51 protein-coding genes and 1 riboswitch are annotated in these 43,948 nt (G+C 72.2%); of the genes, 13 read left to right on the top strand and 38 right to left on the bottom strand.

Features of this window, described 5'->3' with window-relative positions:
- Positions 1-250: 250 nt before the first annotated feature.
- The 5 genes from MFF61_RS12810 to purL all read right to left on the bottom strand — a co-directional run bounded on the left by MFF61_RS12810 (position 251) and on the right by purL (position 4,521).
- Positions 251-862, bottom strand: coding sequence for a DUF1989 domain-containing protein (locus MFF61_RS12810; RefSeq protein WP_238235519.1), 612 nt, complete (start codon positions 860-862; stop codon positions 251-253).
- 194 nt (positions 863-1,056) lie between these two features.
- Positions 1,057-1,248: a hypothetical protein gene (locus MFF61_RS12805; protein WP_238235518.1), complete on the bottom strand. Its 192-nt coding sequence runs from the start codon at positions 1,246-1,248 to the stop codon at positions 1,057-1,059.
- A gap of 123 nt (positions 1,249-1,371) precedes the next feature.
- Positions 1,372-1,710 carry a Grx4 family monothiol glutaredoxin gene (grxD, locus tag MFF61_RS12800; RefSeq protein WP_238235517.1) on the bottom strand — a complete coding sequence of 113 codons (339 nt, stop codon included), beginning with the start codon at positions 1,708-1,710 and terminating at the stop codon, positions 1,372-1,374.
- 325 nt (positions 1,711-2,035) lie between these two features.
- Positions 2,036-2,272, bottom strand: a complete 237-nt coding sequence (locus MFF61_RS12795) for a BolA family protein (protein ID WP_238235516.1) — start codon at positions 2,270-2,272, stop codon at positions 2,036-2,038.
- Between the two features lie 23 nt (positions 2,273-2,295).
- The gene (gene purL / locus MFF61_RS12790; protein WP_238235515.1) at positions 2,296-4,521 is read right to left on the bottom strand and encodes a phosphoribosylformylglycinamidine synthase subunit PurL; all 2,226 of its coding nucleotides are present in this window, start codon (positions 4,519-4,521) and stop codon (positions 2,296-2,298) included.
- A gap of 126 nt (positions 4,522-4,647) precedes the next feature.
- Between purL and MFF61_RS12785 the strand changes: the two genes are divergently transcribed.
- Together MFF61_RS12785 and MFF61_RS12780 are read left to right on the top strand one after the other, a co-directional pair.
- The gene (locus tag MFF61_RS12785; RefSeq protein WP_373324685.1) at positions 4,648-4,974 is read left to right on the top strand and encodes a type II toxin-antitoxin system RelB/DinJ family antitoxin; all 327 of its coding nucleotides are present in this window, start codon (positions 4,648-4,650) and stop codon (positions 4,972-4,974) included.
- On the top strand, positions 4,949-5,266 hold the full coding sequence (locus tag MFF61_RS12780) for a type II toxin-antitoxin system YafQ family toxin (RefSeq protein ID WP_238235514.1): 318 nt from the start codon (positions 4,949-4,951) through the stop codon (positions 5,264-5,266). The genes MFF61_RS12785 and MFF61_RS12780 overlap by 26 nt, the downstream gene beginning before the upstream one ends.
- A 42-nt stretch (positions 5,267-5,308) precedes the next feature.
- Here the strand turns inward: MFF61_RS12780 and recQ are convergent, their stop codons facing one another.
- Positions 5,309-7,156 carry a DNA helicase RecQ gene (gene recQ / locus MFF61_RS12775; protein ID WP_238235513.1) on the bottom strand — a complete coding sequence of 616 codons (1,848 nt, stop codon included), beginning with the start codon at positions 7,154-7,156 and terminating at the stop codon, positions 5,309-5,311.
- Positions 7,157-7,255: 99 nt separating this feature from the next.
- On the opposite strand from recQ, the gene MFF61_RS12770 reads away from it, so the two are divergent.
- On the top strand, positions 7,256-7,510 hold the full coding sequence (locus tag MFF61_RS12770) for a type II toxin-antitoxin system VapB family antitoxin (RefSeq protein WP_238235512.1): 255 nt from the start codon (positions 7,256-7,258) through the stop codon (positions 7,508-7,510).
- A complete protein-coding gene (locus MFF61_RS12765) occupies positions 7,510-7,830 on the top strand; it encodes a type II toxin-antitoxin system VapC family toxin (protein WP_238235511.1) in 321 nt (106 codons plus the stop codon). Before MFF61_RS12770 ends, MFF61_RS12765 begins: the two co-directional genes overlap by 1 nt.
- A 90-nt stretch (positions 7,831-7,920) precedes the next feature.
- On the opposite strand, the gene recF is transcribed toward MFF61_RS12765, so the two are convergent.
- From recF to speB, 6 genes are all read right to left on the bottom strand, one after another.
- On the bottom strand, positions 7,921-9,072 hold the full coding sequence (gene recF, locus MFF61_RS12760) for a DNA replication/repair protein RecF (protein ID WP_238235510.1): 1,152 nt from the start codon (positions 9,070-9,072) through the stop codon (positions 7,921-7,923).
- An 18-nt stretch (positions 9,073-9,090) separates the two neighbouring features.
- Positions 9,091-9,231 carry a hypothetical protein gene (locus MFF61_RS12755; RefSeq protein WP_238235508.1) on the bottom strand — a complete coding sequence of 47 codons (141 nt, stop codon included), beginning with the start codon at positions 9,229-9,231 and terminating at the stop codon, positions 9,091-9,093.
- A 116-nt stretch (positions 9,232-9,347) separates the two neighbouring features.
- The gene (locus tag MFF61_RS12750; RefSeq protein ID WP_238235506.1) at positions 9,348-9,581 is read right to left on the bottom strand and encodes a hypothetical protein; all 234 of its coding nucleotides are present in this window, start codon (positions 9,579-9,581) and stop codon (positions 9,348-9,350) included.
- A gap of 29 nt (positions 9,582-9,610) precedes the next feature.
- A complete protein-coding gene (dnaN, locus tag MFF61_RS12745; RefSeq protein ID WP_238235505.1) occupies positions 9,611-10,732 on the bottom strand; it encodes a DNA polymerase III subunit beta in 1,122 nt (373 codons plus the stop codon).
- Between the two features lie 162 nt (positions 10,733-10,894).
- Positions 10,895-12,370 carry a chromosomal replication initiator protein DnaA gene (gene dnaA, locus MFF61_RS12740; RefSeq protein WP_238235504.1) on the bottom strand — a complete coding sequence of 492 codons (1,476 nt, stop codon included), beginning with the start codon at positions 12,368-12,370 and terminating at the stop codon, positions 10,895-10,897.
- A 603-nt stretch (positions 12,371-12,973) separates the two neighbouring features.
- Entirely contained in the window at positions 12,974-13,990 is a 1,017-nt protein-coding gene (gene speB / locus MFF61_RS12735) for an agmatinase (protein ID WP_238235503.1), read from the bottom strand.
- Positions 13,991-14,231: 241 nt separating this feature from the next.
- Here speB and rpsT point away from each other — a divergent pair, with 241 nt between their 5' ends.
- Positions 14,232-14,498, top strand: a complete 267-nt coding sequence (rpsT, locus tag MFF61_RS12730; RefSeq protein ID WP_238235502.1) for a 30S ribosomal protein S20 — start codon at positions 14,232-14,234, stop codon at positions 14,496-14,498.
- An 81-nt stretch (positions 14,499-14,579) separates the two neighbouring features.
- On the opposite strand, the gene MFF61_RS12725 is transcribed toward rpsT, so the two are convergent.
- From MFF61_RS12725 to scpA, 13 genes are all read right to left on the bottom strand, one after another.
- A complete protein-coding gene (locus MFF61_RS12725) occupies positions 14,580-14,888 on the bottom strand; it encodes a nitrile hydratase accessory protein (protein WP_238235501.1) in 309 nt (102 codons plus the stop codon).
- Positions 14,885-15,559 (bottom strand): nitrile hydratase subunit beta, encoded by a 675-nt coding sequence (gene nthB / locus MFF61_RS12720; protein ID WP_238235500.1) that lies wholly within the window; start codon positions 15,557-15,559, stop codon positions 14,885-14,887. Before nthB ends, MFF61_RS12725 begins: the two co-directional genes overlap by 4 nt.
- Positions 15,556-16,206 carry a nitrile hydratase subunit alpha gene (gene nthA / locus MFF61_RS12715; RefSeq protein ID WP_238235499.1) on the bottom strand — a complete coding sequence of 217 codons (651 nt, stop codon included), beginning with the start codon at positions 16,204-16,206 and terminating at the stop codon, positions 15,556-15,558. The genes nthB and nthA overlap by 4 nt, the downstream gene beginning before the upstream one ends.
- A 52-nt stretch (positions 16,207-16,258) precedes the next feature.
- On the bottom strand, positions 16,259-17,020 hold the full coding sequence (gene soxA / locus MFF61_RS12710) for a sulfur oxidation c-type cytochrome SoxA (RefSeq protein ID WP_238235498.1): 762 nt from the start codon (positions 17,018-17,020) through the stop codon (positions 16,259-16,261).
- A 4-nt stretch (positions 17,021-17,024) separates the two neighbouring features.
- Positions 17,025-17,345 (bottom strand): thiosulfate oxidation carrier complex protein SoxZ, encoded by a 321-nt coding sequence (gene soxZ, locus MFF61_RS12705; RefSeq protein ID WP_238235497.1) that lies wholly within the window; start codon positions 17,343-17,345, stop codon positions 17,025-17,027.
- A 5-nt stretch (positions 17,346-17,350) separates the two neighbouring features.
- On the bottom strand, positions 17,351-17,812 hold the full coding sequence (locus tag MFF61_RS12700) for a SoxY-related AACIE arm protein (protein ID WP_238235496.1): 462 nt from the start codon (positions 17,810-17,812) through the stop codon (positions 17,351-17,353).
- An 8-nt stretch (positions 17,813-17,820) separates the two neighbouring features.
- A complete protein-coding gene (gene soxX, locus MFF61_RS12695; RefSeq protein WP_238235495.1) occupies positions 17,821-18,255 on the bottom strand; it encodes a sulfur oxidation c-type cytochrome SoxX in 435 nt (144 codons plus the stop codon).
- Positions 18,256-18,365: 110 nt separating this feature from the next.
- Positions 18,366-19,619: an NAD(P)/FAD-dependent oxidoreductase gene (locus MFF61_RS12690; RefSeq protein ID WP_238235494.1), complete on the bottom strand. Its 1,254-nt coding sequence runs from the start codon at positions 19,617-19,619 to the stop codon at positions 18,366-18,368.
- Positions 19,616-19,921, bottom strand: coding sequence for a c-type cytochrome (locus MFF61_RS12685; protein ID WP_238235493.1), 306 nt, complete (start codon positions 19,919-19,921; stop codon positions 19,616-19,618). Before MFF61_RS12685 ends, MFF61_RS12690 begins: the two co-directional genes overlap by 4 nt.
- Positions 19,918-22,095, bottom strand: coding sequence for a xanthine dehydrogenase family protein molybdopterin-binding subunit (locus MFF61_RS12680; protein ID WP_238235492.1), 2,178 nt, complete (start codon positions 22,093-22,095; stop codon positions 19,918-19,920). The genes MFF61_RS12685 and MFF61_RS12680 overlap by 4 nt, the downstream gene beginning before the upstream one ends.
- A gap of 13 nt (positions 22,096-22,108) precedes the next feature.
- Positions 22,109-22,576, bottom strand: a complete 468-nt coding sequence (locus tag MFF61_RS12675; protein WP_238235491.1) for a (2Fe-2S)-binding protein — start codon at positions 22,574-22,576, stop codon at positions 22,109-22,111.
- 227 nt (positions 22,577-22,803) lie between these two features.
- Entirely contained in the window at positions 22,804-23,043 is a 240-nt protein-coding gene (locus tag MFF61_RS12670; RefSeq protein ID WP_238235490.1) for a hypothetical protein, read from the bottom strand.
- A gap of 181 nt (positions 23,044-23,224) precedes the next feature.
- On the bottom strand, positions 23,225-25,417 hold the full coding sequence (gene scpA / locus MFF61_RS12665; RefSeq protein ID WP_238235489.1) for a methylmalonyl-CoA mutase: 2,193 nt from the start codon (positions 25,415-25,417) through the stop codon (positions 23,225-23,227).
- Positions 25,418-25,618: 201 nt separating this feature from the next.
- Between scpA and MFF61_RS12660 the strand changes: the two genes are divergently transcribed.
- The 4 genes from MFF61_RS12660 to MFF61_RS12645 all read left to right on the top strand — a co-directional run bounded on the left by MFF61_RS12660 (position 25,619) and on the right by MFF61_RS12645 (position 28,755).
- Positions 25,619-26,740: an acyltransferase family protein gene (locus MFF61_RS12660; protein ID WP_238235488.1), complete on the top strand. Its 1,122-nt coding sequence runs from the start codon at positions 25,619-25,621 to the stop codon at positions 26,738-26,740.
- Between the two features lie 109 nt (positions 26,741-26,849).
- Positions 26,850-27,977 carry a S1C family serine protease gene (locus MFF61_RS12655; protein ID WP_238235487.1) on the top strand — a complete coding sequence of 376 codons (1,128 nt, stop codon included), beginning with the start codon at positions 26,850-26,852 and terminating at the stop codon, positions 27,975-27,977.
- A 76-nt stretch (positions 27,978-28,053) separates the two neighbouring features.
- The gene (locus tag MFF61_RS12650; RefSeq protein WP_238235486.1) at positions 28,054-28,311 is read left to right on the top strand and encodes a hypothetical protein; all 258 of its coding nucleotides are present in this window, start codon (positions 28,054-28,056) and stop codon (positions 28,309-28,311) included.
- 93 nt (positions 28,312-28,404) lie between these two features.
- Positions 28,405-28,755 (top strand): hypothetical protein, encoded by a 351-nt coding sequence (locus tag MFF61_RS12645; RefSeq protein ID WP_238235485.1) that lies wholly within the window; start codon positions 28,405-28,407, stop codon positions 28,753-28,755.
- A gap of 101 nt (positions 28,756-28,856) precedes the next feature.
- Here the strand turns inward: MFF61_RS12645 and MFF61_RS12640 are convergent, their stop codons facing one another.
- From MFF61_RS12640 to carA, 5 genes are all read right to left on the bottom strand, one after another.
- Positions 28,857-29,078: a hypothetical protein gene (locus MFF61_RS12640; protein ID WP_238235484.1), complete on the bottom strand. Its 222-nt coding sequence runs from the start codon at positions 29,076-29,078 to the stop codon at positions 28,857-28,859.
- Between the two features lie 104 nt (positions 29,079-29,182).
- Complete coding sequence (locus MFF61_RS12635) at positions 29,183-30,496, bottom strand: flavin monoamine oxidase family protein (RefSeq protein ID WP_238235483.1); 1,314 nt, start codon at positions 30,494-30,496, stop codon at positions 29,183-29,185.
- Between the two features lie 64 nt (positions 30,497-30,560).
- The gene (locus tag MFF61_RS12630) at positions 30,561-31,280 is read right to left on the bottom strand and encodes a class I SAM-dependent methyltransferase (protein ID WP_238235482.1); all 720 of its coding nucleotides are present in this window, start codon (positions 31,278-31,280) and stop codon (positions 30,561-30,563) included.
- 9 nt (positions 31,281-31,289) lie between these two features.
- Complete coding sequence (locus MFF61_RS12625) at positions 31,290-31,667, bottom strand: hypothetical protein (protein WP_238235520.1); 378 nt, start codon at positions 31,665-31,667, stop codon at positions 31,290-31,292.
- A 212-nt stretch (positions 31,668-31,879) separates the two neighbouring features.
- Positions 31,880-33,097 (bottom strand): glutamine-hydrolyzing carbamoyl-phosphate synthase small subunit, encoded by a 1,218-nt coding sequence (gene carA, locus MFF61_RS12620; RefSeq protein WP_238235481.1) that lies wholly within the window; start codon positions 33,095-33,097, stop codon positions 31,880-31,882.
- A gap of 160 nt (positions 33,098-33,257) precedes the next feature.
- On the opposite strand from carA, the gene MFF61_RS12615 reads away from it, so the two are divergent.
- Positions 33,258-33,716: a GatB/YqeY domain-containing protein gene (locus MFF61_RS12615; RefSeq protein WP_238235480.1), complete on the top strand. Its 459-nt coding sequence runs from the start codon at positions 33,258-33,260 to the stop codon at positions 33,714-33,716.
- Between the two features lie 4 nt (positions 33,717-33,720).
- Here MFF61_RS12615 and MFF61_RS12610 read toward each other — a convergent pair whose 3' ends face one another.
- Positions 33,721-34,800, bottom strand: a complete 1,080-nt coding sequence (locus MFF61_RS12610; RefSeq protein WP_238235479.1) for an acyltransferase family protein — start codon at positions 34,798-34,800, stop codon at positions 33,721-33,723.
- 104 nt (positions 34,801-34,904) lie between these two features.
- Positions 34,905-35,279 carry a restriction endonuclease gene (locus tag MFF61_RS12605; RefSeq protein ID WP_238235478.1) on the bottom strand — a complete coding sequence of 125 codons (375 nt, stop codon included), beginning with the start codon at positions 35,277-35,279 and terminating at the stop codon, positions 34,905-34,907.
- Between the two features lie 136 nt (positions 35,280-35,415).
- Positions 35,416-35,526: riboswitch (TPP riboswitch) on the top strand.
- A gap of 56 nt (positions 35,527-35,582) precedes the next feature.
- On the opposite strand from MFF61_RS12605, the gene thiC reads away from it, so the two are divergent.
- Both thiC and MFF61_RS12595 read left to right on the top strand, forming a co-directional pair.
- Positions 35,583-37,478: a phosphomethylpyrimidine synthase ThiC gene (gene thiC, locus MFF61_RS12600; RefSeq protein WP_238235477.1), complete on the top strand. Its 1,896-nt coding sequence runs from the start codon at positions 35,583-35,585 to the stop codon at positions 37,476-37,478.
- A gap of 354 nt (positions 37,479-37,832) precedes the next feature.
- Positions 37,833-38,207 carry a hypothetical protein gene (locus MFF61_RS12595; RefSeq protein WP_238235476.1) on the top strand — a complete coding sequence of 125 codons (375 nt, stop codon included), beginning with the start codon at positions 37,833-37,835 and terminating at the stop codon, positions 38,205-38,207.
- Positions 38,208-38,297: 90 nt separating this feature from the next.
- Here the strand turns inward: MFF61_RS12595 and MFF61_RS12590 are convergent, their stop codons facing one another.
- From MFF61_RS12590 to MFF61_RS12575, 4 genes are all read right to left on the bottom strand, one after another.
- On the bottom strand, positions 38,298-39,179 hold the full coding sequence (locus tag MFF61_RS12590) for a tetratricopeptide repeat protein (RefSeq protein ID WP_238235475.1): 882 nt from the start codon (positions 39,177-39,179) through the stop codon (positions 38,298-38,300).
- Positions 39,180-39,414: 235 nt separating this feature from the next.
- Entirely contained in the window at positions 39,415-40,530 is a 1,116-nt protein-coding gene (locus tag MFF61_RS12585) for a 5-(carboxyamino)imidazole ribonucleotide synthase (protein WP_238235474.1), read from the bottom strand.
- Positions 40,530-41,042, bottom strand: a complete 513-nt coding sequence (gene purE / locus MFF61_RS12580) for a 5-(carboxyamino)imidazole ribonucleotide mutase (protein WP_238235473.1) — start codon at positions 41,040-41,042, stop codon at positions 40,530-40,532. Before purE ends, MFF61_RS12585 begins: the two co-directional genes overlap by 1 nt.
- A 100-nt stretch (positions 41,043-41,142) precedes the next feature.
- A complete protein-coding gene (locus tag MFF61_RS12575; RefSeq protein WP_373324686.1) occupies positions 41,143-41,361 on the bottom strand; it encodes a YdcH family protein in 219 nt (72 codons plus the stop codon).
- Positions 41,362-41,543: 182 nt separating this feature from the next.
- On the opposite strand from MFF61_RS12575, the gene MFF61_RS12570 reads away from it, so the two are divergent.
- Positions 41,544-41,729, top strand: a complete 186-nt coding sequence (locus MFF61_RS12570; protein ID WP_238235471.1) for a YdcH family protein — start codon at positions 41,544-41,546, stop codon at positions 41,727-41,729.
- A 436-nt stretch (positions 41,730-42,165) separates the two neighbouring features.
- On the opposite strand, the gene MFF61_RS12565 is transcribed toward MFF61_RS12570, so the two are convergent.
- Both MFF61_RS12565 and MFF61_RS12560 read right to left on the bottom strand, forming a co-directional pair.
- On the bottom strand, positions 42,166-42,636 hold the full coding sequence (locus MFF61_RS12565) for a BLUF domain-containing protein (protein ID WP_238235470.1): 471 nt from the start codon (positions 42,634-42,636) through the stop codon (positions 42,166-42,168).
- 290 nt (positions 42,637-42,926) lie between these two features.
- A partial coding sequence (locus MFF61_RS12560; RefSeq protein WP_238235469.1) for a putative bifunctional diguanylate cyclase/phosphodiesterase occupies positions 42,927-43,948 on the bottom strand: 1,022 nt, incomplete at its 5' end.

The following is a 43,948-nucleotide window of genomic DNA, read 5'->3' as shown; positions in this document are numbered from 1 at the left end:
CTCATCCTTCGCCGGTCCGGCTGCCGCCGGACCGGCGAAGGATGAGCGCAGCCGAGGGATCATCTTGGCCGCTGAGGCAAAGGCACGCGACCAACTCAAGATAACGGGTCTTGTTCCGGAGGCATCTTCGCCGTGATGCCCCGGCCCGGTCGCTGGCTTCACCGTTATTGTTCGCCACATCGACCTTTCGGTCAGCCGGAGGATACAGTGAATATTGACGCAGATCCCGGCCTGTGGGGCAGGACGGGGCTCACTCGATGACGTAATGGATCGGCTTGAACGCGAAATTGTTCGATTGCGGCGCCGAGCAGGCGGTCAGGCCGATGATCAGGTCGGTCTCGGCCGCGAAGGTCACGCGGTCGCCGGCGCGGCTGAGCGGCGGGTCGACCCGCAGGGTCCCGGTGGTGCCGTCCACCGCGACGTTCATGAAGACGTTGAAGGCCACCGGGATGCGGTCGGGGCCGATCCCGAAGGCGGCCAGCGCCTCCGCGAGGTTGCCGAAGCAGCCCCGGTGCGGGTGCGGGTCGTCGTAGAGGATGCGGAAGGTGTCGGCCGAGCAGGGCGTCAGCAGGAAATCGTGCCGCCCGACCGTGTCCTCGACGATGCGCAGCAGGACGGTGCTGCGGTTGGAGTAGAGCGGGTCGCCGGCGGTGAGGAACAGGCGCCCGGCATAGTCGAGGGTGCGCCCGGAGGAGATCACCTCGTCGATGTCGTCGCGTCGGAACGCCACGAGGTCGGCGACCTGCTCACCCTGCGGGTCGATCACCGTGAGGCGCCGGCCGCGGTCCAGGGTGAAGGCCACGCCGGAGCGCGGTGGAATCTCGTGCCGCCCGACCGAACCCGGCTGTCCGTGCTGCCCCATGCCCGACCTCCCGTTGGAACCGGGGCGGCAACGCGCGGCGGGACGGTCACGCGGCGCGACGGAACGCCACGCCGCGGTGGCGGTGGAGAATGATCGTCGGTCCGGTTCTCGCATTCTCGCCAGGCCTTCGGCTCGACGGAGACGATGCGAGTGGGATCACCCGCCCGACAGGTCCGTATGCTGGGCCGCCGGCCTCACACGGCGACGCCGCGCAGCTGGATCTCCAGGCGCGCGATGTCCTCCGTCAGCCGGTCGACGTGGCGGCGTGCGGACGGGTCCGCCGGTGCGGTGACGAGCACATCGGTCGCGGCGCGCAGAGATTCGCGTTTGGCTTGCAACGCGAATTCGATCTGGGCGCGGGCTTCCTCGGGTGTTCGGGCCGACATGGTGCACTCCTGGCGACCGGAGCGCGATGATGCGCGGCAGATCAACAGGGCAAGCCTGCGCCCCGTTCCCACCCCGCCAGCGGCCGAGACCGCGCGCCGGGACGCGCGCGGCCGGCAACCGGCTCAGGCCGCGGCGGTCTTCACGCTGATGCCCTTCTCGGTGAGCATCTGCTGCAACTCGCCCGACTGGAACATCTCCCGGGTGATGTCGCAGCCGCCGACGAACTCGCCCTTCACGTAGACCTGCGGGATGGTGGGCCAGTTCGAGTAGGCCTTGATGCCCTCGCGGATCTCCATGTCCTCCAGCACGTTCACGCCCTTGTAGGGCACGCCGAGGTAGTTGAGGATCTGGGCGACTTGGCCCGAGAAGCCGCACATCGGGAATTGCGGCGTGCCCTTCATGAACACGACCACGTCCTCGGACTTGATCTCGTTCTCGATGCGCGCGGTGACGTCGGTCATGATGTCTGTCCTTCAAGCGTTGAGCGGCGGTGTCCGCCGGAGGGTGTGAGACGAGAGGCGAGACGCGGCAAGGCCACGTCCATGTCGAAGGCCGGCGAGGTCAGGTCTTCGGGTGTGAAGGGCATCCGCTCGGGAAGCCCCTCGACCAGCCTGTCGCCGTCGATGCGCAGGCTCGCGTCGGCATTCGTCTTCTGCGTTCCAGTCGAGCGCGTTGGACAGTTCCGGACGCAGCCCGAGCGCCCGCAGGGCCGAGGCCTGCTGCTCGGCCCAGATCACGATGTCGTTCTCGTAGAGGCTGGGCTGGTCCATCGCGCGCTCCGCCGCGCTAATCCTGGGGAACGCCCGTGGTCAGCGCAAGGGCGTGCAGCACGCCGCCCATGCGACCCTGCAATGCGCCGTAGACCATCTGGTGCTGCTGCACCCGCGACTTGCCCTTGAAGGCCGAGGACACGACGGTGGCGGCGTAATGGTCGCCGTCGCCGGCGAGATCGCGGATCTCGACCCGGGCATCGGGCAGGGCCTCCTTGATCATCGCCTCGATGTCACGGGCGTCCATCGGCATGGTGCGGCACTCCGTCGGTGCAGTCAGGCGGTCGGGCCGGCGGTCGGTCCGGCCATGTAGTTCGGCAGCCACGCCTCGTGGCGGGCGCGCAAATCCGCCACCGATATGATCTCGTCGCCCGGCAGGGTCAACGAATCCGCCCCCGTGATGCCGATCAGCGCCGCGTCGATCCCCTGCGCGGCGGCGCTGTAGAGGAGGTCGGGCACCGTATCGGGATCGACCGCGAGCAGGTAGCGGCCCTGGTCCTCGCCGAACAGGTAGGCGTGGCAGGGCACGTCGAGCGGGCAATCGGGCAGGACCGCGCCGATGTTGCCGGCCATCGCCATCTCGGCCAGCGCCACCGCGAGGCCGCCGTCCGAGAGGTCGTGCACGGTGTCGACCAGCCCCGAGGCGATCAGCCCGCGCACGAAGTCGCCGTTGCGGCGCTCGGCGGCGAGATCGACGGGCGGCGGCGCCCCCTCCTCGCGTCCGCACACCTCCGCGAGGTAGAGCGACTGGCCGAGCCAGCCCTCGGTGCGGCCGATCAGGACCAGCGCGTCGCCCTCGCGCTTGAACGCCAGGGTGGCGATCTTCGTCACGTCGTCCACCACGCCGACGCCGCCGATCGTCGGCGTCGGCAGGATGCCGACGCCGTTGGTCTCGTTGTAGAGCGACACGTTGCCGGACACGACCGGGAAGTCGAGCGCCCGGCAGGCCTCGCCGATGCCCTGGATGCAGCCGACGAACTGACCCATCACCTCCGGCCGCTCGGGGTTGCCGAAATTGAGGTTGTCGGTGACGGCGAGCGGGCGGCCGCCCACCGCCGTGATGTTGCGCCACGCCTCGGCCACGGCCTGCCGGCCGCCCTCGACCGGGTCGGCCTCGCAGTAGCGCGGGGTGACGTCGGTGGTCAGCGCCAGCCCCTTGGGGCCGTCCTCGACCCGCACCACCGCGGCGTCGCCGCCGGGCTTCTGCACGGTGTTGCCGAGGATGTAGTGGTCGTACTGCTCCCAGGCCCAGCGCTTCGAGGCGAGGTCGGGCGAGGCCACGAGTTTCTTCAGCGCCTCGCCGTGGGTGAGCGGGGCCGGCACGTCCTGGGCCTTCAGGACCGGATGATGCGTGTTGGCGCGATGCGGGCGGTCGTAGACCGGGGCCTCGTCGCCCAGTTCCTTGATCGGCAGGTCCGCGACGGTCTCGCCCCCGTGCTTGATGACGAAGCGCAGGGTGTCGGTGGTGTGGCCGATGATCGCGAAGTCGAGGCCCCACTTCACGAAGATCGCCTTCGCCTCCTCCTCCATGCCGGGCTTGAGCACCATGAGCATGCGCTCCTGGCTCTCCGACAACATCATCTCGTAGGCAGTCATGCCGGCCTCGCGGGTCGGCACCGCGTCGAGGTTCAGCTCCACGCCGAGATTGCCCTTGGCGCCCATCTCGACCGCCGAGCAGGTCAGCCCTGCCGCCCCCATGTCCTGGATGGCGATGACGGCGCCCGAGGCCATCAGCTCCAGGCAGGCTTCGAGCAGCAGCTTCTCCGCGAAGGGATCGCCCACCTGCACGGTGGGGCGCTTCTCCTCGGACGCGTCGTCGAAGGCGGCCGAGGCCATGGTGGCGCCGTGGATGCCGTCGCGCCCGGTCTTGGAGCCAAGATAGACGATCGGGTTCCCGACCCCGGTGGCCGCGGCGTAAAAGATCGCGTCGGCGCGGGCGAGGCCCACCGCCATCGCGTTGACCAGGATGTTGCCGTCGTAGCGCCGGTGGAAGCCGACCGAGCCGCCGACCGTGGGGACGCCGAAGGAATTGCCGTAGCCGCCGATGCCCGCGACCACGCCGGCCACGAGGTGGCGGGTGCGGGGATGGTCGGGCGAGCCGAAGCGCAGCGCGTTCAGCGCCGCGATCGGCCGCGCGCCCATCGTGAACACGTCGCGCAGGATGCCGCCGACCCCGGTCGCCGCGCCCTGGTAGGGCTCGATGAAGCTCGGGTGGTTGTGGCTCTCCATCTTGAACACGCAGGCGAGCCCGTCGCCGATGTCGATGACGCCCGCATTCTCGCCCGGCCCCTGGATCACCCAGGGCCCGGAGGTCGGCAGCGTCCGCAGGTGGATGCGCGAGGACTTGTAGGAGCAGTGCTCGTTCCACATCGCCGAGACGATGCCGAGTTCGGTGATGGTCGGCTCGCGGCCGATCAGCCCCGTGAAGCGCGCGTACTCCTCCTCGGTGAGGCCGTGCTGGCGCACGAGATCGGGCGTGATGGCGATGTCGTTGCGGATCATGCGGCACCCTTTCCGGCGGCCCTGGGCATGCGTTGCGCTTAATGCCTCGCGGGACCGGATGGCAACTCGTGCCGATGCGTCTCGCAGGCGTCGCACCCAGCGTCCTGGCGGCACGCGCCGCATCGCGTGTGTCGCTCAATTGAGCCACGACTCGCACGCAGGAGCGAGGAGGTCGCCAAGGGCGTCGAACGCCTTCGTCCGGCACGGATCGACGAGACGCTGAAGAACGACGCCGCCTCGGTCCTGGCGGAGATGGGGCTGACGGTCTCCGACGTCGTGCGCATGACGCTGACGCGCATCGCGAACGAGAAGGCGCTGCCCTTCGCACTGAAGGCGCCGAACGCGGCGACGCGGGCGGCCATGCAGGAGGCGCGGGACGTGGCACGCACCCGGCGCGCCCGCCTCGACACGGCAGAGGCCGTGCTCGATGCCCTCGACAAAGAGAGCCGCTGACAAGAAGCGGGCCAATCGGCCGCGCACCTCCGATTGCGCCAGAGCCTTCAGCCAGGATTGGGAGCGTCTCGCTCGCTCCGGGCGGTTCGATATGGGGCGCCTGAAGGAGGCGATGCTCCTGCTGATCGCGAACGATTCGCCTCTCGGCCCGGAATGGCTCGACCACGCGTCGAAGGGCGCGTGGTCCGATCATCGCGAATGCCACATCGGCGGCGATGTTCTCCTGATCTACCGTCTCGAAGGCAGCATCGTCTTCGGACGGGCGGGCACGCACGCCGATCTGTTCGAGTAGGCGCGCACCGGCATCGCCGCATCCCGGGTGGCCTCGAACGCGTCACCCCGCCCGCTTGCCCGCATCCGCCAGGAACTCCGCGATCGCCTGCGTGAAGGCCTCGCCGTAGGCCTCGCGCTTGCGCTCGCCGACCCCGTGCACCGAGCGCAGCGCCCAGAGGTCGACGGGCTTGGCGCGGGCCATCTCGATCAGGGTGCGATCGGGAAAGATCATGTAGGCGGCCACGCCCTCCTGGCGGGCGAGCGTGGCGCGCAGGCCCCGCAGGTGCTGGAACAGCTCCTCGTCCTCGGGCGGGAGGCCGAGCGTGTCGTCGCGCTCCGCCGCCTTGCCGCGCCGCTCCTTGGGCGGGCGCGGCTCCGGGTCGGGGCGCAGCTGCACGGTCTCCCGGCCGAACAGGATCGCCTCGCCCTTCTCGGTCATCGCGAGGCCGCCGTAGCCGTCGGCGTTCTCCTGCACGGCGCCGGCCGCGAAGAGCTGGCGCAGGATGGCGCGCCACGCCGCCACGGGCTTGTCGGCGCCAACCCCGAAGGTCTTCAGCCGGGCATGGCCGTTGCGGCGGATCTGGTCGCTCTCCTTGCCGTGGACGAGGTCGCAGACATAGGCCGCGCCGAAGCGCTGGCCGGTGCGCACGATCGCCGACAGCACCTTCTGGGCCGCTACCGTGCCGTCGATCAGCGCGACGCCGCCGCGGCAGAGGTCGCAGCGCCCGCACGGCCCGCTCGCCTCGCCGAAATAGCCGAGCAGCGACTGGCGGCGGCAGGAGGCGCCCTCGCAGAGCGCGATCATCGCCTCGAGCTTGCGGCGCTCGACCCGGCGGCGCTCGTCGGGGATGTCCTTCTCGTCGATCTGGCGGCGGCGCAGCGCCATGTCGTCGAGGCCGTAGAGCGTGAGGGTGTCGGCCGGCAGCCCGTCGCGGCCCGCGCGGCCGATCTCCTGGTAGTAGCCCTCGACGTTGGACGGCATGTCGGCGTGGCAGACGAAGCGCACGTCCGGCTTGTTGATGCCCATGCCGAAGGCCACGGTCGCCACCATGACGATGCCGTCCTCCTGCAGGAAGGAATCCTGGTTGCGCATCCGCGTGCCCTGGTCGAGGCCCGCATGGTAGGGCAGGGCGTTGACGCCCTCCTCCTGCAGCACCTGGGCGAGCTGCTCGGTGCGCTTGCGCGAGGAGCAGTAGACGATGCCGCTCTCGGCCCGGCGCGGGCGCAGGAAGCGGCTGATCTGGCGCGTGGCGTGCTCCTTGGGCGCGAAGGTCAGGCGGATGTTCGGCCGGTCGAAGGAGTGGACGAAGATCTCGGGCTGGCGGCCGGCCGGAAACAGCCGCTCGGTGATGTCGGCCCGGGTCGCGGTGTCGGCGGTGGCGGTCAGCGCCACCATCTGCACGCCGCCAAGCGCCTCGCGGGCGCGGGCGAGGTCGCGGTACTCGGGCCGGAAATCGTGGCCCCATTGCGAGACGCAATGCGCCTCGTCCACCGCGAGGCGGCGCACGCCCGCGCTCTTGAGCGCCTCGATCAGCCCGTCCATCAGCAGCCGCTCGGGCGAGACGAACAGGAGCCGCAGGTCGCCGGCGCGGATCTGGCGCCACGCCGCCTTGGCCTTCGCCTCGTCGACCGTGGAGTTGAGGGTCGCGGCGGCGACGCCGAACCCCTGCATCTGCTGCACCTGATCGTGCATCAGCGCGATCAGGGGCGAGACCACCACGGTGAGCGAGCCCTCCACCAGGGCCGGCAGCTGGTAGGTCATCGACTTGCCCGACCCCGTCGGCATCACCGCGAGCACGTCGCGCCCGTCGAGCACGGCCCCGATCACCTCGGCCTGGCCGGATCGGAAATCCTCGTACCCGAAGGTGGTGCGGAGGGCGGCGCGGGCCTCGTCGAGGCGTGAGGTCATCGGATCCCTGCGTCTGGTCGGAGTCGCGGAGACGCCCGGTGCCGTTGCGGCCGTCCCTCTTCGACACTACTCTGCCCGCGTCCACACCGCAGGTCCGCGATGCCGCTGAACGACCGGGATGAGGAGGTCGATCGCCTCGCCGAGACGCTGGCGTCGATCGCGCGCGTCAGCAAGACCGAAGCGGTGCGTATGGCACTCGCGAATGAACTGCAACGGCGCCAAGAGTCACGGCTCTCGGGGGCACGGCCGCTGCGCGAGCGCATCAAGCCGATCCAAGACCGGATCGGCGGTTATCCCTCCACCGGCCTGGACGCCGACAAGGCCTTCTTCGACGACCTGAGCGGTGAAGCCTGATGTTCGTCGATGCCTCGGCGCTCGTCGCGATCCTATCGCGTGAGGACGGTTACGAAGCGCTCACCGACTGCCTGGATGCGGCGATGGCGCCGATGACGTCGGCTCTCGCTATCTTCGAAACCGTCAGTGCGATTGCGCGAAAAAAGGGCATTCCGGTGGAGATCGCCTTGACAGAGGTCGATGCTCTCATCAAGGCCGCCGCAATCGCCGTCATCCCCTTGGGCGCACGCGAAGCGAGAGCCGCCCTTCTGGCCTTCGAGACGTTCGGAAAGGGCCGCGGCCATCCGGCCCAGCTCAACACAGGGGATTGCTTCGCCTAGGCCTGCGCCGCGACCCGCGGCGTTCCCCTGCTCTTCGTCGGCAACGACTTCGTCCACACCGACGTGGCGCGGGGCCTTCCCTGAGGCCCGTCAGGCCGGCCCGAGCCGCCCGTCGCCGACCGCCACCACGTCGCCGCGCCCGCCCAGTTCCGCAAACAGCGCCGGGTCGGCGCCCGTCATCCAGACCTGCCCCGGCAGGGCTTCGAGCGCGTCGAACAGGCCGGCGCGGCGGCGCGGGTCGAGATGGGCGGCGACCTCGTCGAGGAGGACGAGGGGCGGCAGGCCGCTCATGCCCGCGACCAGGCGGGCATGCGCCAGCACGAGGCCGATCAGCAGGGCCTTCTGCTCGCCCGTCGAGGCGGTGCCGGCCGGCACGTCCTTGGGGCCGTGGCGCACGAGGAGGTCCGAGGCCTGAGGGCCGGCGAGCGTGCGGCCGGCGGCCCGGTCGCGCAGGCGGTTCTGGCGCAGGGTCAGGCGGAAGCGGTCCTCGGCATCGACGGCGGGCCAGACCGCCACGAGATCGTCGATGTCGCCGTCGAGCCGCACGCCGGCCCAGGGGAAGGGCGAGGCCTCGTCGCGGGTGTCGAGGATCAGCCGGTCGAGGCGCTCCACCGTCTCGCGGCGCGCCAGCGCCACCGCGATGGCGAGTTCCGCCACCTCGCGCTCCACCGCGTCGAGCCAGGGGCCGTCGTCGGGCCGCTCCTCCAGGAGCCGGTTGCGCGAGCGCAAGCTGCGCTCCATCGCGCTCACCCGGGCGCCGTGGCCGGCATCGACCGCGAGCACCAGCCGGTCGAGGAAGCGGCGCCGGTCGCCGGCCGGGCCGCGAAACAGCGCGTCGAGGTCGGGGGTGAGCCAGACCACCCGCAGGTGCTCGGCGAAGGCGGTGGGGGAGGGGGCGCTCGCCCCGTCGATGCGGCAGAGGCGGCCACCCCGGGCCTCCTCGCGGCTCTGCGGCGGCTCCCAGGCGGTGCCGACCCGGTGCTCCCCGTGCGGCCCGCTCAGGGTGAGCGACACCGCGAAGCCGCCCGCGCCGCCCTCGCGGGCCATCGCGGCGAAATCCGCCCGGCGCAGGCCGCGCCCCGGCGCGAACAGCGAGAGCGCTTCGAGGATGTTGGTCTTGCCCGCCCCGTTCTCGCCGACGAGCGCCACGAACCGGCGTCCCACGCCGAGGTCGAGCGCGGCGTGGTTGCGGAAGTCGCGGGCGATGAGGCGCGTGACGCGCAGGGGGTCTGGGGCGGCCATGGGCGTTGCGCCACCCAATCACCCGTCATCCAGGATGGTTGCAAGATCCCGTGCCCCCTGCACGACGCGATCGATCGCCACGGCGTCGTCGAGGACGCGGGACGGGATGAGGCAGGAGCCGAGCACGCTCACGCGCAGGCCGGGCGCGATGGCCGGCACGGCGCCCCCCCGCGAGGGGTGCCGCCCGGGCGGGAGGCACGAACGCCGCAACCGTATGACGAAGCGCAGCGCGCTGCTGCGATCGTCGTGCGCACGGGCCGAGATGACGACGGGCTTCAATCGTCGGCGTCCGGCTCGGCGCGGTACCGCTCCTCCAGCCCGTCGAGCACGCCGTCGACGGGCTCGCAGCCGCCGCTGGCAATGCCCGCCCGCCACGCCTGCCGCCTCTCCCGGGCGCGCAGCCGGCGAAGCGCCTCGCTCACGGCTTCGGACGCCGCGCCGTGGCGCCCGCTCCGGAGATCGTCGAGGATCCCCTCCGAGGGCGGATCGGGGATCACGGCGTGCGGCATGCGGTGCTCCCGAACGCCGGCGGCCGGGGTCAGACCCGCATCGGCATCAGCACGTAGAGCGCCGGGGCGTCGTCCTTGTCCTGGATCAGCGTCGGGGAGCCGGGGTCGGCGAGCCGGAAGAGGGCGGTGTCGCCGTCGAGCTGCGCCGTGATGTCGAGGAGGTAGCGGGCGTTGAAGCCGATATCGAGCGGTGTCGCCTCGTAATCGACGTCCAGCTCCTCGGTGGCGCTGCCGGAATCCGGATTGTTGACCGACAGGGACAGCCGCCCGCCGCTCATCGCGAGCTTCACGGCCCGGCCGCGCTCGGAGGAGATGGTCGAGACGCGGTCGACCGCCTTGGCGAACTGCTCGCGCTCGACGGTCAGGCGCTTGTCGTTCCCGGTCGGGATGACGCGCTGGTAATCCGGGAAGGTGCCGTCGATGAGCTTCGAGATCAGGGTGACGCCGGTCGAGAAGCTGAAGCGCACCTTGGCCGACGAGATCTCGATCCCGACGCTGTCGCCGCCGTCCTCCACGAGCTTCTGGATCTCGGCCACGGCCTTGCGCGGCACGATGATGCCCGGCAGGCCCTCGCTGCCCTCGGGGGCCGGCATCTCGACGCGGGCGAGGCGGTGCCCGTCGGTGGCGACCGCGCGCAGCTTCAGCCCGCCCTCGGCCTCGATGGTGTGGAAGAAGATGCCGTTGAGGTAGTAGCGGGTCTCCTCGGTGGAGATCGCGAACTGGGTCTTGTCGATCAGCTTCTTCAGCTCGGCGGCCTGGAGCTGGAAGCGATGCGGCAGTTCGCCCGCCGCGAGATCGGGGAAGTCCGTCTCCGGCAGGGCCCCCAGGGTGAAGCGCGAGCGGCCGGAGCGGATCTGCATCTGGTTCGTGTCGCCGCTCGTCTCCAGGGAGACCTGGGCGCCGTCCGGCAGCTTGCGCACGATGTCGTAGATCACGTGGGCCGGCACCGTGGTGGCGCCGCCATCGGCCACGTCGGCCGGGATCGTCTCGGTCACCTCGATGTCGAGGTCGGTGGCCTTGAGCTGCAGGCCCTCCGGGCTCGACCGCAGCAGCACGTTCGACAGGATCGGGATCGTGTTGCGCCGCTCCACGACGCGGTGCACGTGGCCGAGCGACCGAAGGAGGGCCGCGCGCTCGACTGTCACTCTCATGGGGGTGGTCCGCCGTCTTCAACCATCCGGCCGTCCGGCCGGCGCCGCATCACTCCCGTGCCCCGCACGGACCGGAACTTTGGCGAAGGCGCACCCGTAAGGCAAGCCGGCGGCCGGGCGGCGCTCCGTGGAGAACCGCCCGAACCCGGGGGAAACGGTGGATCAGTCCTGCAGCATGCGCTTGAGGAGTTCGACCTCGTCGCTCAGCGCGGCATCCTCGCCGATCGCCTTCTCGATCTTGCGCACCGCGTGCAGCACCGTGGTGTGGTCGCGCCCGCCGAAGCGGCGCCCGATCTCGGGCAGCGAGCGCAGCGTCAGCACCTTCGAGAGGTACATGGCGATCTGGCGCGGCTTGACCACGGCGGCGGTGCGCCGCTCCGACAGGATGTCGGAGCGCGAGACGTTGTAGCGGCTCGCCACCAGCTTCTGGATGTCCTCGATCTTGACGCGCTTGGGCTCGCGGTTCTTGACGAGGTCGCGGATCGCCGTCTCGGCGGTCTCCAGGGTCACGGGGGCGCCCGTCAGGGTCGCGTGGGCCAGCAGCCGGTTGACCGCCCCTTCGAGGTCGCGCCCGTTGGCGGTGATCGCCTTGGCGACGTACTCGGCCACCGCCGGGCTCACCTCGAAGGCCGGGTGCGTGGCGCGCACCGCCTCCAGGCGCGAGTGCAGGATGGTGGCCCGCAACGCCTCGTCGAGGGTGCCGATCTCGACCACGAGCCCGCCCGCGAGGCGCGAGCGCACCCGCTCGTCCAGGCTCTCCAGCTCGGTCGGCGGCCGGTCGGCGGCGGCCACCACCTGTCGCCCGGCATCGATCAGCGCGTTCAGCGTGTGGCCGAACTCCGCCTGGATCGAGCGGCCCTGGATGAACTGCACGTCGTCGAGGATCAGGACGTCGATGGCGCGCAGGCGCTCCTTGAAGGCCAGCGCGTTCTGGGTCTTCAGGGCGTTGACGAAGCCGTACATGAAGCGGTCGGCGGTGAGGTAGATCACCCGCCGGCCGTGGCCCTTGGCGGCATGCCCGATCGCGTGCAGCAGGTGCGTCTTGCCCAGGCCCACGCCCGCGTGGAAGTAGAGCGGGTTGTAGAGGGGCGTGCTGCCCTCGTGGCCCGCCACGCGCTCGGCCGCCGCGTGCGCCAGCGCGTTCGAGCGGCCGACCACGAAGCTCTCGAAGGTCAGGCGCGCATCCAGCGGCGCGCCGCTGAGATCCCCGGCCGCCTCGCCGCGCCCGGCGCGCTCGGGCTCGTGCGCCTCGGCCACCAGGGAAGAGGCCGCCGGCGGGCGCAGCGACGCGGCCGGCTTGGCGATGGCGACGGGCGCGCGGGGCTGCGCCATCGGGCCGCGCACGCCGACCTCGATGCTCTCGATGCCGTCCGCCTCGCTGCGGAAATTGGCCAGCACCCGGTCGAGGTAGTGGGATTCGATCCAGCTCTTCAGGAACCGGGTCGGCACGGTCAGCCGCGCGACGCCGCCCGCCACCTCCTGCAGTTCGAGGCGGGCGAACCAGCTCGCGAAGACGTCCTCGCCGAGTTCCGCCCGCAGACGGCGCTTCACCCGCTGCCACGCCGCCGCGTACTCGCTGCCGCCGCCGCCGCTCCTGCCCGGATCGACCCCTTCCGCCAAGCTGCCGTCCATACGCATGATGGGTCCTCTCTCGGACCGCCCGCGGCTGCCCGCCCGCGGCCCGTACGCCGATACGCAACTCCCGACATGTCCCAGTTCGAACCATGTCGGCCCTGGTTCAGAACGGGGAGTCAACTACCCCCAGCGCCATCCCCGGCTTCCCCACGGGTCTATCAACAAGAAGTCTCGTTTCCCTTAAGGGGCGCACCGCTTCGACATCCCGCCGAATCAGCATCCCGGCGGGCAGGCGCCCGGGCACGACTCGTCCGGCGGCGGCCTGCGGGCCGACGAGTCGGGTCGTGACTTGAGGATGTCGAAGGCGGGATCCGCCGGACGGCGAACCTCCGGAACGTTACGCTTTCCTGGTGAAGCTTCGCAACAGCGAGGCTTCACCGGATGGTTAAGGATGCGTTGAGGCGTCGTGCGGCCCACTGCCCGCGCACAGCTTGTCCCGGCCCAACGCCTTGGGCGGGCGCGATCTTCGCCGAAGCTGCGGAATCACGGCCGGTCCGGCGCCCCCCGCGCCGCAGGGTGTCGAGAACCGGGCGGGGGCCGGGGATACGGCGGTGGACAGCCCCGCGGGGGCGCCGCGGGGCTTGACTCCCGCGGGCCTGCCGTTCGTCAGCCCTGGCGGCTGCGCCGCGCGCGGGCCTCCGCCAGATGGCAGAGGAGTTCGAAGGCGATCGTCGCACCGACCAGCGCCGTGGTGCCCCCGGGATCGAGGGGCGGGGCCACCTCCACCACGTCGGCCCCGATCAGGTCGAGCCCCCGCAGGGCGCGAACCAGGAACAGCGCCTCGCGCGAGGTGAAGCCGCCGATCTCTGGCGTGCCGGTGCCGGGCGCGAAGGCGGGATCGAGGGAATCGATGTCGAAGCTGAGATAGGTCGGGGCCGATCCGACGATGGCCCGCGCCTCCGTCACCACGGCGGGCAGCCCCTGCGCGATCACGCTCTCCATCTCGATGATCCGGATGCCCTGGTCGAGCGCCCAGCGGCGCTCGTCGCGGGCATAGAGCGTGCCGCGGATGCCGATCTGCACCATGCGCCGGGGATCGAGCACGCCGTCCTCGATCGCCCGGCGGAAGGGCGTGCCGTGGGTCAGGCGGGCACCGCCGAAATAACTGTCCGCGGTGTCGCTGTGGGCATCGATGTGGATCAGGCCGACCGGCGCCCGTGCGCCGATCACCCGCAGCAGCGGGTAGGTGACGAGGTGGTCGCCCCCGATCGCCAGCATCGTCAGGCCGGCGGCGTGGAGCGGGCCGGCGAAGGCCTCGATGCGGGCCAGGGTGTCGGCCACGTCCACCGGATTGACCGGCACGTCGCCGAGATCCGCGCAGGCGCAGAGCTCGTAGGGCGAGACGCCGGAGGCATGGTTGACGAGGCGCATCAGCGCCGATTGCTCGCGCACGCCGCGCGGCCCGAGCCGGGCGCCGGGCCGGTTGGTGGTGGCGCTGTCGAGGGGGATGCCGAACAGCCCGATCTCGACGCCCTCCCGGATCGCCGCGGCGGGCTCCAGCACGGGCAGGCGCATCAGGCTCGCGAGCCCGGCGAAACGCGGCATCACCATGCCGGAGAGCGGCTGGAACCGGGCGAGTCGCGCCTGCTGGGCGGCATCCTCACTCATGGAATCCTCACTCATGGCCGGGCCTCTCCTGCGTGTCGCGGCAGCGTCAGTCCTAGCGGGACGGCGCCCGGATGAGGAGTCGGGCCGGGCGATTGCCCCGCGCAGGCGCGTTGACGCTGCGCGGCGGCGCGGCTATAGGAGGCGCCTCGCGGACCCGCCGGCTCGCCCCGGCGGGGTTCCTGTGCTTTCAGCGCCATGCACGCGACGTCGTCCCGGCCCGGTCGGGTCATCGCGCAATCGAGAATGAGGAAGACCGATGGCCAACACCACGTCGGCCAAGAAGATGACCCGCAAGATCGCCAAGCGCACGGCGATCAACCGCTCGCGCCGCAGCCGCATGCGCACCTTCGTGCGCAAGGTCGAGGAGGCGATCGCCTCCGGCGACGCCACCAGCGCCCAGGCGGCCCTGTCCGCCGCGCAGCCGGAGATCATGCGCGCGTCGCAGAAGGGCATCGTGCACAAGAACACGGCCTCCCGGAAGGTCTCGCGCCTCGCCGCGCGGGTGAAGGCGCTCCAGGCGTAAGCTTCGGCCACGCTCCGGCGACGAAACGGCCCGGCCCTGCGCCGGGCTTTTTCATGCGCGGCGGCCGCCCGTACCGGCCCGTCACGGCCCCGGATCGTTCGTCAGCGCGATCGGCTCGCCGTGGGGCGTCGCCGCGGCCGCCCGGGCGAAGGCGGTCTGCCGGTCGGCGAGGGCGTGGGCCGTGGTGACGCCGCGCTCGGCCAGGAGCCGCTCGATCGTCTCCAGCCAGAGAGCGTAGTCCGCCGGCCGGTCGCCGTCGCGGCTCGCCTCCCCCAGCGCCTCTGCCCACTCGCTCCAGGTGAACAGGCCGCGATCGTGCAGCGCCACGACCATCGCGAAGGTCTGGGCCTCCCAGGGCGCCGCGAAGGCCGGCGGGTCCTCGGGCCTCATGCGGCGCGCCCGCGCGCGGGTTCGAGGTAGCTCTCGAAGGCATTGACCGAGACCGCGAGGCCCGGATCGGCATCCTCGCCCCACAGCTCCACCCCGGCGAAGCGCACCGTGTAGAGCCATTGCGGCGCCTCGCCCGCGAAATGCGCGTTGGAATCCGGAAAGACGAAGCGGCCGTGCACCCGCTCCACCACGCCGGTGCGCCCGCGGACGTAGCGCGGCAGCCGGGTATGGCCCGGCGGGTTGATGGTCTTGGCCGTCACCTCGTCGCCCGCCGCGAAGCGGGGCCGGTCCGGGCCGGGGCGGTCGCTCGGGAAGCCGCGGGCGAAGAGCGGCGCCACCTCCTCGCCCTTGAGCACGCGGGCGACCGGGGCCGGCGGCGTCAGCGCGGCGCCCGCCGCCAGTTCGCCCTCGGTCACGAGGCCGTGCTGCACCACCTGCTTCTCCAGCGCCCGGAACCAGATCCGGTAGTAGCTGGAGGTGAGGTACTCGCCGGGCGGCAGCGATTCGCGCGCGGCGCGGCTCGCGTCGAGGTTCCAGGTTCCGGTGAGCCCCATCGCCATCACCATCGCGAAGACGCGCCGCTCCCAGGGGGCGTGGAACCAGGGCTCGTCCGCCTCGAAGCCGATCGGCCCGAAGCCCTGCATGCCGCCGAGATCCTGCCCGCCGTTCATGAGCGCACCACCTGGTCGGGAGAGAGGGGAAGCCCGGTGCCGATCATCGCGTCGCGGGTGACGAGATCGGCGAGCGCCGCCTCGTCGAGGTGGTCGCTGCCGGCCGGGCGCATCGGCAGGACCATGTAGCGGAGTTCCGCGGTGGAATCCCACACGCGGATGCGCGTCGTCCCGGGCAGCGTGACGCCGAACTCTGCCAGCACGCCGCGCGGGTCGATCACCGCCCGGGAGCGGTAGGGCGGCGACTTGTACCAGACCGGCGGCAGGCCGAGCACCGGCCAGGGGTAGCAGGAGCAGAGCGTACAGACGACGAGGTTGTGCTCCTCGGGGGTGTTCTCCACCACCACCATGTGCTCGCCGCCCCGGCCGCCGAAGCCGAGTTCGCGGATCGCCGCCGTCGCGTCGTCGAGGAGCCGGGCCCTGTAGGCCGGATCGACCCAGGCCCGCGCCACGACCTGCGCGCCGTTGCGCGGGCCGATCTTCGACTCGTAGGTCTCGATCAGCGCGTCGAGCGCGGCTGGATCGACGTAGCCCTTCTCGACGAGGATCGATTCGAGCGCCCGCACCCGCAGGTCCATCGGCGAGAGTTCGCTGCCGTGATGATGGTCGTGGTGGTCGTGGTCGTGGTCGTGGTGGTCGTGCGCCATGCCGTCTCTCCCGGAGCGAAGACTTAGACCGCCGCGCGGGGCGCGTCACGCCTCACGGCCGCACCGCCGGCGCCTCGATCGCCAGCCCCTGCGCTCGCCGCATCAGATGGAGTTCGAGGGCGAGGTACTCGGGCGCGCCGAAGGGGTAGGGCTCCGCCCGCATCCCCGTGAGGCAGTTGCGCAGGCGACGCTGGAGCGAGCCGAGATCCTGCCATTCGAGCCGGTAGAGCGGGTAGCCGTTGGGGTGACCCTGCGGGATGGTGCTCGCGCCGAGGCGCCGGCCCCAGAGCGCGTCGTGGCATTGCGCGCAGGCGAGGTCGAGCTGGCCGGTGCGCCGCGTGAACAGGCGCTCGCCCTCCGCCCGGGCGGGGTCGAGCCGCGGATCGGCCGGCGGCGCCACGGGCAGGCCGCGGGACTGCGCCGCCACCGCGGCCGTCAGCGCAAGGAGCGGGCGGCTCTCGAAGGGGAGGGGATCGGCGCCCTGATGGCGCGTGCGGCACAGGTTGATCCGGCCCTGCAGGTCCACCGGGCGGGCCGCCGCCTCGTCCCAGGCCGGATAGCGGGCCGCCACCCCGCGCATCGTCGCGACCGCGCCGTGGCAGCCGGCGCAGGCGGGCCGGCCGGTGGGCGGGGCCGCCGCCCAGGCCTCCTCCCCGTCGCCGACCCAGAGCTGGCCCGGATTGGCGGCCTCGTCGGTCTGCATCGCGCGCAGTTCCGGCGTCATCTGGTCGAAGCCGGAGCGCCGCTCGCCGGGCGCGATCTCGGCCGCCGCCGGAACCGCCAGCAGCAGGAGGCCAAGAAGGGCGCGGCGCACGGCCTCAGGTCACCGTCAGGGCGGCGCTCTCCGTCTGCGAGAAGCCGTTGTCGCCGGTCCAAGTGAAGGTGAAGGTGCCGCTGCGCTCGGCCAGCGTGGTGAAGGTCAGGTAGGGATTGGCCGAGGTGGCCGGGAAGAGCTCGGCCCGGAAGACCTCCTCGCCCTCGAAGCGGCAGACGAACTCCGTGATGATGTCGCGCGGCACGAGCCGGCCCTCGGGGCCGGGGCGGTAGCCCGTCTCCATCGGGTGCGAGATCAGGGTCTTGATCTCGATCACCGCGCCGGCCTTGGCGGTCTTGGGCAGGTTGATCAGGGTGCGGGCCATGCGCCTCAGCCCTCCACGCAGGCGGCGAGGGTCACGATCGCGTCGGCGGTCGCGGACCAGTAGCTGCCGTCGCTCAATTCGGCGATCGCCGTCACCGTCTGTGTGTCGGCCAGGCGGATGCGGGTGGTTATCGCGGCGCGCCCGGCCTTCGGGCCGAGATGGACCGTGATCACGTTCGGCTGCGGGTTCTTGTCGTTGAACACCGCGATGCGGCGCACGAAGTCGGTGGCCGACATCGGCGAGTCCACGCTCACGGCGAGCGGCACCGCGTTGCCATTCTCGACCAGCGGCGGCAGGTCGAGATGAACGCGGCCCGGCCGGATCTCGGCCTCGCCCGCGAAGCGCCGGATTGCCGCGGCGGTGGGCTCGCGCGGCGGACGCGCGACCGCGAGCGCCCGCTGCGGCGTCAGGACGATCAGCGCCGCGCCGCCGACGAGCAGCCTGCGCCGGTCGGGTGTCCAGCTCATCGGCCCTCTCATCGGTCCTCCTCCTCGCGGCGCAGCGTCGCCAGATACGCGACCACGTCCTCGATCTCCGCGGCCTCCAGGATGGGCCGGTCGCGCCAGGCCGGCCCGACCCGCGTCAGGCCGTCGATGCGGTAATACGAGGGCATCACGGTTGCGGGATTCAAGGCGCGGCCGTCGACGAGCCGCAGCCGCAGCTGGCCCGGCGAGAGCCGCGCCCCCACCCCCGCGAGGCTCGGCCCGAGATCGCCCTCCGGCCGCGCGCCCAGGCCCGCATGGCAGAGGGTGCACAGGCCTTTGCGCGCATCGGTGGCGATGGCCCGGCCCCGGGCCGGGTCGCCGGCCCGGCCTTCGAGGGGAGCCGGAATGGCGTCGCCCTCGACCGCGTAGGGAGCGAAGGCGGGAAGGAGGAGCAGGAGCGGGGCCGCGAGGGCGATCCTTCTCACGGTCCGCGCGGGGCCGGTGGCCGCGGGCGGCGCGGGGAACCCCTCTCCCGCACGGGAGAGGGGTTCCCCGCGGGTCTCGAGTTGGTTGCTGCGGATGCAGAATTGGGCCGTCACCCGAACACGTCCGCCGTGATGGTCCGGTACCACGCCTCCGCGTAGGCGGCTTCCGCGCGGCGGGCTTCCATCGGCGCGTCGAGGGAGCTGGTGCCGCCCGCGCCCTCGACGTCGGCGAGCACGCCGTTCGCCGGCCGATAGACCCCCGCCACCGAGATGCCGTAGCCGGGCGCGACGAGGCTGTAGCAGGTGTTGATCAGCTTCGGCGTCGCCGGCGTGCGGCCGGCCATGAGATCGGCGACCGCGTCGGCGCAGACCTTCGCCTGGGCGTTGGCCGAGAAGGCGGATTTCGGCATCGCGCCGCCGATGCAGGCATCGCCGACGACGTGGATGCCCGGCACCAGCCGCGACTCGAACGTCACCGGGTCGATCGGGCACCAGCCGGTGCGGTCGGCGACGCCCGCCGCCGTCGCGATCGGTGCTGCGCGCTGGGGCGGGATGATGCAGGCGAGCGCCGCCCTGACCTCCGAGAAGTCGGTGCGGACCGTCATTGTCCCCGGATCGACCGCCGTCACCTGCCCGCCCGCCGCCAGCGGCACGTATTCGAGGTGGTCGGGGTAAAGCTCCTTCCAGGCGGCCTCGAACAGCTTCTGCTTGGAGAAGGTGTCCTTGGCGTCGAGCACGATGAGCTTGGAGCGGGGCTTTCGCGTCTTGAGGACGTGCGCGATCAGGCTCGCGCGCTCGTAGGGGCCGGGTGGGCAGCGGTAGGGATTGGCCGGCACCGACAGCACCACGGTGCCGCCGTCCGGCAGGTCCGCGAGGCGACGCGCCAGCAGCTCCGTCTGCGCCCCGGCCTTCCAGGCATGCGGCATCACCTCGGCCGCGGCCTCGTCGTAGCCGGGGATCGCGTCGAACCGCAGGGCGATGCCGGGGGAGAGGACCAAGCGGTCGTACGGAAGCCGGCTGCCATCCGCCAGCGCGACCGATCGCGCCCCGCCGTCGATCCCGGTCGCGACCGCGTGCACCACCGCGATGCCGGCCCGGCGCAGGCCTTCGTAGCCGAAGCGCTGCGCCGCCAGCGGCTGGAGGCCGGCGATCACCTCGTTGCTGAACGGGCAGGCGGTGTAGGTGGTCTCGGCCTCCACCAGCGTCACCGAGAGGCCGGCGCGGTGAAGGGCGCGGGCCGCCGAGGCGCCGCCGAAGCCGCCGCCCAGCACCACGACGCGCCCGCGCGCGTCCTGACCCAGGGCCGGTGCGGCGGCGAGCCCCGCGAGGGTGCCGAGGACGGCGCGGCGGGTCGGCCCGCTCACGGCGCGGCCTGCTGTTCGAGATAGGCCGCGATGGCCCGGCTCTCGGCCTCGGTGAAGCCCTTGGCGATCCGGGTCATCACCGTGGCGGGGCGCTCGCCCGACCGGTAGGCGGCGAGCGCCGCGGCGATGTCGGACGCCGGGCGGCCGGCGAGCGGCGCGAAGGCGCCCTCGCCGTGCGCCCCGTGGCAGCCCGAGCAGGAGGAGGCGCCCGGCGGCGCCGGGACGGGCCCGGCGGCGGCGGGGGCCGCGCCGAGCCCCAGGAGCGCCAGGGCGAGGAGCGCCAGGGCGCGGAGGCCCCTCACGCGCGGCGCAGGTCGGCGTTCTTGAGCGGGATCTGCCGCACCCGCTTGCCGGTGGCGGCGAAGATCGCGTTCAGCACCGCCGGCGCCGCCACCGCGATGGTCGGCTCGCCGACCCCGCCGATGAAGCCGCCAGAGGGCACCAGCACGGTCTCGACCGCCGGCATGTCGTCGAGGCGCATCACCGGGTAGGTGTCGAAGTTCGCCTGCTCGATCCGACCGTCCTTGACCGTGCAGGCGCCGTAGAGAGCGGCCGAGAGGCCGTACACGAACGAGCCCTCGACCTGCGCCTCGATCTGCTGCGGGTTGATGGCGACGCCCGGGTCGGTGGCCGCGACGATGCGGTGGATCTTCACCTTGCCGTCCTCCGCCACCGACACCTCGGCGGCGCCCGCGACGTAGCTGCCGAAGCCCATGATCTGGGCGATGCCCCGGTGGACGCCCGCGGGCGGCTTGCGGTCCCAGCCGATCCGCTCGGCCGCGGCGTTCAGCACCGCGAGGTGCTTGGGGTGGTTCGCCATCAGCTTGCGCCGGAAGGCGAGCGGATCCTGGCCGGCCGCGTGCGCCACCTCGTCGAGGAAGCATTCGAGGTAGATGGCGTTGGGGTTGGTGTTCACGCCCCGCCAGAAGCCCGGGATGATGTGCGGGTTGCGCATGGCGTGGTCGATGAGGAGGTTCGGGATCGTGTAGCCGATCGCCGCCTCCGCCCCGCCCGGGTTGAGGCCCTGGAAGGTCACCGGGTCCTTGCCGTCCGGCCCGAGCCGGCCCGGCACGATCGCCGCCAGGATCGACTGGCCGGAGATGCGCATCTGCAGGCCGGTGAGGTTGCCCTTCTCGTCGAGGGCGGCGCGCATGCGGCACTGCGTGACCGGGTGGTACCGGCCATGCGTCATGTCCTCCTCGCGGGTCCAGATCAGCTTGACCGGCGTGCCGGGCATCTCGCGGGCGATCAGGACGGCTTGGCGCACCCAGTCGTGGGTGGCGCCGCGCCGCCCGAAGCCGCCGCCGAGATGGATCTTGTAGACCTCGCACTGGCGCGGGGAGAGACCGGCCGCCTCGGCGGCGGCGGCGAGCGCCGCCTCGCCGTTCTGGGTCGGGGTCCAAACCTCGCAGCGCTCCGGCGTCCAGCGCGCCGTCGCGTTCATCGGCTCCATGGTGGCGTGGTTCTGGAACGGGTAGGCGTAGGTCGCCTCCACCACCTTGGCGGCGCCGCGCAGGGCCGCCTGGACATCGCCGGCCTTGTTGCCGACGAACGCCTCCTCGGCGTCGAGGCCCTCCTTGAGCACCGCCGCGATCGTCTCGCTCGACACGCGCGCGTTCGGCCCCTCGTCCCAGACCACGGGCAATGCGTCGAGGGCGGTCTTGGCACGCCAGAACGTGTCGGCGATCACCGCCACGCCGGTCTCGCCGACCTGCACCACCTTCCTCACCCCGGGCATGCCGGAGACGGCCGCCGCGTCGAAGCTCCTCACCTTGCCGCCCGTCACCGGGCAGTCGCGGATCGCGGCGTTGAGCATGCCGTCGAGCGTGAGGTCCATGCCGTAGACCTGGCTGCCGTCGAGCTTCGGCAGGGTGTCGAGGCGCTTCACCGACTGGCCGGCGACCGTCCAGTCCTTCGGGTCCTTCAGGGGCGGATCCTTCGGCGGCTCCAGCGTGGCGGCGAGCGCCGCCACTTGGCCGTAGGTGGTGCTGCGCCCGGAGGCCGGATGGGTGATGACGCTCTTCTCCGCCCGGCATCCGGCGGGGTCGACGCCCCATTCCCTGGCGGCCGCGGCGACCAGCATGGTGCGGGCGGCGGCACCCCCTTTGCGCACCGCGACGTAGGATTCGCGGATGCCCCGGCTGCCGCCGGTGGAGAAGTCGCCCCAGACGCGGTTGCGCGCGAGGTTCTGGCCGGGCGTCGGGTACTCGGTCGTCACCTTCGACCAGTCGCAGGCGAGTTCCTCGGCGACGAGCTGGGCGAGACCCGTGAGCGTGCCCTGGCCCATCTCCGAGCGGGCGATGCGGATCACCACCGTGTCGTCGGGGCGCACCACCACCCAGGCGTTGATCTCGGGCGCGCCGGGAGCGGCCTCAGCGTCGAGCGGCACGTGGAAGCCGAGGCTGAAGGCGCCCGCGGCGACGGCGGAGCCGGCCAGGAAGCCGCGGCGGGAGAGGGCGGGACGGGGTGTCGTCATGGCGCGTCTCCCTTTAGCCGCGACCGGCCTCGCCGCCCTCGGCGGCGAGCTTGATGCCGGCGAGCACCCGGTTGTAGGTGCCGCAGCGGCAGATGTTGGTGATCTCCTGGCGGATCTCCTGCTCGCTCGGCTTCGGGTTCTGGGCCAGCAGAGCCGCCGAGGCCATGATCATGCCCGACTGGCAGAAGCCGCATTGCGGCACGTCGAGGGCCGCCCAGGCCTTCTGCACCGGATGCGAGCGGTCGGGGCTCAGGCCCTCGATCGTGACGATCTTCTGCTCCGCGCTCACCGAGGAGACCGGCAGGGAGCAGGAGCGCACGGCCTGCCCGTCGATGTGCACCGTGCAGGCGCCGCACTGCGCGATGCCGCAGCCGTACTTGGTGCCGGTCAGCCCGACCTGCTCGCGGATGACCCAGAGGAGCGGCGTGTCGGGCTCGGCCTCGACCTCGCGCACGGACCCATTGATGGTCAGCTTGAACATGCTGGATCGCCCCCGCCTGGACGCGCGGGGAACCCGCGCCGGGATCGGTCGGCCGAAACGAGGAAACCCGGCGGGAGGGCCGCCGGGGGTTCGGCCGCTCGGATACGAACGGGGAAACTAGGCGGGACGCAAGCGCTGTCAATTGACGGATGCGCGAGCGGTTCGTGCACTCGGGAGTTGAGTGAGGAAACTCCTGCGCCGCGCCCGGCGCCGCGCGCCCCCGCGCCTCAGCGGATCGTGGTCGAGGCGGCGACCGACGCCGTGTCCTGGCTCGGCTGCTGCGCGGGATGGACGCCCCAATAGGCCCGGCCCGCCGTGATCAGCAGGGCGAGGCTCCAGAACGCCGCGATGGCGATCCGGCGCGCGCGCCGGTCCCCCGGCCCGGCCGTGGGGCAGGGCACGGTCTCGGACGGTTCGCCGAAGGGGTCGAAGGCCGGCGTCCGGGACGGGGGGAAGGGCGTGGTCATGCGGGGAATGTCGCGTCCGACAGCCCCGCGATCAATGGATGCGTCTTTCGAAGTTGAGCCCGGATGGAGAAGCGTGTTCTCTCCCGGTCAGCGAAAGGGGAAGTTCCTTCCCGGGGCTTCCGAAACCCGCGTTCGGGGGCGATCGGCACGCCGGATCGGCCCCGATCCGGCCTGCCTCATCCTATTCGGCGGCTTCCCGGGCGGCGTAGCCGAGGCGCCGGTTGAGTTCGGCGATCAGCGTGACGGCGGCCTCCGCGATGACGGTGCCGGGGGGGAAGATCGCCGAGGCGCCGGCCTGGCGCAGGGCCTCGAAGTCGCCCGGCGGGATCACGCCGCCGACCACGATCATCACGTCGGGCCGCCCGGCCTCGGTCAGCGCCTTCTTCAGTTCCGGCACCAGCGTCAGGTGGCCGGCCGCCAGCGAGGAGACGCCGACGATGTGCACGTCGTTCTCCACCGCCTGCCGCGCCGCCTCCTCGGGCGTGGCGAAGAGCGGCCCGATATCGACGTCGAAGCCCAGGTCGGCGAAGGCCGAGGCGATCACCTTCTGGCCGCGGTCGTGCCCGTCCTGGCCCATCTTGGCGACCAGGATGCGGGGCCTGCGGCCATCCGCCTCCTCGAACGCCTCGACGAGGCCCCGCACCCGCTCGACCGCCCCGGACATGCCGCCCATCTCCCGCTTGTAGACGCCCGAGATCGAGCGGATCTCGGCCTGGTGCCGGCCCCAGGCCCGCTCCAGCGCCGCCGAGATCTCGCCCACGGTCGCCTTGGCCCGTGCCGCCTCGACGGCGAGGGCAAGCAGGTTGCCGCTCCCGCCCGCCGCCTGCGTCAGCGCGTCGAGGGCGGCTGCGACCGCGCCCTCGTCCCGCTCGGCCCGCAGGCGCTTGAGCTTGTCGATCTGCATCGCCCGCACGTTGCCGTTGTCGACGCGAAGCAAGTCGATCGGCCGGTCGCCGTCCGGCTTGAACTTGTTGACGCCCACGATGGTCTGCTGGCCGGAATCGATCCGCGCCTGGGTGCGGGCCGCCGCCTCCTCGATGCGCAGCTTCGGGATGCCGGCCTCGATCGCCTTGGCCATGCCGCCCAGCGCCTCGACCTCCCGGATGTGCTCGAAGGCCCGCCCGGCGAGGTCGCGGGTCAGGCGCTCGACATAGTAGGAGCCACCCCAGGGGTCGATGATCCGGGTCGTGCCGCTCTCCTGCTGCAGGAAGAGCTGGGTGTTGCGGGCGATGCGGGCCGAGAAGTCGGTGGGCAGCGCCAGCGCCTCGTCGAGGGCGTTGGTGTGGAGCGACTGGGTGCCCCCCTGCGTCGCCGCCATCGCCTCGACGCAGGTGCGCGTCACGTTGTTGAACACGTCCTGCGCGGTGAGCGACCAGCCGCTCGTCTGCGAGTGGGTGCGCAGCGCCAGCGACTTCTCGGATTTCGGCGCGAACTCCTTCACGAGCTTGGCCCAGAGCAGGCGCGCGGCCCGCATCTTCGCCACCTCCATGAAGAAGTTCATGCCGATCGCCCAGAAGAAGGACAGGCGGGGCGCGAACTGGTCGATGGTGAGCCCGGCGGCGAGCCCGGCCCGGATGTACTCGACGCCGTCGGCGAGCGTGTAGGCGAGTTCGAGATCCTGGGTCGCCCCGGCCTCCTGCATGTGATAGCCGGAGATCGAGATCGAGTTGAACTTCGGCATGTGGGCCGAGGTGTAGCCGAAGATGTCCGAGATGATCCGCATCGACCCGGCGGGCGGGTAGATGTAGGTGTTGCGGACCATGAACTCCTTGAGGATGTCGTTCTGGATCGTGCCGGCGAGCTTTTCCGGCGGCACGCCCTGCTCCTCGGCCGCCACGATGTAGAGGGCCAGGATCGGCAGCACCGCGCCGTTCATGGTCATCGACACGGTCATCTGGTCGAGGGGAATCCCCGAGAACAGGGTGCGCATGTCGTAGATCGAGTCGATGGCCACGCCCGCCATGCCGACGTCGCCGGACACGCGGGGGTGATCGGAATCGTAGCCGCGGTGGGTGGCGAGATCGAAGGCGACCGAGAGGCCCTTCTGGCCGGCCGCGAGGTTGCGCCGGTAGAAGGCGTTGGAATCCTCCGCCGTGGAGAAGCCGGCATATTGCCGGATGGTCCAGGGCTGGGTGACGTACATGGTCGGGTAGGGGCCGCGCAGGAAGGGCGCGATGCCCGGATAGGTGTCGAGGAAATCGAGGCCCTCGCGGTCGGCCGGGCCGTAGGCCCCCTTCACCGGGATGCCCTCGGGCGTCATCCAGGCCTCGGCCGTGCCGGCCGCCGCCGGACCGGGCGACGCCGGCGCGAACGCGATGCCGGAGAAATCCGGAATCCGGCTGGCGTTGCGACGGGGCTCCGTGTCGGGGGTCATGGCCTGCGACTCTCGTTGGCGGCGTTCACCTCAGTATAGGCGCGGGCTCGGGCCTGCGCCATTGCACGGGCCCTGGCCATAAGGTGGCACGGGGCCGCGCGCGACGGTGCGGATCCGCGGGCATCTGCGCATCCGCCACGCATGGCCGGCCGGAGGCGGCGGCGCACATCCTGAGGGATGCCTTGCGAATCCTGCCCGCCGATGACCGATCTCACCTACCGCCCGTTCGGGGCGTTCCGGCTCCTGCTCGCGATCCTCGTGGTGCAGCAGCATTTCCTCGCCAACCTCGCCCCGGAGGGCCTGAGCGCGGCGGCGCAGCCCTATGAGGTGGGCAGCCTCGCGGTGCTCGCCTTCTTCGCCCTGTCGGGCTTCGTGATCTGCGAGGCGGCGGACCGGGTCTATGCCGGCCGGCCGGGCGCCTTCCTGGCCAACCGCCTGCTGCGGATCGTGCCGCTCTTCCTCGCCGCCGCCCTCGCGGCCGTCGCGGTCTGCGGGCTGTTCGCGGCGCTGGGCACCCTGCGCCTCGACCGGGCCGGGGAGAGCCTGCCCGAGAGCGCCTTCACGGTCTGGAACCTCGCGGCCAATCTGCTCGGCTTCGTGCCGTTCTCGAATCTCGCGATGACGTACAAGTTCGTGTCGATCGCCTGGGCGGTGCGGCTGGAGATGCTGTTCTACGCCGCTGTGGCCGGGGCGCTCGCCCTCGGCTGGCTCGGGAGCCGGCTCGGCCGCGAGCGCTGGACGCTCGCGCGCACGAGCTTTGCCGTCGCGCTCGCCACCGTGCCGCTGTTCGGACTCGCCATGCTGAAGCGGGCGCCCGAGACCTTCACCCTCGCCCCCTATTTCTGGTTCGGGGGCGCCCTCTACTTCGCCCTGCGCGGCCGCAGCCGCGGCGCGGCCGTGGCGGTCGCCCTGTCCCTGGCGGCGATCCTGTGGGAATTCGCGGCGCGGCCGCCCCGCCATCCCGACCTCGGTTTCGAGCGGGCGGTCGGCGTCGAGCTCGAACTGCTCCTCGGGATGCTGGCCGCGATCGCGATCCTGGCGCAGTGTCGCCTCGCCGGCTTCCGGCGGGCCGACCGGTCCCTCGGCGACCTGACCTACGCGCTCTACCTGTCGCACGTTGCCGTGATGGTTCTGGTGCTCTCGCTGACGCGCGGGTTCACGCTCACGGGCTACCTCGCCGGGCTCGCCCTGACCCTGCCGGTGGCGGTCGGGTTCTACGCCCTGATCGAGCCGGCGGTCGGCCGCGCGCGGGACGCGATCCGGGGCGGCCGCCTGCCGCGCCTGCCCGGCCGGGAGACCCGGAAGATCCTCCAGCCCTCCTGAGGCGCCGGCCCGCCGCGGCAGCGGATCGGCGCCTCCGACGTTGAAGGCTTGAGGCGGCTGCCCAGTTTCAGGCAGGCCTCTCACCCGTTCATGCCCGGAGTCTCGCGTCGTGTCCGATCGGTTCCTGCGGGGGGCGCTCGCCGTCGCCCTCGTGCTGCTCGCCCTCTTCGTGGCCCAACCCTACGTCACCGGTCTCCTCTATTCGGTGGAGCAGCCCCGGGCCATCACCCCGCGGGGCGATCTCGCGCCGGCCGAATCCTCGACCGTGGCCCTGTTCGAACGCGCCGCGCCCTCCGTGGTCTACGTCTTCGCGCGCCGCGCGCCGCGCGCCCAGGACCTGATGCGGGGCGATCCCTACGGCGGCCAGGGCGAGCAGGGCGGGGGCGACCAGACCGGCACCGGCTTCGTCTGGGACGCGGCCGGCCACATCGTGACGAACAACCACGTCATCCAGGGCGGCGGCGAGATCTCGGTGCGGCTGGCGGGCGGCGAGACGGTGCCGGCCACGGTGGTCGGGACCGCGCCGAACTACGACCTCGCGGTGCTCAAGCTCGGGCGGGTGAGCAAGATGCCGCCGCCGATCGCCATCGGCTCCTCGGCGGACCTGAAGGTCGGGCAATCCGTCTACGCCATCGGCAACCCGTTCGGCCTCGACCACACGCTCACGACCGGCGTCATCAGCGCGCTGCAGCGGCGGCTGCCCACCGCCGAGGGGCGGGAGCTGTCCGGCGTCATCCAGACCGACGCGGCGATCAACCCGGGCAATTCGGGCGGACCGCTGCTCGACTCCGCCGGCCGGGTGATCGGCGTCAACACGGCGATCTTCTCGCCTTCGGGCGCCAGCGCGGGGATCGGCTTCGCGGTGCCGATCGACGTGGTGAACCGGGTGGTGCCGGACCTGATCCGCACCGGCCGCACGCCGACGCCGGGCATCGGCATCGTGGCGGCGCAGGAGGAGGCCACCGCGCAGCTCGGCATCGACGGCGTCGTGGTGGTGCGGGTGCTGCGCGGCTCGCCGGCGGCGGCTGCCGGCCTGCGCGGCCTCGATCCGGCGACCGGCGAGATCGGCGACATCATCGTCGGGGCGAACGGCCGGCCGGTGCACCGGCTCGCCGACCTCACGGCGGTGATCCAGGCGGCCGGCGTCGGCCAGACCGTCGAACTCACCATCCTGCGCGACGGGCGCATGCGCACCCTCCAGGTCACGACCGCGGATGTGGGCCAGCAGCGGCAGTGAGGCGTCGTGGTGCTCGTCCCACCTCCTGGCGCCGGGCGGCGTCCGGGCGTATGCTCGGGTCCGAGAGACCCTTGCCATGACACGCCTGCTTCCGCTCGCAGCCCTTCTCGTCGCCGCGGCCCCCGCCGCGGCGGGCGAGCGCGTGCCGCGTCCCCGCCTCTGCCCGCAGGACGCGCCGCCCGGCGTGCGCCTGCCCGACCGCCCCGAATGCCGCGAGGCCGAGGCGCGGGGCGTGAGGGCGGCCGAGCGCCCGGCTCCCGGCTTCATCGATCTGGGCAGCGGCATGCAGGTGCGCATCGGCGGCCGGGCCGCTTTCGAGGCCGGCACCCGCTGAGCCGCCCGTGCGGTGCCGCACCGGGCGCACCCGTCGTGCCGGAACCTCCCTCTGCCCTCCGGCATTCGAGAGGAGGCGAGACGGGAGAACGCCATGATCCTTGCAGCCTGCGAAGGCCGACAATGGCAGTACGAGATCGCGGATCACGCGGAGGGCTACGTCGTCCTGATGCGGGATCTGGCCACCGGGGATATCGACGCGGACTTCGTCACGGTCTTCCGCACCATGCCGGTGGCGCTGGCCTTCGCGCAGATGTCGGCGGCCTTCGACCGGTTCGCGAGCGCCGAGGAGGACGATGAGGAAGCGGAGGCGGCCGATCTCGAACAACGCGAGCGCGCCTTCATCGATCTCAGCAACCGGCTGCACGACGGCGGCATCCTGGGCAGTGCGATCGAGGCCTGGGAGGTCCAGCGTGCGGGCGAGCCGCGCCGCGCGCTGCACTGAACCTCCCGGCAGGGAGCGAACTCCCTAGCAGGGGACCCTTCGACGGACGTGCGCCGCCCTGCCGGCGCGTCGTCCGCTGACAGTTACATCGCGAAACTCGCTTATCGCTTGCGGGCCTTGCGGGGCGGAGCAGCCCGTGCGGCCTCGGCCTCCTCGGCTTCCTTCATCAGGCGAAGCGCCTTCAGGCGGGCCATGTTCTCATCCCGATGTCGGTTGGCCTTGTCCAGGTCGGACCACGCATCGGCTGCGGCCGCAGCCTGCATTCGCGCACGCGCCGCCCGGGTTTCCGCCCGGTCGCGGGCCGCGCTGTCTACTCCGGTCATCCTCGGCCTTTCGACGGTCGGCTTCTCCGGACGTCCACGCTGTCGCGCCGTCCCGCCGCCGCCGTTGACCATATAGGGCGCAGGGGCGCCGCGGCCAGGCGGCGTCAGGCGCCGAGCGCCGCAAGGGCGGCCCGGGCGGCACGCTGGCCGTCGAGGGTCGCGCCGCCCACCGTCATGGCGCCGCCCCCCGCCGCCGCCTCGCCGGCGAAGAACAGGCGGCCGGCCACGGGCCGGTGCAGAGCCGCGCGGGCCGAAAGCCGGCCGGGCTTGGCGATCGAGTAGCTGCCGCGGGCGTAAGGATCGGTCCACCACGCGGCGAGGCGCCCGCCGCGCAGGGCGGCCCGGGCCTTCGCGCCGAAGATCGCCGCGACCTCGTCGGCGGCTGCCGCCACGGCGGCGTCTTCCCCCGCCTCGCACAGGGCCCGGGCGCCGTCGCCGCCCGCGTGCAGCACCGCGACGGGACGCCCGAAGGGCCGCATCTCGAGGTTGGCGGTGAGGCCGGGGCGCCCGGATCGCACGATGATCGCGTCGCGCAGGTCCGTGCCCGCGAGGCGGTCCGGATCGAGGGCGAGCCCCACCTTGGTGTAGGCGCCCATGCGCAGGCCCTCGATCGCCCCCGCGGTCTCGGCCGGAAGAGCGGGCGCGAAGCGCAGGCCCTCCGCCGCGAGCACGCCCACCGGCACCGTCACGATGGCGAGGGCGGCGCGCAGGGTGCCGCCCGGCGTGTCGAGGGCGACGCCCGGCCCGCTCCAGTCGATCCGGCTCACCGGCATCCCGGTGCGCACCGGCAGCCCGGCATAGTGGCGCGTCACCAGGGCGCCGTAGCCGTCCACCCAGATGTCGTCGCCCGACCAGAGCTGGTCGTAATCGGCCGCCGAGACCCGCTCCGGCTCCTCGCCGAGGGAGAGACGGGCGAGCCCCTGGGCTGCCGTCAGCATCGCCGGGTCGTCCGGGCCCGCCGCATCGCGGATCGAGCGGTCGGCCGCGGCGGGGTGGTCCAGGGCCGCGCTCAGGCGCGCAAAGCCGGTGCGGCGGCGCAGCCGGTCGGCATCGCTCGCGGGGGCGCCGTCGAGGAAGACCAGCGGCCAGGGGCCGGCCTCGTCGTCGGTGCGGCGCACGCCGTCCGCGAGCGCGATCGGCTTCCAGGGGTTGCGCTCGGCCCAGTGGATGTATTGCGGGCCGGCATCGAACGCCGCATCCGGCCCGAGCGCCGCGTCCGTGAAGGCCCGGCCGCCGATGCGGGGGCGGGCCTCCAGCACCACGACGCTGTGCCCGGTCCGGCGGATCGCCGCGGCCGCCGCGAGCCCGGCCGCGCCCGCGCCCACCACCGCCACCTCGACATCGGACGCCGCGCGGGCGCGGCCCGACAGGGTCAGCGCCGCGGCGCCGGTGAGAAGGGAGCGGCGGGTGAGAGGCATGCCGGAGCCTGCGATGCTTGCCTGAATCCGTGAACGACGACAGATCGGCGCAGGCCGCCGGGATTCAAGCGGGGCGTGCTGCCTCAGGGGGCTGCACGCGGGCCGTGAAGGCCATCCGGCCCTGATTGTGGCCGAGGTTGCGCGGCCGGCGCTCGGCCGTGAAGCCCGCCGCGCGCAGGAGCGCCAGCATGTCGGCCTGCGCATACTGGCTGAGCCCGAGGCGCTGGCGCAGCGCGCGATAATCGGAGAGGGCCGTGCGGGCGAGGCCGAGGAGCGCCGCGCCGAGGAAGCCGCCGGACCCGGCGAAGGCCAGGAGCGCGCGGGCATCCGCGACCGGCCCGAGATCGGGCGGGATCACGTCGGCGAGGATGAGGGTGCCGCCCGGCTTGAGCGTGCGCCGCCACAGGCGGAGGCTGGCCTCCAGTTCGGCGCGCGTGAGGTACTGCGCCACCGAATTCGCCACGATCAGGTCGAGGCTGGCCTCGGCCAGGCCCTCCAGCTCCTCCGGCGCCATCACGGCGATGCGCGGCTCGGCGGCGAAGCGGCGGGCCAGGGCCTCGCGCACCCGCGGGGCCGCGTCGCACAGGATCAGACGGCCGCAGGCCCGCGCGACCCTGTCGGCCGAGAGGGCCTCGCCGCAGCCATGATCGAGCACCTGCGCGTCCGGGTGCGGCACGAGGGCCGCGATCTCGCGGGCGAGACCGGCATAGTGCAGCGTGCGGTGCCGGTCGTTGGCGTAGATCGGGTTGTCGCGGTTCCAGAACTCGCGCCAGCTCGCGGTCATGCGCGGGGCTTAGGCGCCGAGCAGAAGGGCCGTCACCGCCCGGTCGATCGCCATGTAGAACACCGCGAAGGCGACCGCCGCGGCGAGCGCGAACTCGACGGCCTCGTTCGACAGCACCTGCGTGCGGCGCAGGGCCTCGCGGCCGAAATAGGCCGCGGCCCAGCCGAGCGTCAGCACCAGCGGCAGCGCGAACAGGAACGACCACGTGCTCTCGACCCGGCCGCTGGCGGGATCGAGGAGCGGGCGGATGTTGCGCACCCAGGGCGCGTGGCAGGCCGCGAACAGGGCCGTGCCCCAGGCCAGCATCGCGGCGACGCCGAGATGGAACGTGAACGCGCGGTGGAGGCGCGTGAAGGCGTCGGTCGCGATGGTCTGGCGGATGATCACTGGCAAGCCCCGAACGTCAGGCCCGCGACGATCGGCGTCGTCTTGGCGGGCGGAACCATTCCGACATCTCGGCCGGGAGTTCGGGTTTTTTATGACGCCGGACGCGCCCGGCAGGGAAGAGGCCGGCTGCGCACGATGGCGTGACGGGCCGGCGCGAGCGCAGGGGGGAGCCGCCTCCGCCGGCAGGCGCGGTCCCGCCTCCCGGCCCGGTTCTATGCGGTTGTGCCCTTCGTCTCCCGGATCAGCGAGACGAAGCGGTCGAACAGGTAGTGGCTGTCACGCGGGCCGGGCGAGGCCTCCGGGTGGTACTGCACCGAGAAGGCCGGGCGGTCCGTGAGGGCGAGGCCGCAATTCGAGCCGTCGAACAGCGAGACGTGGGTCTCCACCGCCGTCCCGGGCAGGCTGGCGGGATCGACCGCGAAGCCGTGATTCATCGAGACGATCTCGACCTTGCCGGTGGTCTTGTCCTTCACCGGGTGGTTCGCGCCGTGATGGCCCTGGCCCATCTTGACCGTGCGGCCGCCGAGGGCGAGGCCCATGAGCTGGTGCCCGAGGCAGATGCCGAAGGTCGGCACCTTGCGCTCCAGCAGGTTGCGGATCACCGGCACGGCGTACTCGCCGGTCGCGGCCGGATCGCCGGGGCCGTTCGACAGGAAGACGCCGTCCGGCCTGAGCGCCAGGATCTCCTCGGCGGTGGCGGTGGCCGGCACGACCGTGACGTCGCAGCCCGCCTGCGTCAGGAGCCGCAGGATGTTGCGCTTCACGCCGTAATCGATCGCGACGACCCGCAGGCCCTCGCCCGACGCCCGCGCGCCGTAGCCCTGGCCGAGCTGCCAGACCGTCTCGCCCCAGGCGGTGGTCTCGCGGCTCGTCACCGGCGGCACGAGGTCGAGCCCCTCCATGGTGGGCAGGTCGCGCGCCTTGGCCTTCAGGGCCTCGCGGTCGAAGCGGCCATCCGGGTCGTGCGCGATCATCGCGTTCGGCATGCCGCGGTCGCGGATCAGGGCGGTGAGCGCCCGCGTGTCGACGCCGGTGATGCCGATGATGCCGCGGGCGCCGAGCCATGCGTCGAGGTGGCTCGACGAACGCCAGTTCGACGGGTTCGTCACCGCCGCGGCGATCACCGCCCCGCGCACGCCCGAGGCCGGGGCCTGGGCGAGGCTCTCCAGATCCTCGTCGTTGGTGCCGACATTGCCGATGTGCGGGAACGTGAAGGTGACGATCTGGCCGGCATAGGAGGGGTCCGTCAGGATCTCCTGGTAGCCCGTCATCGCGGTGTTGAAGCAGACCTCGCCCGCGGCCTCGCCGGTGGCGCCGATGCCGAATCCTTCGAGGATGGTGCCGTCGGCGAGCACCAGGAGGGCGGTCGCGATCGGTTCGGCCCAGCCGTCGTGCGGCGCATGGGCGCCCGCGGCGTCGTCTTGCAGCATGATCTGGATCTCGCTTATGTCGCGGCGGACGAGACACGCCCGAGGGCGGTCCGCGCGGGTCCGGCACGGCGTCTTTAAGGGGCGCGGCGCGATCCGGTCAATGTGGGGGCGCGCGGCCCGCCTGCCAAGTTCCTCGGGCTCAACGGAGATTGCGACCATCATGCTGCGGGAACGCCTCACGGCCGAGATGAAGGAGGCCATGAAGGCCGGCGACAAGGCGAAGCTCGCCACCGTCCGGCTGATCCAGGCCGCTCTCAAGGACCGGGACATCGAGGCCCGCGGTCTCGGCAAGGAGCCGCTGGCCGAGGACGAGATCCTCGCGCTGCTCCAGAAGATGATCAAGCAGCGCAACGAATCGGCCGCGGTCTACGAGCAGGGCGGGCGCCCGGAGCTCGCGGCTGGCGAGCGCGCCGAGGTGGCGATCATCGAGACGTTCCTGCCGCGGCAGATGGACGAAGCCGAGACGCGCGCGGCGATCCAGGCGGCCATCGCCGAGACAGGCGCGGCCGGCCCCAAGGAGATGGGCAAGGTCATCGCCGCCCTGAAGAGCCAGTATGCCGGCCGGATGGACTTCGCGAAGGCGAGCGGCCTCGTGAAGGGGATGCTGGCGGGCGGCTGATCCGTCAGGCGCTGCGCAGGGCCGCGACCTCGGCCCGCGCCGGCCGCGCCGGCGCGATGTGGAAGGCGCGCGGCCGCACGAACAGGAACCGGGCCGGGGTGTGGCGCACCAGCCGCTCCAGGGCGAGCGGCACCAGGATCGCCGCCACCGTCACGACGAGCGAGGCGAGGCCGACATCGCTGATCGCGCCGGTCTTGACGAGGGCGATGCGGGTCGCGGCCATCGGCAGGAAGAACGCGAGGTAGACCACGATCGAGCGCTCGCCGACGTGCCGCAGGGCCGCCGTCACGGCGCCGCCGGCCCGGGTGAGCAGGGCGGCGGTCGCCACGATCGCGAGCGCCCCGGCCGTGCCGATCATGAGGCTCACGACGGGCAGGCTCGCCAGAGTCGGGTGCGCCGGCAGCCCGGTGGGGGTGAAGGCCAGCACCCCGTTGAGCAAGGCCCAGGCGGCGAGGCCGGCGAGCGCGAGGCCCGCCCGGGCGCGGGCCGCATCGGCCACCCGGAAGATGCGCTCGGCGAACAGGGCGCCGCCCAGGAAGTAGACGTAGCGGGCGCAGAACTCGTCGACGAGCAGGATGCCCGTCTCGACCGGCAGGATCTCGATCAGCGCCGCGGCGCCGAGGAGCAGCGGCCAGGGCACCCGGCGCGTGAGCTTGGTGACGACCGAGAACACCGCCAGCAGGTAGATGAACCACAGCGTCGAGTAGGGCTCGACGAGCGCCTGCGCGAGATGGGCCGCGAAGGCGCCGGGTCCCGCCCCGTCGGTGATCGGCCCGTACTTCACCGCCGATTGGATCAGCGTCCAGAGCAGGTAGAAGTAGGCGAAGTGCACCACCCGCCGGTCGCCGAACAGGCGCCAGTCCCGGTCGAGCACGCGCCCGACGAACAGGCCCGAGAGCAGGAAGAAGTCCGGGATGCGGAACGGCTTGGCGAAGGCCACGACCGTGTGCAGGAAGCCCTCGCCGCCCATCGCTTCCCCGACCCCGAGGGTCGAGTGCATCATCACCACGAGGATGATGCAGATCCCCTTGGCGACATCGACCCAGGCGAGGCGGCCGGGTGTTGGCGGGGTGGCGTGGGGCATGGCGGACTCGTGCGACAAGCGGTTGCCGCCGGTGTAGCCCGCCACTCGTAAAGGTCCGGTCCCGCGGGAGCGCGCAAATCCGCTGCTTCGGCGTAACCCTTCCTTCAGCGTGCCTGCCGTCGCGCCTCGCGGCGATCGCGGGTGAGGCGCGTGGCGGCGTGGAAGTCGTCCGGCTTGGTGCGGACCCAGGCGAGGAAGCGGGCGATCTCGGGATCCTCGCGCAGGCGCGCGACGTCGGCGAGGCGCCGGGCGATCTCCGCCTCGCTGTAGCGGGCATGGATCGCCGAATGGCAGATCTGGTGCAGCCGCACGGTCTCGCCGTGGGTGCCGCCCTTGAGCTTCGGCGTGAGGTGGTGACGGCTCTGGCGGGCGCCCGGCGGGATCCGCCGCTCGCAGAGCGGGCAGATCACCGGGGCGGCGTGCGCCGGGCCGTGGGTCGTCGGATCGTCATCGCGCCAGCGCCGGCTTCGCCGCCCCAATACCTTGCCTCCCCCACTGCAAGCCGGACGCCCCGGCCCCCGCCATGTGGGAGGCCCGTCCGCCCGCGGCGAGGGGAGGGCGGGTCCCGTCCGGTTCGCCGGCAATTGACAAAGGGATCCGGGCCGCCGACAGTCCGGGCGTTCCGAGGGGGGCCCCGGCAGAGGGGGCTGAGAGTGGGGGTCTGACCCCCTGACCCTTGAACCTGATCCGGGTCATACCGGCGGAGGGACGGGAACCACCACGCGCCATTGCCCCCGAACACCGCGGTCCATGTCCGGGTCTCCTCCAGCCGGGAGAGATCCATGAACGCCCCCGTCATTCCTCCGAAGGGCCCGCCGCAGGGGCAGCCCGAGAGCGTCACCACCGGCCCCATCGCCGGGTCCGTGAAGGCCTATGCCAGCCCGAAGGACCGCCCCGACATCCGGGTGCCGTTCCGCGAGATCGCCCTGAGCGACCCGGCCGAGGCGCCGGTGCGGGTCTACGATCCTTCCGGCCCCTACACGGAGACGGAGGCCCGCGTCGACCTCGCGGGCGGGCTGCCGCAGCTGCGCGCGCCCTGGATCGCGGCCCGCGGCTACGCCACCGTGACGCCGCGCGCCGTCAAGCCGGAGGACAACGGCTTCGTGCCCGAGGACCGCCTCGTGGCGCCCTGCCCGGCCGAGCGCACCATCCGGCGCGCCCATCCCGGCCAGATGACGACCCAGTACGAGTTCGCCAAGGCCGGGATCATCACCGAGGAGATGATCTACGTCGCCCACCGCGAGAACCTGGGCCGGCAGGCGATGCTGGAACAGGCGGAGGCGAAGATCGCCGACGGGGAGAGCTTCGGCGCCGCGGTCCCCCCCTTCATCACGCCCGAGTTCGTGCGCGACGAGGTGGCGCGCGGGCGGGCCATCATCCCGGCCAACATCAACCACACCGAACTCGAGCCGATGGCGATCGGCCGCAACTTCCTGGTCAAGATCAACGCCAATATCGGCAACTCGGCCGTGACCTCCTCGGCGGCCGAGGAGGTCGAGAAGATGGTCTGGGCGATCCGCTGGGGCGCCGACACCGTCATGGACCTCTCGACGGGGCGCAACATCCACAACATCCGCGGCTGGATCCTGCGCAACGCCCCGGTGCCGATCGGGACCGTGCCGATCTACCAGGCGCTGGAGAAGGTGGGCGGCGATCCGCTCAAGCTCGACTGGGAGGTGTTCAAGGACACGCTGATCGAGCAGGCCGAGCAGGGCGTCGACTACTTCACGATCCATGCGGGCGTGCGCCTCGCGCACGTGCCGCTCACCGCGCGCCGCGTCACCGGCATCGTCTCGCGCGGGGGCTCGATCATGGCGCGCTGGTGTCTCGCCGGGCACCGGGAATCGTTCCTCTACGAGCGGTTCGACGAGATCTGCGACATCATGCGGGCCTACGACGTCTCGTTCTCGCTTGGCGACGGGCTGCGTCCCGGCTCGATCGCGGACGCCAACGACGCGGCGCAGTTCGCGGAGCTGGAGACGCTGGGCGAGCTCACCAAGGTCGCCTGGGACAAGGGCTGTCAGGTGATGATCGAGGGCCCCGGCCACGTGCCGATGCACAAGATCAAGGTGAACATGGAGAAGCAGCTTCGCGAATGCGGCGAGGCGCCCTTCTACACGCTTGGCCCGCTGACCACCGACGTGGCGCCCGGCTACGACCACATCACGTCGGGCATCGGCGCGGCGATGATCGGCTGGTTCGGCACCGCGATGCTCTGCTACGTGACGCCGAAGGAGCATCTCGGCCTGCCCAACCGCGACGACGTCAAGACCGGCGTGATCACCTACAAGATCGCCGCCCACGCCGCCGACCTCGCCAAGGGCCATCCGGCCGCGCAGATCCGGGACGACGCGCTGTCGCGTGCGCGCTTCGACTTCCGCTGGGAAGACCAGTTCAACCTCTCGCTCGACCCCGACACGGCGCGCGCCTACCACGACGAGACCCTGCCGAAGGACGCCCACAAGGTCGCGCATTTCTGCTCGATGTGCGGGCCGAAATTCTGCTCGATGAAGATCACGCAGGATCTGCGGGCCGACGTGCTGGCGATGGAGGCGGCCGGCACCGTCCTGGGCGCGGCCCCGCCGATGAGCGAGGCGGACCGCGAAGCCGGCATGGCGGCGAAATCGGCGGAGTTCCTGGCCGAGGGCGGCAAGCTCTACGTCGACGCCGCGGAGTAGCGACCGCGCCCGGGCGCCGCGGCATCGCCCCGCGGCGCCCGGATTGGGTGGCACAGCCGGCATCCGTTACCATCGGCACGGCAGCCCGTTATCGGCGAGCGCCTAACCTGCGGACCCGGCATGACGGGAGAGCGCCGGCAGGGCCCTGCCGGCCGGAATCAGGCTGGCGCCGCAAGGGCATGGCGATGCCGGCGGGGCCCGCCGCGCGGCCGGGCCGGCACGGCGCAGGGGTGTTTTTATCCGAACGCTTCACGCTTCCTTCACACAGCCTTCGGACCGCCGGGCGGCATTAAGCGTCCGGTAGGCACGCGGAGGCACTGATCGGGTCCATCGTGATCACCACGGGGAGTCCCGATGATCGACATCCGACCCCTCGCGGCGCCGCCCGGACCGGCGCCGATCGAGCCCGAGCCCCCGCCGCCCGCCCCGCGCAGCGAGCCCGCGCGCGACTCCGCACCCCTCGACACGGCCGTCACCCTCGATCTCAGTCCGGAGGCCAAGCGCACGATCGCGGAGGGCCGGCCCCCCGCGGAGCCCGACGCGTCCCAGGTCCGGATCCGTCGCGACCCCGACACGCGGCTGATGGTCTTCCAGGTGCTCGACCCGGCCTCCGGCTCGATCATCGACCAGCTGCCGACCGAGCAGGCCCTGCGCGCCAAGACCTACGCGCGCGACGTGCAGGCCACTCAGTCCACCACGATCGGCACCACGGTGGCGCGCACCGCCTGAGAGCCGGCGGGCATGAAAAAACCCCTCGTCCGGGCGGGCGAGGGGTTTGGCGGCGTGCCGCGGGTTCGGCGGCGCGCGGCTGGGCGGCCGTCAGCGGAACAAGGTGGCCATCCCGCCCTGCGAGCGTCCGAGGCCCTGGCGCGCGACGGCGTTGCCGGGGTCGATGGCGGTGGCACGCTGGTAGCTCTCGGTCGCCTCCTGGCGGCGGTTCGAGCGCTCGTAGGCGAGGCCGCGATAGGCCCAGGAATCCGCGTCCTTGTTGTTGACGTTGAGCGCCGCGTTGTAGTCCTCGATGGCCTTGTCGTACTGGTTCGTGGCGATCAGACTCTGGCCGCGGGCGGCGTAGGGCGCGGCCACGAAGGGGTTGCGGTCGATGGCGGCGTCGAAGTCGCCGATCGCCGCGCGGTGCTGCCCCTGCGCCTGCCGCACGAGGCCGCGGGCGTGGTAGGCCTCGGCCGATTCCGGCGTCAGGCGGATCGCCTGGCTGAGGTCCGAGTAGGCGGCCTCGTAGTTGCCCATCGCCCGCTGCACGTTCGCCCGCCCGATATAGGCGGCGCTGTAGTTCGGGTCGGCGCTGATCGCCCGGCTGAAATCCTGCAGCGCCGCGTCGTTGCGGCCGGTCTGGCGCTGCGCGAGCGCCCGGTTGCTGTAGGCGGAGGCCGAGTTCGGGTCGAGCTGCACCGCCTTGGTGAAGTCGGTGATGGCCTCGCCGTAATTCCCGGCCCGCGCATAGGCGGCGCCCCGGGTGTTGTAGGCGGCGGCGTCGTTCGGGTTGCGCTGGATCACCTCGGAGAGCGAGGCGATGTTCACGTCGGTGGCGCCGGTCTTGTCCGCGTCGAGCACGGCGAACTGGCGCGTCGCGGTGGCGCGGCTGACGGTGTCGCAGCCCGCGAGCGCCAGCGCGCCGAGCGCCGCCGCCCCGACCATCACGGACGCCCGCCTTCCCCGGCGCAGCACGATCGCTCTCTTCATCGCCCCTTCCCCCAACGGCGGCAGCGCCGCACGTCCGTCCGTCATTCGTGCAACGGGTTGCACCCGGACCGCCCGCGGGCTCCCGGCTCGCGGAGCACGGTCCCGGATCGCGGTGAACGACGGCTTAAGATGCCTGTGGATTCCGGTTCACCCGGCGATGTGGCGAAGGTGTGGCTGCACGCAGCGCCCGGCGGCCCGCCCGGTCCTTGGGCGCACCACCTGTGGCGGCGGGGCCTCACCCGGGGGCCTGTCCGGGCAGGAGGCGGGTCACGTGCCCCATCTTGCGGCCGGGGCGCGCCTTGCCCTTTCCGTAGAGGTGGAGGTGGCTGCCGGGTTCGGCGAGATAGTCCGGCCAGCGCAGGGCGGCCTCGCCCACGAGGTTCAGCATCTCGACCTGCGCGCCGCCGACGCGGCCGGTGGCGCCGAGCGGCCAGCCGCAGATCGCCCGCACGTGCTGGGCGAATTGCGAGGTGAGCGCGCCCTCGATGGTCCAGTGCCCGGAATTGTGGACGCGCGGCGCGATCTCGTTGACCACGACGCCCGCCCGCCCGTCTGGCCCGCGCACCAGGAACATCTCGACCGCGAGCACCCCGACGTAGTCGAGCGCCTCGGCGATCCGGCGCGCCACCGCCATCGCCTCCGCGGCGGTCTCCGGTTCCATGCCGGGCGCCGGCACCAGGGTGCGGGCCAGGATGTGGTCGCGATGCTCGTTGCCGCAGGGCTCGAAGGCCGCGAACGCGCCCGACGCGGTGCGCGCGGCCACCACCGACACCTCGCTCTCGAAGGGCACGAAGCCTTCGAGGATGCAGGGCTGACCGCCGAGGGCGGCCATCACGGCGGCGGGGTCGACGGGATCGCCCGGCCGCAGCATGCGCTGGCCCTTGCCGTCGTAGCCGAAGCGCCGGGTCTTGAGCACCGCCGGCAGGCCGAGATCGGCCAGGGCGGCGGCCAGGCCCTCCGCGTCGTCCACCGCCCGGAACGGCGCCGTGGCGATGCCGAGCCCGGCCACGAAGCTCTTCTCGGTCAGCCGGTCCTGCGTGGTGGCGAGCGCATCCGCGCTCGGGTGCAGCGGGCGGATGCCGGCGAGGATCTCGGCGGTGCGGCGCGGGATGTTCTCGAACTCGTACGTGACCACGTCGACGCCGGCCGCGAAGGCGGCGAGCGCCACCTCGTCGTCGTAGGCTGCCACCGTGGCGGTGCCCGCCACGTCGAAGGCCGGGCTGTCCGGATCCGGGGCGTAGACGTGCACCTTGAGGCCGTACTGCGCCGCGGCGACGGCGATCATGCGGCCGAGCTGGCCGCCGCCGAGGATGCCGATCGTCGCGCCGGGTTTGAGAGGGGAGGGGGCCATCACGCGGTCCGCTCGGGCTGGTCGGCCACCGCCTCGGTCTGGCGGGTGCGCCACGCGTCGAGCCGCCCGGCGAGGCCGGGATCGTGCAGCGCCAGCACCGCGGCGGCGAGCAGCGCGGCGTTGACCGCACCGGCCCGGCCGATCGCCAGGGTGCCGACCGGGATGCCGGCCGGCATCTGCACGATCGACAGCAGGCTGTCCTGCCCGGAGAGCGCCTTGGACTCGACCGGCACGCCGAAGACCGGCAGCGGCGTCAGCGCGGCCACCATCCCGGGCAGGTGCGCGGCCCCGCCGGCGCCCGCGATCACCACCCGGAACCCGGCCTCCCGCGCCCCCTTGGCGAAGGCGAAGAGCCGGTCCGGCGTGCGGTGGGCCGAGACGATGCGGGCGTCGTACGGGATGGCGAGCGCGTCGAGGGTCTCGGCCGCGTGGCGCATCGTGGCCCAGTCCGACTGGCTGCCCATGATGACCGCGACCGGGGGCGATGCCGTCAGGGTCGAGCCTTCAGCCATGGTCGAGCCTTCAGCGTTGAGAGGTTGCACGCCGGGCCGCCGGCCCGTCCGCCCGCACTACCCGCGCGGCCCCGCGCCCGCAACCGCCCGATAGTCGCCCTCAGGCGATGATGTCGGGCGTGAGCTGGTCTTCCAGGAAAGTGATCCGGTCGCGCAGGGCGAGCTTGCGCTTCTTGAGGCGCTGGATCTGCAGCCGGTCGCCGCCCGTGAGGTGCATCAGCGCCTCGATCGCGTCGTCGAGGTCGCGGTGCTCCTCCCGCAGCCGCGCCAGCTCGGCCTCGTACTCGGCCGCCGATTCAGCACTCAACTCGAACGCCATCATCGCCCTTTCCGACGCGTGTCCGGAGCATGCGCCAGCCGCCCGATTCCAGCAAGCGCGAAGCTTGAGCGGATGGTTCGGCGACCGCGACGTTCCTGCACCGCAGCAACGAATGCCTTCGACAGGCGCCACGGTCTGTGGCAGGCTACGCAAGTCGCAACCAAGACAGGAGGACTCGGCTGATGTCGCTGCAAACGCATCTGTCCGAACTCGAGCGTAAGCACGAGGCGCTCGAGCGCGAAATCCAGGACGCGATCTCCCACCCTTCGACCGACGACCTGCGCATCGTCGAACTCAAGCGGCGCAAGCTTCACCTCAAGGACGAAATCAACCGCCTCCGCACCAGCTCCACGCGCGTGGTGCATTAGGGCACCTGCCGGGTGGCGGGACGCGCCGAGAGCGGCGCGACGCTGCGGTCGGCCGCCCCCACACGCCCGGCCACCGGACGTTCCGGATCGCGCGCGGCGTCTTCCGGCCCCTCGGTCCGGTTCATCCGTTTCCAGAGTCTTGACATGTCATGGCGCAGCGCCGTCCGGTACAGGGCGGCTGTGCGGCGCATGATTTCCGTGTTGATTTACCGCTCCTCTGCGTCACGCACGTGACGGTGGCGGGCCGCAGCGGCGGACCCGCGCGCCCCAAGCCGGGGCCGAGGGCGTGTCCGGAGACGATCCGGACACGCCGCAGGCCTCGTCGCGCATCCCACGCCGAAGAGGGCCCCGGCCCGGCGGCGAGCAGGAGGCCAGACCAGGAGCCTCGGCCGGCGGGCTTCGGGCCCACCGGCCGAGGCCGATCACGCAGGTCTGGTCACGTGACCGACGCGGTCTCACCGCTCGCGCGGGACGGGGCGCGGCTGCGTGCGGCCACGAGCAGCGAGCGCAGCAGGTCGACCGTGGCCTGCGCGCCGGCGGCATCGGCCGCGAGGTCCCGCATCGCATCCCGGGAGGGCAGCAGCGCCTCGACGTCGCGGTCGAGGATGACCGCCCCCATCGACCATTCGGCGAACAGCCGCTGCTCGATCGGCACGAGCTCGACCAGTTCGACCCGGCGGTGTCGCAGGTCGCAGCAGATCCGCTCGAAGGTGGGCTCGATCGCGTCGAGCGGGCCCTCCAGCACCTGAAGGAAGACGCCATGCGCCTGCAGCAGGGCGCCGGTCAGCCCGTCGGCGGCGTTGCGCCCCTGCGAGATCGCGACGATCTCACCGAGCTGCTGGCGGATCGTCGCCTCGCTGCCGACCATCGCGACGTCGCTGCGGTAGAGGAGGCGGTGGAGCGTCATGGCGGCTCAGTCCTCAGGGTATCGTCCGACGATGCGGATGCCGGTCGTCTCGGAGAAGGGTGCACGGACGGGAGCTTGGCGCAGGACCCGTGCGGCCTTGAACGAGGGGCCGCGCCGAGCATGATGCGCCGAATATTAACGGTCGTTGAGGACGGCCGTTGGTTCCGGGCTTGCCCGGGATCGAGATCGATGCGTCCGCATCCTGGGCCGATCATAGAAGTGGTCACCGGTTCGGCGGCGACGATGATGCACCGTCGAAGCCTTGGCGGAATGGGCCCGCGCCATTCCGCTCAGGCCGTGGCGGCCAGGGGGCGGGGATCGCGGAACAGGACGGCGATACGGGCCGCCGGCACCGGTCGGCTGACCAGGTAGCCCTGAATCTGATCGCAGCCCTCCTCCGCGATGAAGCGGGCTTGCCGATCGGTCTCGACGCCCTCGGCCGTCGTCTTGATGCCGAGACTCGCCCCGAGCGTCGCGATGGCCCGCACGATCGCGACGCTGTCGCGGTCGTGCGGGACCCGGCGCACGAAGGACTGATCGATCTTGATCTTGTCGAAGGGGAAGCGGTGCAGGGTGCTGAGGCTCGAATAGCCGGTGCCGAAATCGTCCATCGAGATGCGGATGCCGTCCGCCCGCAGCTCGCCGAGGACCGCGAAGGTGCGCTCCTCGTCCTGCATCAGCGTGCCCTCGGTGATCTCGATCTCCAGGCGCGAGCCCGGCAGCCCCGCCTCGGCCAGGATGCTCCGGATCATCGCGACGAGCCGGACATCGCGGAACTGCACGGGCGAGAGGTTGACCGCCACCGTGAGGTGGTCCGGCCAGGACCGCGCCTCGGCGCAGGCCGTGCGCAGCACCCATTCGCCGATCGCGTTGATGAGGCCCGTCTCCTCGGCGAGCGGGATGAACTGCGCCGGCGAGACGAGGCCGTGCGCGGGGTGATGCCAGCGGATCAGGGCTTCGGCCCCGTCGTAGCGTCCGCTCCGCGCATCGACCTGCGGCTGGTAGTGGAGTTCGAATTCCTGCCGGGCGATGGCGCGCCGCAGGTCGAGTTCGAGGGTGCGGCGAGCCTGCATGCGGGCGTTCATGCCGTCCTCGAACATCCGGTAGCCGCCGCGACCGTCCTCCTTGGCCCCGTAGAGCGCGAGGTCGGCATTGCGCATGAGCTGCTCCGGGTTCGCCCCGTCGGTCGGCGCCAGGGCGATGCCGATGCTGGTGCCGACGTTGAGGATGTGCCCGTCGATCAGGAACGGCCGGGTGAGGATGTCGATCACCCGCTCGGCGATCCAGCCGGTCGCCGAGCGGGTGATCGACA

It is taken from the genome of Methylobacterium isbiliense (genome assembly GCF_022179325.1).
GTDB lineage: Bacteria > Pseudomonadota > Alphaproteobacteria > Rhizobiales > Beijerinckiaceae > Methylobacterium > Methylobacterium isbiliense.
The sequence above is the reverse complement of the archived record's forward strand: the minus strand, read 5'-3'. Positions and strand labels throughout refer to the sequence as shown.

Excerpts from the sequence above, each read along its gene's own strand:
- MFF61_RS12810 (WP_238235519.1), bottom strand. The coding sequence starts at position 862 with ATGGGGCAGCACGGACAGCCGGGTTCGGTCGGGCGGCACGAGATTCCA.
- MFF61_RS12805 (WP_238235518.1), bottom strand. The coding sequence starts at position 1,248 with ATGTCGGCCCGAACACCCGAGGAAGCCCGCGCCCAGATCGAATTCGCG.
- grxD (WP_238235517.1), bottom strand. The coding sequence starts at position 1,710 with ATGACCGACGTCACCGCGCGCATCGAGAACGAGATCAAGTCCGAGGAC.
- MFF61_RS12795 (WP_238235516.1), bottom strand. The coding sequence starts at position 2,272 with ATGCCGATGGACGCCCGTGACATCGAGGCGATGATCAAGGAGGCCCTG.
- purL (WP_238235515.1), bottom strand. The coding sequence starts at position 4,521 with ATGATCCGCAACGACATCGCCATCACGCCCGATCTCGTGCGCCAGCAC.
- MFF61_RS12780 (WP_238235514.1), top strand. The coding sequence starts at position 4,949 with ATGCCCTCGACAAAGAGAGCCGCTGACAAGAAGCGGGCCAATCGGCCG.
- recQ (WP_238235513.1), bottom strand. The coding sequence starts at position 7,156 with ATGACCTCACGCCTCGACGAGGCCCGCGCCGCCCTCCGCACCACCTTC.
- MFF61_RS12770 (WP_238235512.1), top strand. The coding sequence starts at position 7,256 with ATGCCGCTGAACGACCGGGATGAGGAGGTCGATCGCCTCGCCGAGACG.
- MFF61_RS12765 (WP_238235511.1), top strand. The coding sequence starts at position 7,510 with ATGTTCGTCGATGCCTCGGCGCTCGTCGCGATCCTATCGCGTGAGGAC.
- recF (WP_238235510.1), bottom strand. The coding sequence starts at position 9,072 with ATGGCCGCCCCAGACCCCCTGCGCGTCACGCGCCTCATCGCCCGCGAC.
- MFF61_RS12750 (WP_238235506.1), bottom strand. The coding sequence starts at position 9,581 with ATGCCGCACGCCGTGATCCCCGATCCGCCCTCGGAGGGGATCCTCGAC.
- dnaN (WP_238235505.1), bottom strand. The coding sequence starts at position 10,732 with ATGAGAGTGACAGTCGAGCGCGCGGCCCTCCTTCGGTCGCTCGGCCAC.
- dnaA (WP_238235504.1), bottom strand. The coding sequence starts at position 12,370 with ATGCGTATGGACGGCAGCTTGGCGGAAGGGGTCGATCCGGGCAGGAGC.
- speB (WP_238235503.1), bottom strand. The coding sequence starts at position 13,990 with ATGAGTGAGGATTCCATGAGTGAGGATGCCGCCCAGCAGGCGCGACTC.
- rpsT (WP_238235502.1), top strand. The coding sequence starts at position 14,232 with ATGGCCAACACCACGTCGGCCAAGAAGATGACCCGCAAGATCGCCAAG.
- MFF61_RS12725 (WP_238235501.1), bottom strand. The coding sequence starts at position 14,888 with ATGAGGCCCGAGGACCCGCCGGCCTTCGCGGCGCCCTGGGAGGCCCAG.
- nthB (WP_238235500.1), bottom strand. The coding sequence starts at position 15,559 with ATGAACGGCGGGCAGGATCTCGGCGGCATGCAGGGCTTCGGGCCGATC.
- nthA (WP_238235499.1), bottom strand. The coding sequence starts at position 16,206 with ATGGCGCACGACCACCACGACCACGACCACGACCACCACGACCATCAT.
- soxZ (WP_238235497.1), bottom strand. The coding sequence starts at position 17,345 with ATGGCCCGCACCCTGATCAACCTGCCCAAGACCGCCAAGGCCGGCGCG.
- MFF61_RS12700 (WP_238235496.1), bottom strand. The coding sequence starts at position 17,812 with ATGAGCTGGACACCCGACCGGCGCAGGCTGCTCGTCGGCGGCGCGGCG.
- MFF61_RS12680 (WP_238235492.1), bottom strand. The coding sequence starts at position 22,095 with ATGACGACACCCCGTCCCGCCCTCTCCCGCCGCGGCTTCCTGGCCGGC.
- MFF61_RS12675 (WP_238235491.1), bottom strand. The coding sequence starts at position 22,576 with ATGTTCAAGCTGACCATCAATGGGTCCGTGCGCGAGGTCGAGGCCGAG.
- MFF61_RS12670 (WP_238235490.1), bottom strand. The coding sequence starts at position 23,043 with ATGACCACGCCCTTCCCCCCGTCCCGGACGCCGGCCTTCGACCCCTTC.
- scpA (WP_238235489.1), bottom strand. The coding sequence starts at position 25,417 with ATGACCCCCGACACGGAGCCCCGTCGCAACGCCAGCCGGATTCCGGAT.
- MFF61_RS12660 (WP_238235488.1), top strand. The coding sequence starts at position 25,619 with ATGACCGATCTCACCTACCGCCCGTTCGGGGCGTTCCGGCTCCTGCTC.
- MFF61_RS12650 (WP_238235486.1), top strand. The coding sequence starts at position 28,054 with ATGACACGCCTGCTTCCGCTCGCAGCCCTTCTCGTCGCCGCGGCCCCC.
- MFF61_RS12645 (WP_238235485.1), top strand. The coding sequence starts at position 28,405 with ATGATCCTTGCAGCCTGCGAAGGCCGACAATGGCAGTACGAGATCGCG.
- MFF61_RS12640 (WP_238235484.1), bottom strand. The coding sequence starts at position 29,078 with ATGACCGGAGTAGACAGCGCGGCCCGCGACCGGGCGGAAACCCGGGCG.
- MFF61_RS12635 (WP_238235483.1), bottom strand. The coding sequence starts at position 30,496 with ATGCCTCTCACCCGCCGCTCCCTTCTCACCGGCGCCGCGGCGCTGACC.
- MFF61_RS12630 (WP_238235482.1), bottom strand. The coding sequence starts at position 31,280 with ATGACCGCGAGCTGGCGCGAGTTCTGGAACCGCGACAACCCGATCTAC.
- carA (WP_238235481.1), bottom strand. The coding sequence starts at position 33,097 with ATGCTGCAAGACGACGCCGCGGGCGCCCATGCGCCGCACGACGGCTGG.
- MFF61_RS12615 (WP_238235480.1), top strand. The coding sequence starts at position 33,258 with ATGCTGCGGGAACGCCTCACGGCCGAGATGAAGGAGGCCATGAAGGCC.
- MFF61_RS12610 (WP_238235479.1), bottom strand. The coding sequence starts at position 34,800 with ATGCCCCACGCCACCCCGCCAACACCCGGCCGCCTCGCCTGGGTCGAT.
- thiC (WP_238235477.1), top strand. The coding sequence starts at position 35,583 with ATGAACGCCCCCGTCATTCCTCCGAAGGGCCCGCCGCAGGGGCAGCCC.
- MFF61_RS12595 (WP_238235476.1), top strand. The coding sequence starts at position 37,833 with ATGATCGACATCCGACCCCTCGCGGCGCCGCCCGGACCGGCGCCGATC.
- MFF61_RS12590 (WP_238235475.1), bottom strand. The coding sequence starts at position 39,179 with ATGAAGAGAGCGATCGTGCTGCGCCGGGGAAGGCGGGCGTCCGTGATG.
- MFF61_RS12585 (WP_238235474.1), bottom strand. The coding sequence starts at position 40,530 with ATGGCCCCCTCCCCTCTCAAACCCGGCGCGACGATCGGCATCCTCGGC.
- purE (WP_238235473.1), bottom strand. The coding sequence starts at position 41,042 with ATGGCTGAAGGCTCGACCCTGACGGCATCGCCCCCGGTCGCGGTCATC.
- MFF61_RS12575 (WP_373324686.1), bottom strand. The coding sequence starts at position 41,361 with ATGGCGTTCGAGTTGAGTGCTGAATCGGCGGCCGAGTACGAGGCCGAG.
- MFF61_RS12570 (WP_238235471.1), top strand. The coding sequence starts at position 41,544 with ATGTCGCTGCAAACGCATCTGTCCGAACTCGAGCGTAAGCACGAGGCG.
- MFF61_RS12565 (WP_238235470.1), bottom strand. The coding sequence starts at position 42,636 with ATGACGCTCCACCGCCTCCTCTACCGCAGCGACGTCGCGATGGTCGGC.